This is a genomic window from Streptomyces sirii (genome assembly GCF_045690365.1).
Classification (GTDB): domain Bacteria; phylum Actinomycetota; class Actinomycetes; order Streptomycetales; family Streptomycetaceae; genus Streptomyces; species Streptomyces sirii.
In genome coordinates this window covers 7640918-7697502 of the sequence record NZ_CP147982.1, presented here as the reverse complement: position 1 = coordinate 7697502, position 56585 = coordinate 7640918, and the positions used below count along the sequence as shown (strand labels likewise).

Sequence of the window (56585 nt, the reverse complement as noted above, 5' to 3'; positions counted from 1 at the left end):
GCCGTTCAGGATCCAGTGGTCGCCCTTGCGCCGTGCGGTGGTGCGCATCCCGCCCGCCACGTCGGACCCGCCGAGCGGCTCGGTCATGGCGAAGGCGCCGATCCTGTCCAGGGCGGCCATCGCGGGCAGCCAGCGGCGGCGCTGCTCCTCGTCGCCGCCGCGGTAGACGCTGTACATGGCCAGGCCGTTGTGGACGCCGAAGAAGGTCGCGGACGAGGCGTCGGTGCGGGTGTACTCCATCGTGAGCATCCCGACCAGCAGATGGCTCGCGGCGGGCAGCGGGTCGCCGTACCCCTCGTACGCGACGCCGGCGAGCCCGAGTCCACGGAACCGGTCGATCAGTTCACGGGGGAACTCGCCCTTCGCCCAGGCGTCGTTGACCAGCGGCTTGACCTCGTTGCGCATGAAGTCGCGGGCCTGGAGCAGCAGTTCGCGCTCGTGGTCGGGCAGCAGGTTTTCGTAGCCGTAGAAGTCGGCGGCGAGCTGGTCGGTCATGACCGGGTCTCCTCGTTCGGTGCGGTGGTGGTGTCGGTGTTCAGGGCGGCGAGGACGGCGAGCTGCCTCTCGTCGCGCTCCTGGGTGAGTTCGCCGTACGGGCGCGAGCCGTAGGCGTCCTCCACGGCGGCGATGAGCCGTTCGGTCTGGGCGGGGCTCTGCTCGGGGCGGCCGAGGGAGTCCCACATCCGCCGCATGGAGGGGCCGATGTGCTCGGCCATGTGCCGGTAGCCGCCGGGGCCGCCGCCCAGATGGGCGCCCAGGAAGGGGCCCACCGTCGACCAGCGCAGACCGAGCGAGTTGACCATGATGGTGTCGAGCTCGGACGGGCTGACCACGCCCTGCTCCACCAGGTGGATCGCCTCGCGGCTGAGCGCGTTCTGCAGCCGGTTGCCGACGAAGCCGGGGATCTCCTTGCGCTCCACGACCGGGACCCGGCCGACCGAGCGGTAGAAGGCGACGGCCCGGTTCACGGCGTCCTCGGACGTGCGCTCGCCGGGCACCACCTCCACCAGCGGCACGAGGTGCGGCGGGTTGAACGGATGGCCGATCAGGATCCGCCCGGCGTCGTCGAGCCCGCCGGTGAAGGCGCTCGACGGGATGGCGGACGACGAGCTGAGCAGGAGTGCGTGCGGCGGGGCTGCGCGGACCAGGGTGGCGAACAGCTCACGCTTGAAGTCGGCGTCCTCCGGGCCGTTCTCCTGGACGACATCGGCGTGGCGTACGGCGTCGGTGACGTCGTCGGCCGGCCGGACCCGGTCGGCGAGACCCCGGACGTCGAGGCCCTGCCGGGCCAGCTGCGGGGCGGCCTGCGCCAGCGCGGTGTCCACGGCTTCGGCCAGGTCGGGGCGCGGGTCGCTGACCCGTACCGCCATGCCGTGGGCGGCGAACAGGGCGGTCCAGGAGAGCCCGATGGTCCCGGCTCCGATCACCGCCGCGGTGGGTGGTGGTGTCTTGCTCATGACGGATGCCTCTTTCGGTGCGGTCGTGGTGATGTGGGTGCGACCGCCGGAACTTCGGTGCGGTCGCGGTGACTTCGATTGAGTCGCTGCCGCTTCGGCGCTTTTGTCGCCCGTACGGGATCAGCGCGCGAGATAGTCGTGTACGGGCCGGACCGGAGCCAGCGTGAGGTCGGTCAGGACGTGGCTGACCGAGACGATCTCGCGCACCGGCAGATCGGCCAGCGGGGCGAGGACGTGCTCGAACAGCTGCAGCCGGGCGGGCCCGCTCCAGGCGCCCTTCACCACCACATCGCTGATCTCGGTGCGGACCAGCTGGGCCACCTGCGTGGTGCCGTCGAACCCCGGCACCAGCTTGAGCATGAAGGTCGGCACGGTGATCTGCGCGGCCGCCTCATCGGGGTCCAGCTCGTGGTGCTTGTAGCCCATCGTCGCGGTCGCCACCCGGACGGTGCCGTAGTCCAGGACGCCGACGAGCGCGCCGTGGTCCACATACAGGGCGGGCGATCCGGCGACCTTCGGGTAGGCGCCGGCCTCCCGTCCGGACGCGGTGGCCGGGAAGTTGTCCAGGTACATGGCGTGCAGATACTCGCCGCGCTCGCCGTCGTACCGGACCGGGATCGCCTGACCGGCTTCGGTGTACGGCCCGTACCCGGTGACGTCGCCCATCCGCATCACCTCGAAGCGGACCAGCGGCTCATCGATCTCCAGCGGTTCGGGCACCACCGCGCGCAGCGCGTCGCGGTCGGTGCGGTAGACGATGTTGAGGTACTCGCGGTCGGTGAAGCGCGGGATGACCGGCGGATACGCCGGGTTCATCAGGGGCGTGGCGAGGTGCTGGGCAATGTCGTGCTGCTGCATGGCGGAGGGCCTCTTCTCCTGTTTGTCCGTGGTGTCGTGCCTACTTGCCCTGCCACACGGGGGCCCGGCGCTCGGCGAAGGCGGCCATGCCCTCGCGTACGTCGGCCGATGCGGCGAGCGCGGCCATCTCCCGGCGCTGGGCGGCGAAGGCGGCCGGTTCGGGTGTGCCGTCGGCGGTGCGGGCGATCCGCTTCACGGCGGCGAGGGCGAGCGGGGCGTTGTCCGCGAGCAGCTCGGCCAACTCCAGTGCCACCGCCGCGGCCTGCCCGGCCGGTACGACCCGGTTGGCGATGCCGAGCCGGCCGGCCCGCTCACCGGAGACCGGCTCGCCGGTCAGCAGCAGCTCCATGGCCAGGTGGTACGGAATCCGCCGCGGCAACCGCACCGCTCCGCCACCGGCCGCGAGAAGCCCTCGCTTGACCTCCGGCAGGCCGAACCGGGCGTCGTCCGCGGCCACGATGAGGTCGCAGGCCAGGGCCAGTTCGAAGCCCCCGCCCATGGCCCAGCCCTCGACGGCGGCGATCAGCGGCTTGCTCGTCGCGGCCTCGGTCAGCCCGCCGAAGCCGCGGCCCGGGATCTCGGGCGACTCGCCGGCCAGCGCGGCCTTGAGGTCCATTCCGGCGCTGAAGGTGCCCTGCGCGCCGGTGAGAACCCCGGCCCGCAGCGCCGGGTCGCCCTCCAACTCGTCGATGGCATCGGCGAGTTGCGAGGCGACCGCGGCGTTGACCGCGTTCCGGGCGCGCGGCCGGTCGAGCGTGATGAGCAGAGCGGTGCCGATCCGCTCGGTGCGTACGACGGGGGTGGCGCCGACTGCGGGGGCATCGGGCGTGGTGGCGTCGGGGGTGCTGGGCATGGCCCGGGGTCCTTTGCGATCGGGGTGCGGTTCGGCACGGGTGAATCAGGGCCGAAATCCGCGCGGAATGAGGGGTGTCCAGGTGGAAGCGTCAGCGGCGCCGGGGCGCGGCAGCCAGCTCGTCGAGGACCTCGTCGGTGTGCTGGCCGGGCAGCGGGGCGAGCCGCCGGACCGATCCCGGGGTGGCGGAGAAGCGCACGGGGATGCCGACGGACCGGATCGGGCCCTCACTGGGGTGCTCGACCAGGTCGAGGAGGTGGCCGTCCCGTACGTACGGGTCGTCGGCCGCGCGGTCCAGTTCGAGCACCGGCGCCATGGGGATGCTGTGCTTGGCGCAGACCTCCTCCCACTCCTGGGTGGTCAGCGCCGGCGCGCACTGGGCCACCAGCTCCATCAGCGGGTCGACGTCGGCGTCGTCGATGACGGTGCCGGCCACCCGCGGGTCCCCGGCGAGATCGCCGCGGCCGGCGGCCGCGAAGAAGTCGCGGAAGTTCCGGGCGTGGTACGGCACGATGCAGGCCAGCCCGTCGGCGGTGGGCACCGCCCGGTGGCCCTGCTTCATCGACAGCGGGAACCCGGTGGAGCCGACCGGCGGCTCGTAGACGTGGCCCGCGAGATGCTCGACGAGGTTGAAGGCGATCAGCGTGTCCGTCATGGGGATCTCGATGTGCTGGCCCCGGCCCGTACGGTCGCGGTGCACCAGCGCGGCAAGCACCGAGTAGACGATGGTCAGCCCGGCGACCTTGTCACCGATGATCGTCGGCAGGTAGACCGGCCGGCCGAGCGCCCGTTGGGCCACGTCCACCAGCCCGGAGGAGGCCTGCACGGTCTCGTCGTAGGCGGCGTGGCCCGCCCGGTCGGAGTCGCCGCGGAAGCCCTGGGCGTGGGCGTAGACCAGGCCGGGGCTGCGCTCGGCGAGGTCCGCGTAGGTCAGGCCGAGCCGGGCCAGGGCGCCGGGTCGCATATTGGTGATCAGCACGTCGGCGGTGCCGATGAGCGCGAGGGCGCGCTCGCGGTCGGCGTCGTCCTTGAGGTTCAGCGAGACGCTGCGCTTGTTGCGGTTGACGTTGAGGTTGAGCGGCGTCATGCCGGGGGTGGTGCGATAGCTGCCCGCCCGTACGGTGTCGGACGGCGACTCGATCTTGATGACGTCGGCGCCGAGGTCCCCCATGATCTGGGCGGCGTAGGGCCCCATCACCACCGTGGACAGATCGATCACCCGTACGCCGTCCAGCGGGCCGGCGGCACTCTCGTTCGTGGCGTCCATGGTCACTCCTGCGGAAGGCGACTGAAGTAGATGTACTACGAATGTTTCTGCCTTCGACATTAGGCGCGAGGCCGCCGAATGAGAACGATCAAGAAGCGAAGAAGGGTATGACCACAGCGGTCATACCGCAGGTCATGCCCTACCGAGAGCCCTCCGCGTCACCCCGAGAAGGCGCGCGAGAAAGGCGCAGTGAATTCAGTGGGAAAAGCAGGGGAAGCAGGGTAAGCGGTCGGCGATATCAGGCGGAAAGCCGTTCGGCGAAGATGCCCCGCGCCTCGGTGACCAGCTCTTCCAGGTCGCCGCCGGACTCCGCCCGGTCCTTGCGGAAGAGCAGTCCGGTGGCCAGTTCGGCCGGGAAGTCCACCACCGGCAGCACGGTCACATTCTCCAGCCGGTAGAGATGCATCGGACTCTCCGAGGAGAGCATCGTCAGGGAGAAGGCGATACCTCCCGAGACCAGCTCGGAGGTGCCCGCATAATCCGAGCTGTTGATGCGGATCCGCTTCTTCACGCCCGCGGAATTCAGCCGGGCGTCGATCTCGTCGAAGTACGCGGGCATCGCCTCGGGCGCGGTCGCCACATACGGCAGCTCCCGCAGGTCGTCCAGGGTGAGCGACTCCCGGCCTGCGAACCGGTCGGCGGGCACCGCCGCGCCCAGCCGTTCCCGCATGACCTCGATGATGCCGAGCGCGGGATCGGAGACCGGCAGCCGGGCCAGCGCCAGCGCCAGCCGGCCGTCATGGACCGCTTCGGCGAGGCCGTTGGACCGGCCGGGCCAGCGCTTGAGCTCGTACGTCGTACGGCAGGCCGCCTCGAGCTCCCGCACCCGGGCCCGCAGCGCGGGGTGGATTCCCGACGGCATCCCGATGAGCTGGGTGGCCCGCTGCGGACGGACGGCCTCCCGCAGCCGCCACGGGATGGAGTTGACGCGTTCCAGCACATCGCGGGCCAGCGGCAGCAGCGCGGCACCGGCCGGCGTCAACGCGACGTGGTGGGTGCTGCGCTCGAAGAGCGGCTGGCCCAGCTCACGCTCCAGGTCCTTGACGCGCTGGCTGAGCGGAGAGGCCGCCATGTGCAACTTGCGTGCCGCCTGGGAGAAATTCAGCTCTTCGGCAACCGCCACGAAGTAGCGCAGGTGCAGCATGTCCACACGGTCACACTACCCGTCAGTCCTCGGCGAGGCCGAGCGCCGCGGGGTCCTGTGCCAGCTCGTGGAAGACCGCCCGCGGGTCCTGGAGCAGCGTGCGCTCGGTGAGGTCCAGCAGCCCGCCCACGGCGCTCAGCTCGGCGGCCACCGTCCCGTCCGCCTTGCGGACGGTCTGCTCCACCCGGAACGTCCGGCCCTCGCCCCAGACGAACGCACAGCTCACCTCGACCTCGTCGCCCGCGCGCAGCTCCCGCCGATAGCGGATGGTGGTCTCGATGGTCACCGGGCCGATGCGCCGGTCCACCAGGTCGCTCTGCCGGATACCGCTCGCCTGCAGCAGCGACCAGCGGGCGTGCTCGGCGTACTGCAGATAGACGCTCTGGTTGAGATGGCCCTGAGAGTCCGTCTCATAGCCGCGGACGGTGACCGGGACGGCGAAGGCCGCGAACGGCTCCGCCGGGACCGCCCCGGGCGTGCGCTCCGGTCCGCCCGCCGGGTCCTCGCCGGCCGTGGTCCGCGCCGCATCCCTTGCTTCTGCCACGATGTCTCCCCGTTCCCCGTGAGGCCCATGGGCCACTTGATTCACATCGTAGGCGCCGCGGGCGTGCGGCTCAGCTCCTCCCAGCCGACGGTGCGGTCGCACCAGCGCTCCAGGAGCGTACGGTCGTGGCCGACCGCGAGCAGACCGGCGCCGCTCTCCCGGCGGTAGTCCTCGACGACGGCCACCAGCGCGGCGGTTGTCGAGGCGTCCAGCATCGCGGTCATCTCGTCGCAGATCAGCCAGCGGGGCCGCAGCACCAGCGCACGGGCCAGGCAGGCGCGCTGCAACTGCCCGTCGCTGACCTGGTGCGGACGGCGCGCGAGCAGCTCCCCGCTCAGGCCCACGGTGGGTGCCAGCTCGGCGATCCGGTCCGGGACGCGGGCGCGCCGCCCGGTGGCCCGCAGCGGTTCGGCGATCAGGTCGGCAAGGCTCAGGCGCGGGTCGGCGGAGAGCCGGGGCTGCTGGAAGAGCACGCCGTAGGCGGTGCGCTGGGCGCGGGGTGCGCGATGGCGCCAGCCCGCGGCGGGTGCGCCGTCCAGGACGACGGTGCCGGAGTCGGGCCGGTGCAGCAGTGCGGCGACCCGTGCGAGCGTGGACTTGCCGCAGCCGCTGGGGCCGAGGAGTCCCACCGCCTCACCGGGGGCGATGGTCAGCGAGACGCCGCGCACGACGGGTGTCCGGCGGTCGTATCCGGCGGTGATGTCACGCAGTTCGAGCATCGTCCGCCTCCTTCTTCGCCGTCACCGGGTGGTGGCAGGCGACGCCGTCGTGTGGTGCGGGCACCGTCTCGCAGGCCGCGGCGGCCCGCCCGCAGCGGGCGGCGAAGGCGCAGCCCGACGGGAGATCCCCCAGCTCCGGCGGCATACCGGGGATGGGGACGAAGGCCCGGCCGGGGAGCGCGTCGAGCAGTCCGCGGGCGTAGGGGTGCCGGGGGCCCGGGGCACCGAAGAACCCCGGTGCGTCGGCGAGTTCGACGATCCGGCCGGCGTACATCACGGCGACCCGGTCCGCGATCCGCTCGGCCGCCGCCAGGTCGTGAGTGATCATCAGCAGCGCGTGGCCCGCACCGGCCTGCCTGCGCAGTTCGTCGACGGTGCGGTCCACCAGGTCCCGGTCCAGCCCGGTCGTCGGTTCGTCGGCGAGCAGCAGCGGGGCGTCGCCGACCAGCGCGAGCGCGGTGGCCGCACGCTGCGCCAGCCCGCCGGAGAGCTGGTGCGGGAAGCGGTCGAGGTGGTCGAGGGGGAAGGCGGCGCGCGCGGCGGCCCGCTCCGCCGCCGCCCTGAGGTCGCGCCTGGCCGTCCCCGTCAACTCCCGTACGGCCTCCTCCAGTTGCGCGCGCACGCTCCGTACGGGCGTCAGATGCGCGGCCGGGCTCTGCGGTACCAGCCCGATCCGCCGCCCGCGGATCGCACCGGCGAGTTCCCGCTCGGACGCGGTCAACAGCTCGGTGTCGCCCAGCCGCGCCGAACCTGCCGTCTGCGCGTTGCCGGGCAGCAGCCCGAGCAGGGCCGAGGCCAGCACGGACTTGCCGCAGCCACTCTCGCCGACCAGTGCCAGGCACTCCCCCGCGGCCAGGTCGAAGGCGGCATCGGTGACGGCGTGGACATGGCGGCCGCCGGGCATCCGGAAGCGTACGGACAACCCCCGTACGGACAGCACGGGGCGATCGGGTCGCGAGGGCGCGCTCAAAGCATCAGCTCCGATCGGCGACGGGGGTTGATCCGCTCCCGCCAGACGCCGGCCAGGCCCGCGACGGCGAGGGTGGGGACGATGATGAACAGGCCGGGGAAGAGGGTCGGCCACCAGTCACCGGCCAGCAGGGAGCCGCGGGCGGTGTTGACCATGCTGCCCAGGCTCGCCTCGTGGGCGGGCAGCCCCAGGCCCAGGAACGACAGCGCGGACTCGTGCCAGATGGCGTGCGGGATCATCAGCACGGCGGCGAGCCCGGCCTGCGGCAGCACACCGGGCAGCAGATGACGCACCGCCACCCGGGCGCGCGAGGCGCCGCCGGCGAGGGCGGCGTCGACGTACGGGCGGGAGCGCAGCGAGAGCACCTCGGCACGCACGATCCGCGCGGTCGACAGCCAGTGCGTCAGCGCCACCGACACGATCACCGGCCAGATCCCGGGCCGGAACATCGCCACGACGAAGATGCCCAGCAGCAGATGCGGCACCGACGAGAACAGGTCGACGATCCGCATGACCGCCCGGTCCGCCCAACCGCCGAGCGCACCGGCCAGCGCGCCCACCGCCGTGCCGAGGACGGTGGCGGCCAGCGCCGCGACCACGCCGACGAGCAGGGAGACCCGCAGCCCGTGGACACAGCGCAGCAGCAGGTCGCGGCCGACCTCGTCGGTGCCGAACGGGTGGGCCCAGGAGGGCGCTTGGAGCTTGGCGGCCAGGTCGACGGCCTGGGCGTCGAGGGGGAACAGGAGCGGGACGAGCGCCACCGCGAGGACGATCAGGCCCACCAGCGCGGCGCCGGCCCGTATCCGCAGCGCGCGCAGGGCCGGGCCGCGGCTCCGTCCGGGATCGGGGGCCGCCCCGCTCGTACGGCGCGCGGCGCGTGGGGACGGGTGCCAGGTGGTGTCAGCCATCGAAAGCCACCCTGGGGTCGGCGAGTCCGTAGAGCAGGTCGGACAGCAGGTTGCCGACGAGGACGGCCGCGGTGGCCAGCACCGTGAGCGCGGCCAGCAGCGGGAAGTCCACGCCGGTGGCGGCCTGGACGGTGGCGGCGGCGATGCCCGGCCAGCTGAAGACGGTCTCCACCAGCAGGGCGCCGGTGATCAGCTCCGGCACCCGCGAGCCGATCAGGGTGAGGACGGGCAGCAGCCCGGAGCGCAGCGCGTGCCGCAGCAGCACGGTCCGCTCCCGCAGGCCGCGGGCCCGCGCCCCGCGCACGGGGTCCTCCTCCAGGGCGTCGCCGACCCCCTGCCGCACGTACAGCACGAACCAGGGCAGTTGGGAGAGGGCCAGCACCACGGCGGGCAGCACGATGTGGCGCGCGATCTGGCCGGCGGTGGCCACGTCGGTGCCGGAGTCGGTGAGTCCGCCGGCCGGCAGCACCCCGAGCCGGAGCGCGAACAGCCAGACCGCGAGCAGGCCGAGCCAGAACGGCGGCGCGGCCTCCAGGACGTAGGCGGCGGAGCCGACGGCGCGGTCGAGCAGCGAGCCGCGCCGCCGGGCCGCGAGCACGCCCAGCAGCGTGCCGAGGACGACGGCGAGCGCGAAGGCGAGGGCGCACAGCAGCACCGACCAGCCGATGCGTTCGCCGATGACCTGGGAGACCGGTGCGCGCAGCGTCGAGGAGTCGCCGAGGTCGCCGGTGAGGGCGTGGGTCAGCCAGTCCCACCAGCGGGCCAGCAGCGGCCGGTCGGCGCCGAGGTTGTGCCGGATCTGGTCGAGGTTCTCCTGGGAGGCGGTCAGCCCGGCGGTGCCCGCGTACGCCTTGACGGGGTCGAAGGGCGAGGCCGCGGCCAGCGCGAACACGCCGAGGGTGACGGCGAGCAGGACGGGCACGGCGAGCAGCGCCCGCCGTGCCGTCATCCGCGCCATCGGCCCCCAGGGGAGAGGGGTGGTCGCGCTCACTTGCCGGTCTGCCAGTCCTCTACGTTCCACCAGGGGCCGGAGGCCAGCCCGTGGTCGTGCGGCTCGACCTGGGTGGTCAGGCCCGGCCGGCGGTCACCGACCACGTAGAGGTGGTCGATGTGGGTGAGGAAGATGTAGGCGGGGTCGTCGGCGAGCCGCCGCTGGACGGTGTCGTAGGCGGCCTTGCGCGTCTTGTGGTCGTCGGTGCGACGGGCCTCGACGAGCTTGGCGTCCACGGTCTTGTCGGCGTAGCGCGACATGTTGTTGAAGCCGTCGCCGGCGAGCGAGGAGTGCAGCAGCAGGTACTGGTCGAAGTCGGGGTCGGCCGGGCTGCCGCCGCCGGCGAGCACCGCGTCCCGCTTCATGTTCGGCTCGATGGCCTCCCAGGTGCCGGACTCGGTCTTCACCTCGATACCGGCCTTCTTGGCGTCGGAGGCGAAGGCGAGCGCGTGCTCCTGGCGGAGCTTGTCGCCGGAGAGGTACCAGAGCGTGAAGGAGGCCCGCTGCCCGCCCTTGTGCCGGACGCCGTCGTCGCCCTGCTTCCAGCCGGCGGCGTCGAGGATCCGCGCGGCCTTCTTCAGGTCGTGCGGGCGCTCGGTGCCCTTGGCGAACCACGGGCTGTCGGTGGGCACCGGCCCGTAGGCGGGCTTGCCGGCGCCGCTGAGGATGCCCTCGACCATGGCCGGGCGGTCCACGGCGACGTCCAGCGCCCGGCGCACGGCGCGGTCGCCGGTGACGGGGTGGGCGCTGGGCAGGGTGACGTCGCGGTAGTCGAAGGTGGTGGCCGCGAGGGTCTTCTTGCCCTTGTCGGAGGCGAAGGTGGCGGCGAGGGCCGGGGGCAGGACGGCGCCGTCGAGATCGCCGGCGCGCAGCCGGGTGGCACGGATGTCGTCGTCCTTGATGATCGCCATGGTGAAGTTCTTCACCTTCGGCGCGCCGCCCCAGTAGGTGGGGTTGGCCTTGAAGGTGAGCTTCTCGCCCTTGGACCAGTGGGTGAGGACGTAGGGGCCGGTGCCGATCGGCTGGGTGGTGAAGGTGCCGGTGTTGACGTCCTGCTTGCCGACGATGTGGCGCGGGGCGATGGGCAGTACGGTGCGCTCGGCGAACGGCGCGTAGGGGTACTTGAGATGGAAGACGACGGTCCGGTCGTTCCTCTTCTCCACCCTGTCGAGGGCGTCCAGTTCGGCCTTGGAGGCGTTGTTGGTCCTCTCGTCGAGGATGGTCTCGTAGGTGAAGACGACGTCGTCGGCGGTGAAGGGCTCGCCGTCGGAGAAGGTCACTCCCGGTCGCAGGGAGTAGGTGTAGGTCCGGCCGCCGTCCGAGACCTCGGGCAGTGCGGCCGCCAGCGCCGGCCTGAGCTTCATGCCGGCGTCGTGGGTGAGCAGCCCGTCGAAGATCTTGGAATTGCCGTCCTTGCCGTAGCCCAGCAGCGGGCTGAGCGTCTCCGGTTCGTAGGCGATGCCGACGACCGCGGAGTCCTTGCCGCCGGCGGCCCGCCCCCGGCCGTCGTCCGGCGCCGAACAGGCCGCCGTCACCAGCGCCAGCGCGCCTGTCAGCGCCGCGGCGGCCCCTGCGCGTATCGACCGGGCCGTCATGCCCACACCCCTAATGAAGATCGACTGTTATTGCGAGTTGGCGTTATTGCGAATGCTTCGCAATTAAGCGATCCCATTAAACAGTACGTAAAGGGACGGCCGTGAACCGGCCTCCGGCCGTATGCGTCAGGAGGAGGTACCGGTCTTCAGCGTCAGGTTCCACTTCGCCAGCGGCTCACCGACCGGCTGGAAGATGGTGATGGTGCTGCCGCCGTCGCCGTCGCAGCCGGAGGACCCGCCGCCGGAGTGCACCCCGACGGCCATCGGGTTGTTGAGCTGGGTGATGTACGAGCCGCCCGAATCTCCGGCCGCGGAGCAGGCGTTGGTGTACGAGAGCCCCTCGATCGTCACATTGCCGTAGTCCACGGTCTGGTCCACCCGGGTGATCTCGCCGCAGTGCCAGCCGCTGGACTGGCCGGAGCGGCAGATCGACATACCGACGAGGCCCTCCTGCGAGCCGGTGACGGTCACCGGACGGCCGCCCTGGCCCGCCACGGTCGAGCTGAGCGCCCACTCCGGCTGGTCGACCTCGACCAGCCCGAAGTCGCCCTCGCGCCCGTTGACGCTGTGCTTGCCGCCCAGGTTGGACGTGCCCAGCCGGCTGCCGTCCTTGCCGTAGGCGGCCTGCGCCGCGGTCAGGGTGCAGTGACCGGCCGTCACAAATCCCCGCAGTCCGTGCGGGCCGGTCACCGAGAAGCCGATGGAGCAGATCCCCTCGTTGCCGGGCATCCAGCGCTCACCGCCGATGACCCGGCCGTCCTGCTGGCGCGGCGACTGGTCGGTGTGCTCGACGGTGACCGGGATCTTCGCGCGGGTCCCGAAGCCGCGGACGGCCTTTTCGAACTCGTTGGTCTGCGCGGTGCGCTTGGTGCGGTCGACCCGGATCACCACGCCGTTGGTCCGCTCGTCCACGCCCCAGCCGGTGACGCCCGGTACGCCCTTGCCGGCCCGTCCGTTGATCTGCGCCACCAGTGCGATCAGCGCGGCGTGGCTGTGCGACACCGCCCTGGGCACCGCGCCCACCGCCCGCACCCGCTGGGCGTCGGCGGCGCCGGTGACCGCGACGATGAGTTTGCCGCTCGCCTTGTCGAACCACATCCCGGCGGGCGGGGTGCTCAGCGCCCGGCGCACCGCGGCCGCGGCACGGTGGGCGTCGGTCTCCTGCGCGAGCCGGATGCGCAACTGCTCCCTGGTCAGTCCGAGGTCCCGGCTCATCGCGTCGAACATGCCGCGCGGCTGGGGCGTCGGATCGGGCTGCGGTGCGGCGTGCGCCGGGCTGAGCGAGCCGACGGCCGCCATGGCCGCGACGGTCGCGCCCCACAGGGCGGCCTTGCGAAAGCGTTGCATCGGGGATCTCCTCGCGGTGTCGAGTGCACGTCGGATCCGACGTGTCGAGCGTGCGCGACACCGCGACACGCGGCATGAGGGAGATCCTTTGCATGATGGCCGGATGACTCGCGAGACCCGCTCCCAAATCCCCGCCCCCTCCGGCCCGACGGCGTTCGGGCAACTGCCCGCGGAGTTGCGCAAGGTGACCTACTCGGGCGCCCGCCATCCGGGAGCGGGGACACCTGAATGCCCGTCATCCGCGCCGGACGGGCCGACCGCCGCGATCGGCCCCGCCGCACCCGGCGACTTCACGGCCCTGTCCGGCGGCGCCAACTGCCAGCGCTACGCCTATGCCGTACTGGGCCACTTCGGTCTGCCGATGCCGCCGCTGCGCTCGGCGGAGCTGTGGGCGGACCGGCGGGCGACCCGGCGGACCGACCGGCCCCGGCCGCTGGACCTGGTGCTCTTCGACGGCGGGCCGGTCGCGGGCCGCCCCGAGGGATACGGCGCCCACGTGGGCGTGCACCTGGGGCCCGACCAGGTGCTGCATCTGTGCCGGGAGGTCGGTCGGCCCGCCGTGTGGCGCTACGCGGACTTCGCGGCGCGGGCACGCTATGCGCGCCTGCTGGGCTTCAAACGGGCGGTGGGCCCGGAGGGCCGGTGAGCGCTCGGCGGCCTTCCGGGCACCGACCGTCCGGGAACGCTCAGCGGCCCCGGGAACCGGCCGGCCGGGAGCCTCGGCTGTTCCGCGCGCCGATCGTCCGGGAACGCTCAGAACCCGCCGTCGCCGCCGAAGCCGCCACCGCCGTCGAAGCCGCCGCCGTCACCGAAGCCGCCGCCGAAGTCGTCGGAGCTGAAGTCGGAGCCGGAGTAGTCGCCGCCCTCGGCGCCGCCGGGCCCGCCGAAGTCCGCGCCGTAGGCGGGGGACGACATCATCACGTTGCCGAGCAGCGTGCCGACCAGGAGGCCGGGCAGCAGGCCGCCGCCGAAGTAGCCGCCGGCCCAGGGGCCGTATGCCGGGCCCGCCTCCCAGTAGGGGCGGTCTCCGCGCTCGGTGCGGACCGTGCGGGCCAGCGGCTCGCGGCCGTCGTCCAGCCGGCTCTTGTCCGCGGCGCAGACCGGTACGGTGCGCTCCGCGCCGCCGGCCGGTGCCCAGGCGGCATCGACGACGGACGGGCCGTGCCGCGGGTCGAAGAAGCAGGGCGGCCGGCGCTCGGGCAGCGGCTTGCCCGTGCGGCGCGCGGCGAGGGTGGCCAGCGAGAACCGGCCGTCCTCCAAAGCCCGGGTCACGGCCTGCACATCGCCGGGGTGCTCGGCCGCCGCCATCGTCGACTTGGCCGTCTCGTACGCGTCCAGGGCATGGCTGTAGTCCGCGCGCATCGCGTCGTCGGCGCCGGGCTCGCCGGGGTGGAAGTCCAGCCGGTCCAGCGCCTCGCCGAAGGCGGTGATGTCCTCGTCGACGACGACCCTCAGGTCCTCCAGCGCGGCCCGCTCCTCCTCGGCCCGCCGCCTGCGGTTGCGGCGGGCGATGGCGTACGCGCCGCCGCCACCGACGACCACCAGGACACCGAGGCCGATCGCCGTGCCGGCGTCGAACCCGCCGGCCCCTCCGGTGTCGCCCCATGAGCTGGGGGCGTGGCCCCGCGCCGACTGCTCCGCGGTGTCGACGAAGCTGTTCAGCCGCTCGGCGACGGTGTAGTCGGAGCGCTTGACCGAGCCGACGAGGTTCCTCACGGAGTCGCGGGACATCACGCGCGGGTCGGCGCCGGCGTTGAAGCCGTCGCCGAGTTCGACGGCGTAGACGCCGCTGACGCCGACCTTGGTCCGCAGGTCCGCCAGCAGCGTGCCGGGCTGGTACTCGGCGGCTTTCGGCAGTACCGCGACGAAGATCGGCTTGTCCGCGTCCTTGATCTTCTTGGCCAGCGCATCCGCCTGACCTGCGGAGAGCTGATCCGCGGCGCGCGGATCGACATAGACCGGGCCCTTCTTCAGGGCCGCCGCGGCCTCGTCCAGCCCGCCCGCGGCACGGGCGCCGGGCGCCAGCAGCGCGGCTACCGCCACCAGCGCGGCCACCAGGAGGAGAACCGGTCCGATCAGCGCACGACGAGTTGCGGTGTCCATGGGTTCGACGCTACCCGAACGGCACTTTCCAGACATCACCGGACGGGTGATCGATCCCGTCCGGCCGCGGGATTGTCTCGTGCCCCGTGGGGTCTGTCGCGCCGGGAATGGCCATCCAGGTGGTCGCTCAGCGCGTCGTTTTTGGCCATCGACGTGCCGGGGATGCTCCGGCTCGTCCCTCCCCCGAGGAAACGAGAAGACGATGTCCAGGGCCACTTGGATAGCCACGAATCTGGCCGTCGCCGTCGCCGCCACCGCCGTCGGCTGCATGCTGGTCGTCACGCTTGCACCCGAGCGCCCCGGTACCGGGGCGGACCGGCCGTCGCCCGCCGGTGCCTACGCCGCCACGGCAGGGCACGGCGGCTCGGCCGCGCGGGCCGCCACCTCCGCGCTCGGCGCCGATGCCGTGCCGCCCGATGCCGGCCTTCGGACCGCACCCGTGACGGGGCGGATCGAGGTGACCGCGCCGCAGGGCGGTGTCGACTTCAAGCCGAACGGCAGCTTCGCCGTGGCCTGGAAGAACACCACGGGCGAGCAGGTGGACGTCTGGCTGCGCACCGATACCGGCCACGGCCGCTCGCAGCGGCTGGGGCTGGTGGCGACCCATGCGGGCGCCAGGCCGGCCGGCGAGGTGATCGTGACGCTGCCACGGGTGCCGCCGGGCCCCCGCTACTTCCTGGAGGTGGCCACCGCCGGCGACGCCGAGGTCCGCGCCCTGAGCCGGACCTTCGCCGTCACCGGCTGACCGGCCGGAACGTTGCGCAGACCCCCTACGGAGCGTCGAGACCGACCAGCCCCGCCAGGGCCTGCCGGTGCCTGCCCGGCGACCCCAGCGCGAGCTCGTCGCTCTTGGCCCGCTTGAGGAACAGATGGGCCGGGTGCTCCCAGGTCATCCCGATGCCGCCGTGCAGTTGGAGGCACTCCTCGGCGGCGCGTACCGCCACCGGCGCGCAGTACGCCTGGGCGACGGCTACGGCCACATCCGCGTCCGGGCTGTCGGTGGCCAGCGCGTCGGCGGCGTTGCGGGCGGCCGCGCGGGCCGAGGCGACCTCCAGCCACAGCGCGGCCATCCGGTGCTTGAGTGCCTGGAACGAGCCGACGGGGCGGGCGAACTGGGTGCGCTCGGCGGTGTAGCGCACGGTTTCGGTCAGGCACCATTCGGCGACGCCGAGCTGTTCGGAGGCGAGCAGCCCGGCCCCGGTGAGCAGCGCGCGCTCGACGGCGGCGCGGGCGCGGTCGCCGGTGGCCAGCAGGGTGCCGCGGGCGCCGTCGAAGGCGAGGTGCCCCAGGGGGCGGGTGAGGTCGAGCGGGGTGACGGTGTCGGTACGCACGCCCTCGGCGGCGGCGTCGACCGCGTAGAGCGCCGGGCCCTCGGGGGCCTGGGCCCAGACGAGCAGCAGCTCGGCGGCCACGGCGTCGGCGACCGAGGTCACCCGGCCGGTGAGGACACCACCCGCGTCGGCCCGTACGGCCGGTTCCGGCAGTCCTCCGGGTGCGGTGGGCAGCGGGAGGGCGAGCACGCCGACGGTGCTCCCCTCGGCGAGCGCGGCGAGCGGCGCGGCGACCTCCGGCCGGTCGCACGGGCAGCCGAGCAGAGCCGTCACCGCGACGACCGCGCTGGTCAGATAGGGCACGGCCGCGACGGAGCGGCCCAGTTCCTCCAGTACGACCGCGGCCTCACGGGCGCTCGCGCCGGCTCCGCCGAGCCGCTCGGGGACCAGCAGCCCCGCGGTGCCGATCTCCGTGGCGAGCGCCCGCCACAGTGCGGGGTCAAAGGCGCGGTCCGCCTCCAGGCCGGCGAGCACGGTGGCCGGATCGCCGCGGTCGGCGAGCAGCGACCGTACGGCGGCGCGCAGCGCGTCCTCGTCCTCCGAGTAGAGGAGATCGGGGTCCGGGCCCACCGGCGCGGTGGTCTGCGGGTCGGTCATCGGGGGAGGTCCTTCCACGCGACGTCCTTGTCGGTGCGCGGCTCGGGCGGCAGCCCCAGCACACGTTCGGCGACGATGTTCAGCAGCACTTCGGAGGTGCCTCCTTCGATGGAGTTCCCCTTGGCGCGCAGATAGCGGTAGCCGGCCTCGCGCCCGGTGAAGTCGACGCCGTCGGGGCGGCGCATCGTCCAGTCGTCGTAGGTCAGTCCGTCCTCGGCGAGGAACTCCACCTCCCAGCCGCTGATCTCCTGGGCGAGGCGGGCGAAGGCCAGTTTCATACCGCTGCCCTCGGGCCCCGGCTGCCCCTTGGTGAGCTGCTGGCGCAACCGCTCACCGGTCAGCCGGGCGACCTCGGCCTCCACCCACAGCTTCAGCAGCCGTTGGTGCAGATCGTGGGTGCGCAGTTCGGGCCGGGCGCGCCAGTCGGCGGCGGCGACGCCGATCATGCCGCCCTCGCGGGGTGTGCGGACGCCGCCGATGGCGACCCGCTCGTTCATCAGGGTGGTCTGGGCGACCTGCCAGCCCTCGCCGACCGCCCCGAGGCGGTGCGCGTCGGGGATCCGGACGCCGGTGAGGAAGACCTCGTTGAACTCGGCCTCGCCGGTGATCTGCCGCAGCGGGCGCACCTCGACACCGGGATCGGTCATATCGCAGACGAAGTAGCTGATGCCGCGGTGCTTGGGCACATCGGGGTCGGTGCGGGCGATCAGGATCGCCCAGCGGGCCAGATGCGCACTGGACGTCCAGACCTTCTGCCCGTCGACGATCCAGCCCCCACCCCCGTCCCGTACGGCCCGGGTCGCCAGCGCGGCCAGGTCGGAACCGGCACCGGGCTCGCTGAACAGCTGGCACCACACCTCCTCGCCGGTCCACAGGGGCCGCAGAAACCGCTGCTTCTGCTCGTCGGTGCCGTACCGCAGGATGGTGGGCGCGGCCATGCCCAGGCCGATGCCGATCCGGCCCGGGTCGTTGCCGGGGGCGCCGGCCGCCTCCAGCTCGGCGTCGACGACCGCCTGGAGGGACCGCGGCGCGTCGAGTCCGCCGAGTCCCTCGGGGAAGTGGACCCAGGCGAGCCCCGCGTCGAAGCGGGCGCGCAGGAACTCCAGGCGGTCCGTAGTGGCGGGCGGGTGGGCGGCGAGCAGCTCGGCGGTGCGCCGGCGCAGGTCGGCGGCGTCGGTCATCGGGCCTCCCCTGCTCCGGGGACCACCACGAGCCGGCCGACGGAGGTGCCGTCGGCGACCTGCTGTACGGCGTCGGCGGCCGACTCCAGCGGGACCCGCCCGCCGATCAGCGGCTTGATCACACCCTGCGCGGCGAGCTTGGTCAGCTCTTCGTGGCAGGCGTCGACGGCCGCCGGGTCCTTGGTGTTGTACAGGCCCCAATGCAGGCCCAAGATCGAGTAGTTCTTCACCAGCGCGTGGTTGAGGGCGGGGGTGGGGACGGCGCCGCCGGCGAAGCCGACGACGATGATGCGGCCCTCGAAGGCGATGCACTTGACGGACTTGGCGTACGCGTCGCCGCCCACCGGGTCGTAGACGACATCGGCGCCTCGGCCGTCGGTGGCGTCCTTGACCGCGGCGACGATGTCGTCGGTGCGCCGGTCCAGGACGAGGTCGCAGCCCAGTTCGCGGGCGATGCGGGCCTTGTCCGCGCCGCCGGTCACCCCGATCACCCGTGCGCCCGCGGCCTTGCCGAGCTGGACGGCGGCGCTGCCGACGCCGCCGGCCGCGGCGTGCACCAGCAGCGTCTCGCCGGCCTGGAGCCGGGCCCGGCGGTGCAGTCCGAACCAGCCGGTCTGGTAGCCGACGTGCAGTGCGGCGGCCTCCGCGTCGTCCAGGGCCTCGGGGGCGGGGCGGACGGTCGCCGCGTCGACGACGGCCAGCTCGGCGAAGCCTCCGGCGGGCAGCGGCGGCTGGGCCAGCACCCGGCTCCCGATCTCACCGGCCGCGCCCTCGCCCGCGGCGAGCACCTCGCCGCAGATCTCCACGCCCGGTGTGAACGGCAGCGGCGGCCGCACCTGGTACTGGCCCCGGCACAGCAGGGCGTCGGGGAAGTTGATATTGGCGGCCCGCACCCGCAGCAGCAGCTGCCCAGGGCCCGGCTGCGGGTCCGGCACCTCTTCCAGCCGCATCACTTCACGCGGCTCGCCGTTCGCGTGTACGCGCCATGCCTTCACCTGGTGCCTCCACAGACCTTGGATACGCGGGTGGGCGGAGGGCGCAGCGGCCCCTCGCCAGCGACATACTAAGCGGTCGGTATCGACGAGGGAACAGTCGCCGACGACTCCGCGCCACATCCCGGTGCCGCCCCCCGTCGCCCGGCCCCGGCCGCCCCGGGAACCTGGTACCGACAGGGTCAGGCACCGCCCCGCCCGATGGCCGAGACTGGCCGGTATGGACTCACCCGCCACGGACACCCCCGCCGAGTTGGGGAACTTTCTGCGCTCCCGCCGCGCCCGGCTCCAGCCGGAGGAGGTCGGACTGGTCTCCTACGGGGCGCGCCGCCGGGTGCCCGGCCTGCGCCGCGAGGAGCTGGCGCAGCTGGCCGGCGTCAGCGTCGCGTACTACACCCGCCTCGAACAGGGCCAGAGCCACAACGCGTCCGAAGGGGTGCTGGACGCGCTGGCACGGGCGCTGCGACTGACCGCCGACGAGCGGGCCCATCTGTGCGCGCTGGCCCGCCCCACCCGAGCGCGCCGCCGCCCCGCGGTCCGCCACGACAGGGTGCGTCCCGGCGTGCGGCGGCTGCTCACCGCCATGGCGGACGTACCGGCCGTCGCGCTGGGGCCGCGCTTCGAGATCCTGGCGTGGAACCGCCTCGGGCACGCACTGATCGCCGGGCACCTCGACTTCGACAGCCCCGGCCGTCCGCTGGACCGGCCCAACGCCCAGCGGCTGCTCTTCCTCGATCCGCACACCAGGGAGCTCTACCGGGACCGCGACGAGGAGGTCCGGCGGGCCGTATCCGCGCTGCGGGTGGCCGCGGGGCAGTACCCCGACGACCCCCAGCTCACCGAGTTGATCGGCGAGTTGTCGATGAAGTCGACCGAGTTCAGCGGCCTGTGGTCGCGGCACGCCGTCGGCAACTGCACCTTCGGCACCAAGCGGTTCCACCATCCGCTGGTGGGCGATCTGGAGCTGGACTTCGAGATGATGCAGACGCCGGACGGCTCCGGGCAGGGCGTGCTGATGTACACCGCCGCGGAGGGCTCGCCGTCCGAGGCGGCGCTGCGGCTACTCGCGGCGGAGCGCGCTCCAGAACTCCGGGTCCTCGAACCCGAGCGCCCATAGGCCGGTGCCCCGCACCCCGTACTTCCTCAGCAGCGGGAGCTGGGCCCGGACGCCGCGCGCGTCCTGGTACCACACCTCGTGCTCCTCACCGTCCTTGTAGTAGCGGAAGTACGGGGTGCCGGACTGCCGGTCGAAGAGGTACTCGGCGTCCGCCCGCTCACGCAGCGCATCGGCCTCCTTCCAGGTCAGATGCGCCGCATGACCCTTGACGCCGGTGACCCAGTCCCAGCCGTAGCCCGGGAAGGCCACCTCGATCTTGTGCCGCGGGACGGTGTCGGTGGCGTAGCGCAGGAACTCGTCGTACCAGTCCCGGGAGGACAGCGGGCCCGCCTCGCCGCCCGACCAGTGCAGGTCGTACCCCATGATCCGGACCCGGTCGGCGTACCTGCCGAGCCACTCGTAGTCGAACGCCGTGCCGCTGCCGCGGACCCGGGCCAGCACCGTGACCACGCACTGCTTGCCGAGGCGGTGCAGCCGCGTGCACAGCTGCCGGACGAGCGCGTTGTACCCGGTCCGCACCCACTCGCGGGCCTCCTTGTCGCCGGTGACCGCCATCGACTCGTAGTCGAGGTCGATCCCGTCGTACGCACGGCTCTCCACCACGTCCAGCAGCCGGTCGACATGCGCCCGACGCCGGTCCGGGTCGTGCATCAGATCGCCCATCTCCTCGGCGCCGAGGGTCTCGGTCACGGTGGGTACGACCTCGATCCCGGCCTCGTGCAGCCCGTCGATGATGTCGCGCCGCCCGGCGCCGGGGTGTCCGGTGATGGTGGTGTCGGAAGACGACTGATACCAAAAGGGGCTGACGGTGCGCAGCTGGGAGGCGTGTCGCAGCGCGTCGCGGTAGGCGGCGTCGATGTCGCCCCAATAGGGCAGCCAGGCCGAGGCGGTACGCCCGCCGTCCTGCCGCCCCTCCGGCGCCTTCGCCGCCTCGGCCGCCGGGGCGAGCGGCCCGGCGAGCACCGCCACGGCCAGCAGAACGGAGAGTCCGGTGCGCGAGCGGGGTCCTGGTGGTTGGTCCATGCCCAAAGCGTCACCCGGCGCCGTTCATGACGCATCGTCAGTTCCACCGAACGGGGCGGCGGGTGGTCGTGGGCGGATCGCCGGCCGCGACGCGCCGGACGGAGCACCGGTCAGCCGCCACAGACCCCCTGGGACAGGGTGACCGCGATCCGGCCGGAGGCGATCGCGGCCGCGAGGGTCAGGCGGTCGTGGGCGAGGTCGGCGCAGGTCGCGGTGTCCATCCGCAGCCGGGCGTCGGGGCGGTCGGCGGGTCCGTCGGCGTAGCGGGGGCCGCCGTCGGCGGTGAGGAGGACATGGAACTCCCCCTCGTCGAGGGCGATGTCGACGACGCGGACGCCGTCGGTGAAGTGGTCGGCGAGCCGCGCGATGAGCGGTACCGCGAACCAGTGGGCCCGCACCGCGTCCGTCGGGCGCCGCTCGTCGAGGGCGGGGGCGCCCCAGTCGGCCAGCGCGCTGAGCGCGGGCAGCAGCGCACGGCCGCGGTCGGTGAGCTCGTAGACGTAGGCGGCTCCGGGCGGGGCGAGCCGGCGGCGGGTGACCAGACCGTCCCGCTCCATGTCCTTGAGCCGGGAGGCGAGCATGTCCGTGCTGACGCCGGGCAGGTCGGCGTGCAGATCGGTGTAGCGCCGGGAGCCGCCCAGCAGTTCCCGGACGATCAGGAGCGTCCAGCGGTCGCCGACGGCGTCCAGGGCTCGGGCGACGGCGCAGTACTGGTCATAGCTTCGGCGCGGCATGACACCAGCATAGACAGAAGTTGGACTTTCCAAGTGCCTACTTGGTAAAACCAAGTACGGTGTTACGAGTGCTGCCGCACCGCGCGGTGAGCGAGGGACCGGGAGGCCACCGCATGCAGTTCAAGCAGTCCAGCAAGATGGCCGACGTCTGCTACGAGATCCGCGGACCGGTGATCGAGCACGCCGACGCGCTGGAGGAGGCCGGCCACAGCGTGCTGCGGCTGAACACCGGCAATCCGGCGCTGTTCGGCTTCGAGTGCCCCGAGGAGATCCTCCAGGACGTGATGCGCAATCTGTCCCGCGCGCACGGCTACACGGAGTCCCGCGGCATCCTCTCCGCCCGCCGCGCGGTGGCCCAGCACTACCAACAGGTCGGGCTGCCGGACGTCGACGTCGACGACATCTACCTCGGCAACGGCGTCTCCGAACTGGTCACGATGGCGGTGACGGCGCTGCTCGACGACGGCGACGAGGTCCTCATCCCGGCGCCGGACTTCCCCCTGTGGACGGCGGTCACCACCCTGGCCGGCGGCAAGGCCGTGCACTACCTGTGCGACGAGTCCGCGGACTGGCTGCCGGACCTCGACGACCTCGCCTCGAAGATCACCGACCGGACCCGGGCGCTGGTCATCATCAACCCCAACAACCCCACCGGCGCGGTCTATCCGCGCGCACTGCTGGAGGGCATGCTCGACCTCGCCCGCCGCCATCAGCTGATGGTCTTCGCCGACGAGGTCTACGACCGGATCCTGTACGACGGCGAGGTCCACCACCACGCCGCCGCCCTCGCCCCCGACCTGGTGTGCCTGACCTTCAGCGGACTGTCCAAGGCGTATCGCGTCGCCGGTTTCCGCTCCGGCTGGCTGGTCGTCTCCGGCCCCAAGGAACACGCCGCCGACTATCTGGAGGGCCTGGGCACCCTCGCCTCCATGCGGCTGTGCCCGAACGCGCCCGCGCAGTACGCCATCCAGGCGGCCCTCGGCGGCCGGCAGAGCATCCAGGACCTGGTCCTGCCGGGCGGGCGGCTGCACGATCAGCGCGATGTGGCCTGGGAGCGGCTCAACGAGATCCCCGGCGTCTCCTGCGTCAAGCCCAAGGGCGCGCTCTACGCCTTCCCCCGCCTCGACCCCGCCGTACACAAGATCCACGACGATGAGAAGTTCGTCCTGGACCTGCTGCTGCGGGAGAAGATCCAGGTCGTCCAGGGCACCGGCTTCAACTGGCCGCGCCCGGACCACTTCCGCATCCTCACCCTCCCGCACGCCGACGACCTCGACGCGGCGATCAGCCGGATCGGCCGCTTCCTGGCGGGCTACCGCCAGTGACGCCGGGGCGCCCCGGCCGCCCCCGCCCCGCCTTCCCGCCACTCCCCTCCCCCCGCCTCCCCTTCCGCCTCACCCGAACAGCCGCACCCCCGCCGCTCGCCCACCCGCCGCTCCCCGGTGCGCACCGGGGGCCCGTCCGCAGGCGGGAAGGCCTTCCGAGCGGCGCGGGGGCGCCGCGGCACCGCGGGAAAGCCCCCCACCCCAGAGGGCGCGATCTCCCGGCGGCGGGCCGTGCGCGGCCGTCCACCGGGCGAACGCGCCCTTGAGCGCATCGCCCGCAGGGGATTAGGTGGAGGGCGGCGTTCCTGCCGCGACCCCACAAGGGAGGGGATTCCATGCCGGTACGGCCTGCAGAATCGGAAGCGGAACTAGAGGCTCACCTGCACGGCATATGCTTCAAGACCGGTCCGCCGCGCCGGATCGGCGTCGAGATCGAGTGGCTGGTCCACGACGCGCGCAACCCCCGATGTCCGGTCGAACCGGACCGGCTGCGCCACGCGGCCGGCGCTCTGCGCGCCCTGCCCCTCACCTCCCTTCTGACCTTCGAACCCGGCGGCCAGCTGGAGCTCAGCTCGCTGCCCGCCACCTCCCTGACCGAGTGCATCGAGACCGTGACGGCCGATCTCGCGCTGGTCCGCCCCGCCATGCTGGCGATGGGCCTGGGAATGGCCGGCCACGGCCACAATCCATGGCACCCCCCGCGCCGGGTACTGACCGATCCGCGGTACAACGCCATGGAGGCGTACTTCGACCGCTGGGGCTCCGCCGGGCGGGCCATGATGTGCGCCACCGCGTCCGTACAGGTCTGTGTGGACGCGGGCCACGAGGAGCCGGGGCTGTTCGGGCTCGGCCGGCGGTGGCGGCTGGCGCATCTGCTGGGCGCGGTGCTGACCGCGGCGTTCGCCAACTCGCCGACCAGCGAGGGCTGCCCCACGGGCTACCGCACCACCCGCCAGGTCGTCTGGTCCCAGCTCGACCCGGGCCGTACGCTCGCCCCGCCCCAGGAGCCGGATCCCCGCACCGCCTGGGCGCGCTACGTCCTGGACGCGCCGGTGATGTGCATCCGCAGCGAGGACGGCCCCTGGGACGCGCCGGAGGGGCTCACCTTCCGCGAGTGGGTCCGCACGGGCGTCCCCAGGCCGCCGACCCGGGAGGATCTGGACTACCACGTCACCACGCTCTTCCCGCCCGTGCGGCCGCGCGGCCATCTGGAGCTGCGCATGATCGACGCGCAGTCGGGCGACGCCGGGTGGGTCGTGCCGCTGGCCGTGACCGCCGCCCTGTTCGACGACGCGGAGGCCACGGAGCGCGCCTACCGGATCGTCAAACCCCTCGCCGACACCGCCGGTTCCCGGCCCGCGCCGCGCAATCCGCTGTGGCGGCGCGCGGCCCGCGGCGCGCTGACCGACCCGGAGCTGCACACCGCCGCGGTGGCCTGTTTCGCCGCCGCGCAGGAGGCCCTGCCACGGCTCGGCGCCTCGCCGGAGGTGCGCGCCGCGGTCGCGGAGTTCACCGACCGCTATGTGGCGCGCGGACGCTGTCCCGCGGACGACCATCTCGACGCCCTGTACGCCGCGGAGGGCGCTCTCCTCCTTGGGAAGGACAGCCAGTGACCCACGACCCCGAGCTCCTTCGCGAACGGGCGGCTTCGGCGCTGCGCACCGCCCGCGACCGCACCCGCCTGCTGACCACCTGCGTCGAGCCCCCCGATCTCGTCGCCCAGCACTCCCCGCTGATGTCCCCGCTGGTGTGGGACCTGGCGCACATAGGCAACCAGGAAGAGCAGTGGCTGCTGCGCACCGTCGGTGGCCGCGATGCCCTGCGGCCGGACATCGACTCCGTCTACGACGCCTTCGAGCATCCGCGGGCCGAGCGCCCCGCCCTGCCGCTGCTGGCCCCGGACGAGGCGCACAAGTACGTGGCCGAGGTCCGCGGCCGGGTGCTGGACATCCTGGAGACCGCCCCGCTGCACGGCGGTCCGCTGCTGGACGCGGGCTTCGCCTTCGGCATGATCGCCCAGCATGAGCAGCAGCACGACGAGACCATGCTCATCACGCACCAGCTCCGTGCGGGTGCGCCGGTGCTCGGCGAGGCGGGGCCGTTGCCGGTTGCCCTCGGCGAGACGCTGATCGACGAAGTCCTGGTGCCCGGCGGGCCGTTCGCCATGGGGACGTCCACCGAGCCCTGGGCGCTGGACAACGAGCGGCCCGCGCACCATCGGCTGGTGCCGCCCTTCCTGATCGACACCACACCGGTCAGCAACGGCGCCTACCAGCGGTTCATCGAGGACGGCGGCTACCGCGAGCCGCGCTGGTGGGCCGCGGCGGGCTGGGCGCAGGTGCAGGAGCACAAGCTGCGCGCTCCGCTGTTCTGGAAGCGTGACGGCGGCCAGTGGCTGCGCCGGAGATTCGGGGTCACCGAGCCCGTACCGCCGGACGAGCCGGTGCTGCACGTCAGCTGGTACGAGGCGGACGCCTATGCGCGCTGGGCCGGCCGGCGGCTGCCCACCGAGGCCGAATGGGAGAAGGCCGCCCGGTACGACCCGGAGACCGGCCGGTCCATGCGCTACCCCTGGGGGGACGAGGACCCCACGCCGGCACACGCCAACCTCGGTCAGCGGCATCTGCGGCCCACCCCCGTCGGCAGCTACCCGCAGGGCCAGTCGCCGCTGGGCGTACGGCAGCTGATCGGCGATGTGTGGGAGTGGACGGCGAGCGACTTCCTGCCGTATCCGGGCTTCGCCGCCTTCCCCTACCGCGAGTACTCCGAGGTGTTCTTCGGCGACCAGTACAAGGTGCTGCGCGGCGGGTCGTTCGCCGTCGACCCGGTCGCCTGCCGGGGCACCTTCCGCAACTGGGACCTGCCGGTCCGGCGGCAGATCTTCGCCGGCTTCCGGACCGCCGGGGACGCCGGCCCGACGGCGGACGCATGAGCTCCGCGACACGGGAGGGCGAGCGCTGATGTGCCGTCATATCGCCTATGTGGGGCCGCCGATCCCCTTCGGGCAGGTCGTGCTGGAGCCGCCGCACGGCCTGTACCGGCAGTCGTGGGCGCCGCGCCGCCAGCGGCACGGCACGGTCAACGCGGACGGGTTCGGCGTCGGCTGGTACGCGCCCGGCGACCCGGTGCCCGCCCGCTACCGCCGGGCCGGGCCGATCTGGGCCGACGAGCAGCTGCCCGACCTGGCGCGGGTGGTGCGCACCGGCGCGCTGCTGGCCGCCGTACGGGACGCCACCACCGCCGGTGCGGACGCCGAGGCGGCGGCCGCGCCGTTCGCCGGCGACCGCCACCTCTTCAGCCACAACGGCGCGGTGACCGGCTGGCCGGAATCCCTCGCCCCGCTGGCGGCCGAGCTGCCGCCGGCCGAGCTGCTGCGATTGCAGGCCCGCTGCGACGCGGCGTTCGTGTGGGCGCTGGTGCGGCACCGGCTGGCCCGCGGTGACGAGCCGGGCGAGGCGCTGGCCGACACCGTCACGGCCGTCGCCGCGGCCGCGCCCGGCTCCCGGCTCAATCTGCTGCTGACCGACGGCACCACCATCGCCGCCACGACCTGGGGCGACACCCTGTTCCACCTGGCGATTCCCGGCGGCGGCCGGGTCGTCGCCGCCGAGCCGTACGACGATTCCCCCCACTGGACCGAGGTCCCCGACCGCACTCTGCTGCGCGCCACCCGCACCGGAGTCCACCTCACCCCGCTCAAGGAGCCCACCACGTGAGCCCGCTCAGCATCACCCGCACCCTCCCTGCCGACGCCACCGCGGCCGCGCTGCGCGCCGACGTCTCCCAGGGCCTGTCCGACACCCCCAAGCAGCTGCCGCCCAAGTGGTTCTACGACGCCCGCGGCAGCGAGCTGTTCGAAGAGATCACCCGACTGCCCGACTACTACCCGACCCGCGCCGAGCGGGAGATCCTGCTCACCCGCGCCGACCACATCGCCGCGGCCACCAACGCCCGCACCCTGGTCGAGCTGGGCTCCGGATCCTCCGACAAGACCCGCCATCTGATCGGCGCGCTGACCGGTCTGCACACCTACCTCCCCATCGACGTCAGCGAGTCCGCGCTGGCCGCCGCGGGCGAGGCGCTGCTGGTCGAACACCCCGGCCTGACCGTGCACGCGCTGGTCGCCGACTTCCAGCAGGGCGTCGAACTCCCCGACACGCCCGCGCCGCGGCTGCTCGCCTTCCTCGGCGGCACCATCGGCAATCTGCTCCCCGAGGAGCGCGCCGCGTTCCTGCGCTCCGTCCACGCCATGCTGTCCCCGGGCGACGCCCTGCTGCTCGGTACCGACCTGGTCAAGGACGAGGCCACACTGGTCGCCGCGTACGACGATCCGCAGGGCGTGACGGCCGACTTCAACAAGAACGTCCTGCAGGTCATCAACCGCGAGCTGGACGGCGACTTCGATCCGGCGGACTTCGACCATGTCGCGCTGTGGAACGCCGAGCGGGAGTGGATCGAGATGCGGCTGCGGGCCCGCAAGGACCTGACCGTCAAGATCCCCGGAGTGGACCTCGCGGTGACCTTCGCGGCGGGCGAGGACGTCCGCACCGAGATCTCGGCGAAGTTCCGCCAGGACCGAGTGCGGGACGAACTGGCCACCGCCGGGCTGGAGTTGACCAACTGGTGGACCGACAGCGCGGACCGCTTCGCGCTGTCGCTGTCCTTCCGGGCCTGACCGCACGTCGATTCCCGGCCGGTGTGCCCTCGGGCGCGCCGGCCGGGTCCCATGTCCGGCGCCGGTGTGGTTCGATGCCCCGATCACACGTTCGCACGGGGCGGACGCACCGCGCACGGAGTCGAGGGGCAGGGACGCGGCATGGGGCAGGGGCTGGATCGGCGGAATTTCCTCAGGGGTGCGGCCGGGGTGTCGGCCGCCGGCGTACTGGCGGGTGCGGGCAGCGGATGGTTCACGGCGGGGGCGGCGGGCCGCCGGCCGTCCGCGCTCTCCGTCCAGGACTGGATGTCGGCGCTCGCCGACGACACCCCGCTGCCGCGTCTGACGATCCCCGGCACCCATGACTCCGGTGCCCGGATCGGCGGCCCCTGGGTCGCCTGCCAGAACACTGCCGTCGACGCCCAGCTCGCCGGCGGCATCCGCTTCCTCGACGTCCGCTGCCGGGCCATCGACAACGTCTTCGCCATCCATCACGGCGCCTTCTACCAGGAGCTGATGTTCGGCGACGTCCTCAACGCCTGCCGGGCGTTCTTGCGGGCGCACCCGTCCGAAACGGTCCTGATGCGCGTCAAGCAGGAGTACTCGGAGGTCGGCGCCGAGGAGTTCCGCCGGATCTTCGGCATCTACCTGGACGACAAGGGCTACCGCTCGCTCTTCCGCCTGGAGGGCGACCTGCCGACGCTGGGCGGGGCCCGCGGCAGGGTCGTACTGTTGGCGGACTCCGACGGCCTCGGCGGCATCCGCTACGCCGACCCCTCGGTGTTCGACATCCAGGACGACTACATGGCCGAGCCGTTCGGGAAGTACCCGAAGATCGAGGCCCAGTTCCGCAAGGCGGTCACCCAGCCCGGCAAGCTCTTCGTCAACTACGTCAGCACCGCCGCCCTGCTCCCGCCCCGCTCCAACGCGGACCGCCTCAACCCGCAGGTCAAGAACCTCCTGGAGGGCTCGGAGGGCAGCTCCTGGACGGGCCTTGGCATCGTCCCGATGGACTTCCCCAACGAATTCGGCCTGGCGGAGACGCTGATCCGGCACAACCCGGCGGTACGGGGCGCACGGCTGACGCGATGAGCGCGAGCCCGCGGCGCGGGGTCACCCGGACGGGCGAGTCGGCGGCGTTCCGGCGGCCGGGGGCGGTGCGGCGGCGCCGGCGGCCGTGCCAAGGCCGCCGGGCCGGGAGACGTGGGCGTCGCGAGGGTCGTCGTACGGGCCGCGCCCGGCCGGTTCTCGTCCACCGCGCGCGGTGATCCGCCCCGGGTGATCAACCAACCCGGTCCGCCCTGCATCAGACTGAGTGAAATGTCTGGTTCCGGTGGTGGTCCGGTGTCCTGCGGACGCCCCGGCTGATGCGGCGAGGCGGCTGTTGGTGGAGACGAGCGAGCGCGCGAGCGCGCCGGCGTACGGCGTGGCCGAGGCGGCCGAGGCCTGCCCAAGGCCCGGCGGGTCGACCTGCACGGGTCGGGGCCGGGCCGGCGTTCCGCTGCGCGCGACCCTGGCGCTCGGTCTCCTCACCGTCGTGGTGGGCAGCACGGCGCTGGCGCTGAGCACGCCGCCGCGCGATCCGTTCCTGGCCGCCGGGGACAGCACCAACGGCTCGTACCTCGCCACCCGCGCCGACGGCGACCAGGCCGCCGCGTCCGTGCTCGCCGGGGCGTACGAGGAGCGGCCGGGTCCGTCCGTGACGCTCCGGCGCGGTGGCGGGATGGCCGCTCCGCTGCCGGTGTCCCGGCCGCTTCAGGCTGCCCGGGCCGCGCCCACGCCGGCGATCGGTGCGCTCTTCTCCCCCGGCGACGACGGCGACCCGGCGCACCACTGCACGGCGAGCGTGGTGCACGCGCCCGCGGGCGATCTGGTCGTCACCGCCGCGCACTGTGTGCACGACGGCGGCTTCCGCACCCGGCTCGTCTTCGCGCCCGGCCTCCACGACGGGATCGCGCCGTACGGCCTGTGGGTGCCCACCCGGATCCATGTCGATCCGCGCTGGATCACCGACCGGGACCCCGACCACGATGTGGCGTTCCTGCGGGTGCGCCGAGCAGGGCGGGCCGGCGGCCGGATAGAGGACCTGACGGGCGCCGAGCGGATCCGGTTCGACGCGCCGGCCGGGCGCCCGGCGCTGCTGACCGGCTACCCCTCCGACCGGGACACCCCGATCGGCTGCCGGCACACGGCCGACGCCCAGGGCCCGACCCAACTGCGCTTCCGCTGCCCTGGGTTCCCGAACGGGACGAGCGGCGGGCCGATGCTCACCGACCTCGACCCGGCCACCGGCACCGGCTCGCTCATCGGGGTGGTCGGCGGTCTCGACGAGGGCGGCGACGACCTCGTCTCGTACAGCAGCCGGCTCGGCGCGGACGCCGCCGCCCTCTACCGCCGCGCGAGCGCCGGACCGGCCCCGACCCCGCCCGTCAGGCCCCGCGCGGCACCACGGTCTTGAGGACCGACGGCAGCGGGTACCAGTCGGCGGTGGCGAAACTGGCGTGTGCGGCGGCGAGCTGGTTCACCCGGGCCAGCGCCTCCGTCTCGGTCGGGCGGGTGCCGTCGATCGCCGGGGGGACGTTGTGCGCGTCGGTCATGATCAGCAGGTAGTGGCGGGTGTCGTACCAGGCGGTGTCGATCGAGCCGTTGAGGTACGTCGCGGCGTCGCCGTCGAAGACCACGAACCAGGGGCGCAGCGCCGGATCCTGGTAGCGCTCGCGCGGGTCGCCGGGAGCCGCCCCGTGCACCGCGGGGAAGGCCGTGGCCTGTGCCAGCCTGCCCTGCCCGGCGAGGTCCTTCAGATGCCGGGCGTACTCGACATCGGTCCACAGCTTGTCGAGCGGGTTGTTCTCCTCCAGCGTGCCGGGTATCAGCTCGAACAGGAACTTTCCGGCCAGGTCGGCGCGCGAGGGCCAGCCGCCGGCCCGCACCGCCTCGTCGGGCGTGGCGTGCCCGCCGGTCAGGTCGCCCGGCCCGTACACCGCGTCGCCCAGCTTCTGCCGTATCAGCGCGTCGAACTCGGCCGGTCCGCGTCCGCCCTTGGCGTTGAATCCGTCCTTCATCTCGACCTTGACCAGGATGGGGCGGTGGCCGGGGTGCGCGTCGTGCCAGGCCTTCATATCCGCCAGGCAGCCGCCGAAGTCCTGGTTGCGGTCCTTGGTTCGCAGCTCCGAGGCGTTCGCGGCGCCCTCGCAGTTGTTGTTGTTCCCGAGCGGGTTGCTGTGCGAGACCCGCCAGGACCGGCCCAGCCCGTTGGACCAGAGGTCGAGTTCGAGCAGCGCGGCGCCGGAGTCCAGCGCGTCCGCGAAGTAGGGATACTTCTCCTTGTCGTAGGCGTTGTGGACGCCCACGGACGTGCTGGTGCCGTACGTCATGGCGGCCGGCTCGGCACTCGCCGGTCCGGTCACCGCCAGCATCGCCGCCGCCGCGGCGGCCACCGTCCCCACACACCGCTTCCCGTTCATGAGCCCCGCTTCCCCTAAGTCCTCGGCCGGTCGGTCGCCCGGTCGATCGGGCGCCAGCGTACGGGAGTTGGCGGCAGCGGGGATCACAGGGTGGGCGCGGCGGACGCACACGGCGCACGACACCGGCCGACACCAGCCAGCACAGGAGGACCCATGACCGACGCAAACACCAACGCACAGCCGCACACGGCAACGGAAGCGGGAACGGACGTCAGCCCGACCACGACCGGAAAGGCCTCGCGCACCGGTCTGTCGCTCGCGGCGGCAGTCCTCACCGCAACGGTCGCGCTCTACATCGCGCTGGTCGCCTTCGGCAACATCACCGACTTCGGCACCAACCAGCAGTTCGTCCGCCATGTCCTGGCCATGGACACCACGTTCAAGGATCCGGACCTGATGTGGCGGGCCGTCACCTCGCACACCGTTCAGGACGCCGCATACGTGGCGATCATCGTCTGGGAGACGCTCGCCGCACTGGTGCTGATCGCCGCCACCGCCCTGTGGACCGCCGCCCTGCGGCGCGGCGGCGACGACCTCGCCCGCGCCCAGCGGGCCAGCACCGTCGGCCTGCTGATGATCCTGCTGCTGTTCGGCGCGGGCTTCATGGCGGTCGGCGGCGAGTGGTTCGCCATGTGGCAGTCGGAGACCTGGAACGGCCTGGAGGCGGCGGCCCGCAACATCACCGTCGCCGGGATCGCGCTCGTGGTCGTCCACCTTCCGGGCCGGAGCGCACGCCACGGGGGCGGGGAGTAGGGCGCCTCGACCGCCGGCCGCCGGAGCCCGGCCACGGGCCGGGCTCGGCGCGGCCCTCCGCACACGGCCGCGCCGCCCGCCTCACCACGTGATCCGGTACCCCGTCAGCCAGTTGTCGGCGTCCGCGCTGCCGCGCTCGGGGGCGCCTTCCGGGCGCGCGGGACGGCCGGTGGCGCCCGACGCGGTGAGTTTGGCCATCCCGGCACTGGCGGCGACGACCTTCTCCACCCGCTCCCGGCGCAGCTCCTCGTACGCGGCGAAGGCGCTGCGCGGATCGGGATGGTCGCGCAGGCACTTGGCGAGGACCACGCTGTCCTCGATGGCCATGGACGCGCCCTGGGCGGCGTTGGGAGCGGCGGCGTGTGCGGCGTCGCCGAGGACGACCATGGTGTCGGTGTACCAGGTCGGGGTGGTGGCGATGTCGTAGGCGCTGGAGGCGATGATGCCCTCGCCGGTGGCGCGGACGATGGCGGCGGCCGGGGTGTCGTCGTCGGAGAAGAGCTCGGCGACCCGGGCGCGCCAGGTCTCGGGGGTGGTGATCGGCGCTTGGGTGCGGTCCAGTTCGGTGCCCGGCACGTTGGCGAACCACCAGACCTCGCCGTCCGGGGCGCGGGTACAGCCGAAGAAGGCCCGCTTGCCGAAGATCATGGTGTAGGTGTCCGGTGCGAGCGGGACCTCGGCGTCGCGGGTGTAGCCGCAGACGGTGTTCTGACCGGTGTGGCGCGGCTGCGGCGCGGCCGGGTCGATGAGGGTGCGGGTGACGGAGTGCAGTCCGTCCGCGCCGATCAGCAGATCGCCCTCGGCGCGGCTGCCGTCGGCGAAGGACGCGACCACCCGCCGGCCGTCCGCGCCGTCCACGGTCTCGGCGCCGACCAGCCGCTTCCCGTGCCGTACGGCGATCCCGCGGCGCGCCGCCTCGGCGTGCAGCACCTGGTAGAGGGTGGCCCGCCTGAGGGTGCGCGGGCCGAGGTCGGTGCCCTGTTCGGTGCCGGCGATGGGGCGCTCCCCCAGCCGTGCGCCGTCGTTGCCGACGAACTCCACCCGCTGCGCCGGGAAGGAGTTCTCGACGACCGGGCCGTGGGCGTCGATCACCCGCAGCGCCTCCAGGCCGTTGGCGAAGACCACGAGAAAGGCGCCGACATCGTCGGCGCCGGTCGGGTACGCCTCGAATATCTCCGAGTCGATGCCCGCCTTGTGCAGGGCCATCGCGGTCACCGCCCCCGCGATGCCGCCTCCGATGATCAGGGCTTTGGTCATGCCGGTGTCCCCCCAGTCGGGCCGCCGGCCGGGTCATGGCCGACGAACGGTGCGGCCCCTGTTGGCCGCACCCTCCCACCCTGACCCCAGCGGGCCGGAAGATCCAGTCCGCCTGCTTGCCCCGCCCCCTCCCCCGAAGGAGGAGAGGGGGCGGTGGCAAGCGCGGGCGGCGGACCGGCCCTCAGCCGCCCGCGTACACATCCTCGATGTAGCGGCCGGAGGCGGTCAGTTCGCGCAGCCAGGCCTCGGACTCCTGCGGGGAGGCGCCGGTGTGGGCGCCGTGCAGCTCGCGGAAGGCGGTCCGTACGCCGGGCGCCATCCGGCTGCCGTCGCCGCAGACGTACACCCGCGCACCGGCCCGCAGCAGCTCCCACACCTCGGTGCCCTCGGCGGCGATGCGGTGCTGTACGAAGCGGTGGCCGTGCTCGGGGCGGGCGCTGAAGACCGGGCGTACGGAGATCGCCCCGGCTGCCTCGGCGGCGGCGAACTCCGCGGCGTGCAGGAAGTCCGCGGTGGGGTCGTCGCAGCCGAAGTAGAGCCGGGCGGGCCCCTGCCGGCCCGCGGCGACGCGGTCGGCGACGGCGCCGCGGAAGGGCGCCAGGCCGGTGCCGGCGGCGACCAGGATGACGGGGGTGTCATCGGCCGGGTCGAGACGGAAGGCCTCCCGGCAGGGCTGGACACGGGCCAGGACGGTGTCGCCGGGCCGCAGGGTGTGCAGATAGGACGAGCCGGTGCCACCGGGCAGCAGCGAGACCATCAGATCGGCGTGCCGGGGGTCGGTGGCGGGCGAGGACGACACGGAGTAGTGCCGGGTGCGCAGCGGCGGCAGCAGCTCCAGGAGCGTCGGCCAGGGCAGTGCCCCGCGCAGCGCCGGGTGCGCCTCGACCAGCTCGATCAGGGTCCGCGGATCGTCCTCGGCGAGGGCTTCCAGAGCGTGTCGCTCGGGCGGACAGGGGTTGTGCGCGGCGAGCACCGCGACCTGCCCGGGAGTCGGCCGCATCCCCAACTCCAGCTGGTGGGTGAGGAGTTGGCGTACCGACACCGGCCGGTCCAAGGGCAGGGTGTCGCGGCCGGGGCGGTTGCCGGCGTGCAGCGCGAGGACGGTGTCGAGGTCGACGCCCAGGGCCCGGGCCGCCCGTTCGACGGCCTCGGGGGCATTGGCCGGCAGCACCGCGAGGTGGTCGGCGGTGCGGTACTCCACGCCGTCCGGCAGCGCGAGCCGCAGGAAGCGCTTGGGCCGCGGCCAGTCCTGCGCGGTCAGGTCGTGGGCCTCGGTGACGGTCATCGGGGTGAGGTCGTGCCGGGCGGCGAGCGCGTCGAGCGGACCGCCGGTGATCTCGGTGACCGTGTAGCCGGTGTCCTCGGCGGCCGGTGTGCTCGCGCCGACGCTGGCCGGGTCGCCGTACCGGGCCAGGAGGTGGGTCCGCAGTGCCTTGGTGAACTCCTGGACGGTGCCGCTCAGATCGCCGGAGGCGTCGGCCTCGGCGCGCGGCAGCAGCCGGTGGCCGCCGAGCGCGTCGAGCCGGTCGTCGATCAGGGTCGGTATGTGCTGGTAGGTGGCGGCCCAGTTGCGGTCGCCCACGCCGAGGACGGCGAACGGGACGTCCGCGGCCGCGCCGTCGGGCGCGTTGTTCAGCCAGCGGACGAAGGCGACCGCGTCGTCGGTGGGCTGGCCGTTGTAGGAGGCTGCCACGATGACGACGGGCCGGTCGGTGGGCAGCCCGCCGGCGTGCGCGTCCAGCGGCGCCACCTCGGCGGTGAAGCCCAGGCCGGTGGCCTCGTCGCCGAGCCGCTCGGCGAACTCGCGGCAGGTTCCGTAGTTGCTGCCGTGCAACAGCAGCAGCCCGGTGCCCTGCGGGACTCGGGTCGGCAAGCCCTCGTCGGCCGCCGGGTCGCCCGCGCTGCCGGCGGCGCCGCCGGAGAGTCCGGGGAGCCCACCCAGTGCGGTGCGCAGCGCGGCACGGTCGACGGGGGTGCGGGCGGCCAGGGTGAGGGTGAACCCCTCCGGCTTGAGCGTCAGTGTCTCCTTGACGCGCAGCCGGTAGTCGCGGTGGTCGATCAGCCGGTAGCGGTGCGCCAGCAGGGCGAGCAGCATGGTCGCCTCGTGCAGCGCGAACTGCCGCCCGATACAGGCGCGTTCACCGGTCCCGAACGGCTTGTAGGCGTGCGGCGAACGGGCCGCCTCGGCTTCCGGGCTGAAGCGGAAGGGGTCGAACAGCTCGGGGTTGTCGCCCCAGGCCGGATCGCGGTGCAGCATCGGGGTGAGCACGGTGACCAGGTCACCGGCCTTGAGCGGGTGGCGCCCGCCGAGCAGGGTGTCCTCGGCGGCCTGGCGGGTGAAGGCGGCGGCGGTCGGCCACAGCCGCAGCGCCTCGTTGAGGACCTGCCGGGTGAACGGCAGCCGGCCGATGTCCTCGAAGGAGGGGTCGGGGTCGGCCTGGTCGCCGAAGAGTTCGTCGGCCTCGCGCTGGACCATGCGCAGCGCGAGCGGGTCCTTCAGCAGGTGGTAGAGGGCGAAGGAGAGCGCGCCCGAGGTGGTCTCGTGACCGGCGATCAGGAAGGTGATGACCTGATTGCGGATGTTGGCGAGGTCGAGGCGGGGGCCGCCCGGCTCCGCCTCGTCGCCCTGGTCCCGGGAGCCCAGCATCAGGCCCAGCAGGTCCTCGTCGCCGCTGACTCCGCTCGCCGTACGGGCGGCGATGACCTCGTCGACGACGGAGGCGAGGTAGTCCGCATCGGCCCGGAACGCCGCGTCCTCGGCCGAGTGGTCGGCGTCCGGGTCGCGGGCGAACTTCTTTCCGCTCCACTCCAGGCAGCGCACCATCGCCTCGACGAACGGGTGGGCGCCCTCGCCGCGGGTGAACGATGCGAAGTCGAAACCGAAACCGGCGAGTCCGATGGTGTCCAGCGTCATCCGGGTCATGTCCTCGGCGACCTCGACGGGCGTGCCGTCGGCCACCCGCCGGTCCCAGGCGGCCATGACCCGGCGGGCGACCTTGAGCATGGCCGGGTGGTAGGTCCGCATGGAGCCGAGCGCGAAGGCGGGCATCAGGACCTCGTGGGCCTTGGCCCAGTTGGGCTCGTCGTTGTAGGCGGTGAACAGACCGTCACCGGCGAACTCCCTGACGTTCTCCAGGATGAGGGACACGCCCTTGGCGAAGCGGGTCTCGTCGGCGACCTCGGTGACCAGGTCGAGCGAGGTCACGAAGAGCGTCTCGCGGTCGCCGAGCTTGCGCCGGAAGACGGGGCCGTGGATCCGGGCCAGGTCCATGGCCTGCTGGATGGGCGTCTTGGTGATGCCGGCCGCCGTGATGTCGGCGACCGGAACGCCGTCGTCTGCGACGCGTTCGTCACGGTGGAGCGCGATGGTGTCGGTCATACCTCCAGCGTGAGGGTCCCGGCGTGCCGCTCGCGCCTCGGCAACTGCATGATTGTGCAGTGGTTTTTCGCTGCTCGCTCTTGCGCGCGGACCTGAGAAGGGGCAATGGACGAGGGGACTGCCGACGACATGCCGGGGGCGGAAGCGCCCGCCGGGGACAAACGGCCCTGTGCGCGCGGCCCTGTCGCCGACCACGCCGAGCCGAACACGGGCGGCCCCTGGCGCAACTACTTCCTGATCCTGCTGGACCGTATCCCCACGCCGACCGCGGTGTGCCGGGCGGACGGCGAGGTGCTGATCGCGAATCCGGCGATGGCCGGCCAGTGGGGTGTGGCGCCCGGCCAGCTGCGGGGCCGCAACCTGCTGGATCTGTTCAAGCCCCGGGCGGCGGAACAGCTGCGGCGGATCGAGGAGGCCGTACGGCTGGGCCACCGCTCGCGCTACCCGGTCGAGGTGCACTGGCGGGCCGGGGCCGACGGGGCCGAGCGGGAGGGGGAGCTGACGGTGGATCCGGTCGGCGACCCCTCCGAGAAGCCGCCCGCGCTGCTGGCCCTGCTACGGGTCCGCGAGACGGCCCCGCCGCCGGAACCGCGCGGTACGGCGAGCCCGGTGGAGGCCCGGATCCTGGCACTGGCCGCCGGCGGCGCGACCACCGCGTCGATCGGCACCGCGCTGGGACTGACGGTCGACGGGGTGAACTACCACCTCACCCGGCTGTCCCGGCGCTGGCGCGTCCAGGGCCGCACCGCGCTGGTCGCCAGGGCGTATGTGCTGGGCGTGCTGGCGGCGGACAGCTGGCCGCCGGCGCCCGCCTGACCCGTAGGGCGTACGGGCCCAGGCGCGCGAACCCGGGACACCGCGCACCGCGGTCCCGGGGCCAGGGCCCCGCCAGCACGCATGTGCGGATAACCTCGCTGCTGTGGAGGACAACGCAGCCGCGCGCTTCGAGCGCGGAACGGACGGCCCGAAGGTGATCGTCGTCGGTATCGACGGCTCCGACTCGTCGTGGCGCGCCGCCGCGTACGCGGCCGGACTGGCCCGGCGCCAAGGCTCCAAGCTCGTCCTGGTCTATGTCCAGCCGGTGCTGCCGGCCGGTGCGGCGATGGGCGCGCCGGTGGTGGACGCGACGAACGAGGTGGCCGAGGAGCTGATGGCGGAGATCCGCCGGGCGACCGAGCGGCTGCAGGGGATATACGACGTGCGCTGGGAGTTCCACACCCTGCGCGGCGACCCGTACAACGGCATGGTGCAGATGGCCGACGAGCTCAAGGCCGACGCGGTGGTGGTCGGCGCCTCGGAGTCGGCCGGGCACCGCATCATGGGCTCGGTCGCGGTCCGCCTGGTCAAGGCCGGACGCTGGCCGGTCACCGTCGTCCCGTAGGCCCGGTGCGGTGGCCCGGCCGCTCCGCTGGTGGGGCGGGCCGCGCTGAGGCACGGTGGGAGGTGGACGGGCGGAGCGCCGCCCCGGCCGAGGGAGACCACCGTGACCGACCGCACGTATCGCGTGACCGAGATCGTGGGGACGTCCCAGCAGAGCGTGGACGCCGCGATCCGCAATGGCATCAAGCGCGCCTCGCAGACCTTGCGCAACCTCGACTGGTTCGAGATCACCCAGGTCCGCGGGCATCTCGTCGACGGCGAGATCGACCACTACCAGGTCGGTCTGAAGGTCGGGTTCCGGCTGGAGGACTCGGAGTGAGCCCAGGGCGGCGGGCAGACCCGGCCGCCCGTATCGAACGCCGCCGCCCACTCGGCATACCCGCAGGCACGACGCCCGGCCCGCGCCCCGACGTGCCGCCCTATGGACACCCCTCACGTGTATGGATCCCGGCGAGTCCCCATCAGTACTAGGGAGTCGCCTTCCGTAGGCGCCCGCGAGGGTCCATGATGATCCGCCGTCGGACCACGACGGAGCGATCCTACGGAGGGTTGACGCATGGGGCTGCGCGCGGGACAGGGCGTTTGGCGCCGCAAACCGATCGAACACATCGAAGAGCCGGAAGGCACCGCGAGCCAGCAGCTCACCCGGGCACTCGGCCTGTGGCAGCTGACCGCCATCGGCGTAGGCGGCATCATCGGCGCGGGTATCTTCACCCTGGCCGGCACCGTCGCGAACGGAAAAGCCGGGCCCGCGGTCCTGATCTCCTTTCTCATCGCGGGCGTCGCGAGCGCCGCCGCCGCCTTCTCCTACGCCGAATTCGCCGGGCTGATCCCGAAGGCGGGCTCGGCCTACACCTACGGCTACGCCGTCCTCGGAGAGCTGGCCGGCTGGTTCATCGGCTGGGACCTGCTGCTCGAATACACCGCGATCGTGGCGGTGGTCGCCATCGGCATCTCGGGCTACTTCGGCTTCCTACTGGGGGAGCTGGGCCTGGACCTGCCCGCCTGGATGCTGGGCGCGCCCGGGACGGGGCCGGGCCACCGCGTCGACCTCTTCGCGGCGGTGCTCTGCCTTCTGATCGCCTATCTGCTGACCCTGGGCATCAAGAACGCCGCGCGCTTCGAGACGATCGTGGTGGGCCTGAAGGTCCTGGTGGTCGTGGTGGTCATCGTCGTCGGCTTCTTCCACATCGACACCGCGAACTACCACCCCTTCTTCCCCTTCGGCGTGAGTGGCGCGTTCACCGGAGCGGCCACCGTCTTCTTCGCGGTGTTCGGCTATGACGCCATGAGCACCGCGGCCGAGGAGTCCAAGGACGCCCAGCGCCATATGCCCAAGGCCATCATGTACTCGCTGGTGATCTCGATGGTGCTGTACGTACTGGCCTGCCTGGTGCTGACGGGTATGCAGGACTACAAGTCCATCGACCCGGAGAGCGGCTTCTCGTCGGCGTTCAAGGCGGTGGGGCTGACCGGCCTGGCGGACGTCATCGCGGTCGGCGCGATCATCGGCATCCTGACCGTCATGTTCACCTTCATGCTCGGGGTGACCCGGGTCTGGTTCTCGATGAGCCGGGACGGCCTGCTGCCGAAGTGGTTCGCCAAGACCAGCCCCAAGCACCACGTACCGACCAGGGTGACCTGGATCGTCGGCTTCGCCTCCGCCCTCATCGCGGGCTTCCTGCCGATCGGCGAGGCCGCCGAGCTGACGAACATCGGCATCCTGCTCGCGTTCGTGGTGGTCTGCGTCGCGGTGATCGTGCTCCGCTACAGGCGCCCCGACCTGCCGCGCACCTTCCGTACGCCCGGGATGCCGGTGGTGCCCGCGATCGGCGTGTGCTTCTCGATCTGGCTGATCACGTTCCTGGCGTGGCAGACCTGGGTGCGCTTCGCGGTGTGGTTCCTGATCGGCCTCGTCGTCTACTTCGCGTACTCCTACAAGCGCTCGAACCTGGCCCGGGAGAGCAGCGAGAGCTCCGGCGGCGAGGGGGCCGGCGGGCCGGCCTGAGCCGGCGGTGACGGTGGCTCGGATCCGGTGAGGCGGAGGACCGGCGGGGCGGCAGGCCCCGCCGGTCCCCCTGCCGTCGGGCCGACAGACCGACGGGCCGTGCGGGATCGGACCGGTCGCTCGGGATCGGACGGGCCGAGCGGGATCAGAAGACGAACGGTCCCGGGGACTGCGCCGAGGTGGCGTTGCAGGTGGCCGTGATCCCCAGCACCACGACCTTGAGGGACTTGCCCTCCAAGCTGTCGCCCGCGGCGACCGTGCCGCTGAGCGGTCCGGTGGAGACCTCGCTGCCGGCCGGGATGGCCGGGTTGGAGCTACCGCTGAACTCCGTCGTCTCCGAGCCGTTCTTGGTGAGCGTCAGCGTGGACGTGACCGAGTTCGCCCCGATGTCTATCGGCGATTTGATGGCCGAGGTGGACAGGCTGATGGTGGCGGCCGTGCCGTCCTGAGTGGCGGTCAGCGTCGCCGTACCGGAGCCGTAGGAGCCGCAGTCGAACGAGAGGGTGGCGGTGTCGGGGGTCACCGCGGTCGCGGCCGGTGCCATCGCGAGCGTGCCCGCGGCGGCGACGGCGACGCCTAACGCCGTACCGATGCCGAGCTTGCCGGATCTGACGTGCCTCATGGGGTACCGCCTTCGTGAGGGGGGTGGCAGGTTCGAGACGCCGGCCGTCGAGGGGTGTGTGAGGGGATGGCAGGCGGTCACGCGGGGCCCGGATGGAGCCCGTGCCGACCGACCGCTCCAGGTCTGCCGGAGGCAGATCTGATGGAGGGTCAGCGAACCTGAATCGCTGCCCATTGAGGCATGCCCCCTCGAAGACGGCAAGACAGACACCTCATGATTTTTGACGTGTCAGCGCCAAACAGCCGAGACGGAACGCCGCCCCGCACACTGCGGCACCCCTTGACGCGTACCTGTCCGACCCCAAGATCCCGGGCGCTGCTCCGAGGACGGGACATACGGGACCCGAGGAGCGCCAGCAGCTCGGATGATTGATGCGCCCACGAGTACGTGCGGCGCCGATAACCAACTCTTCTCCCTCAAGCGCATGCCGCGGAAACCAGTTCTGGGGCGACCCCCTGAAGCCGGGCGGCCTTGAGCGGTCGGTTTCGCCGGTCAGTCGGGTGAAACGGCGCTCCACGGCACGGCAGCTCCGTTACCAGTGGTACATGAGGCGTATGAGCCAAACACCGCCTCCTCCCCCGCCCGGCCCGCCGAGCGGCCCCCTGCACGACGAGGAGCCGCCGCCCAGTCCTCCACCTACGCGGCGCCCGTGGTGGCGTACTCCGCCTGTACTCATCGGTACTGCTGCGGCCGTCGTTGTAATTGCGGTCGGGCTTGCCTTTGCTTTCAGCGGTGGCGGAGGTGGAGGAAATCCTTCAGGCAACACTTCTCCTCCCGCCAACATTCCGAGCGTCGACTCGCCTGCCGTGGCTCGCGCTCTCGCGATGCGCGAGGCACTGAAGCCAGCAGACTGGGGTAGCGGTTTCACGAAATCCGATCCATATGAAAGTGGAGATTTGAATCGATATGTTCCCGACGCGAGCTGCAATTTGACGAACGTTCCGATGACCAATGCGTTCGCCACACTGGCACGCTACACCGCAAAGTCAGACGGGACAGTCAGCGCAAACTCGGAATTCACTACCTACAAAGCAGTAGAGTCCGCCCAATACCAACTTGGCCAGGACCGTGAAACTCTACGGCAATGCAAAACGCAAAAATCAGGAAAAGAACGGTTTGAAGATGTCCACCAGGTCGCGATCCCGGAACTAAAGGGCTTCGATGAAGTAGTGACAGAGGAAGGTCATTACGTCTCGGACCCAGACGGCAAAAAGGTAGATTATTACTACACGACCCTCAGGGGGCGAAAGGGGAACTTCGTCATGCAGGCAGACGTGACCAGACCAACAGGAGCCGGCACGCAGGAGCAGAATCGTAACGATGCGGTCAGCGCCCTCTTGCTCATGCTGAGCCGCCTTGAGGGCGGCGCATCGCAGCAATCTCCGTAACACTCACGCGAACTCACGGCTTCCCGTAACCGAGAAAAGGCGTTCGACACGAATTACCGGCCGCGCAAGTCTCCGTGCTCGGCCGCGGAGCGTTACCCGGGAAGCCGGCCCACCGGTGAATGACGGCCGCCAAGGGGCTAGAGGCCGCCGATTCGGTGCGTGAGCCGGGGTTTGCTGCGCGGTCGCCAGCAGCTCGCCTGGTGCTGACAGCGGCCGTGTTCGAACCGTAGCGTTCGGGGATGGGTGGGATTGATTGGGGCGATGCCCCGACTTGGGTGGGGGCGTTGTTCGCTGGCGGTGCGGCCTGGTTCGCTTTCCAGACGATCAAGAGTCAGCGTGAGCAGATCGGTGAGCAACGGCAGTTCATTGCAGAGCAGTCGGCCACGATGGCTCTGGAGCGGGATGAACTGCGGGCAGCGGCTGAGGAGCGACGGCTGTCGCAGGCGCGGCAGGTGGTGATGGCCGCGGAGCTGGATGGGCGACAGCAGGTCTACGACGCTGAAGGCGAATTGGTGACGCCGGTGGATCACTGGCGGGCACAGGTGACGAACCGCTCGACGGAGCCGATCCGGGACCTCATGGTGAGGTTCGGCGAGGCGTACGTTGCGGTGGGGGCAGTGACCTTTGACGAGTCGGGGCAGGGGAACCCGGTGCCTGTGCCGGTTCATCTACTGGGCCCAGGGCGCCGGTGCGAGTTGAGGTCACAACGCTTCAGGGTAACAACGCTACAGAACTCGCCCCCGACGCTGTTCTTCACGGACGCGGGTGGGCAGCGGTGGCGTATCGACGTGCATGGCGAGCTGTCCGAAGCCGCTGCGGACGCAGGGTGAGGCCGCAGCCGACGCCCTAGGGATCACACTGACGCTGTCTCAAAGGAGATGTTCTACGGTGTCGTCGAGCGGCTGAGAAAAGAGGATCAGGCCGCCGCCACCGACGAGAACAGCACCACGCAGAGCGGGGGCGCCGCCGCTGAACAGTGAACGGGGGCAACCTTTGCCACCCTCACCACCGGGGCTGGGCTCCTCGCCCACGGCATCGCTCACGACGACACCGCACGCACGACAGGAGGCGGACTCCTCCTCTCGTGCGCGTTTCTGCTGCTCGTGCTGCTAGCGGTCCGCCGGTGGATCACCGACACCGCCGTGGAGCGGGCGCGACTCGCCGGAGCCACCCGGGACGCCGACACTGAAGGCGAGCGATACACCGCTGACCTGTACGCCCTCGAGGCGGAACGGCGGCGGCTCAGGAGCGACGCGAGCGCTCGGGCCGTGAACTGGCCTTCACCGTGGGCGTGCGGCCGTCTGGCTGGGGTACCGGCGAGGATGCCGCGCCGCCGCCGGTGGGCACCGCGGCCGTGGCCGGCAGGCCGTAGCGGGCGGCGTCGGCGGGCGGGCGGCGGCACGCGGCCGGCCCGCCGGCGCACGGGGCGGCGGCGGGGGTGCCGGAGCTGCGGGGCGGGTCAGCCCTGCAGGGCCTGCCAGAACTCGTCGAAGGACATCTTGCCGTCGTGGTCGGCGTCCTTGGCCTTGATGACCGCCTCGGCGACCGGGCCGGTGACGAACCCGTCGCCCATCTCGGCCATCGCGCGCTTGAACTCGTCCGGCGTGACCTGTCCGTCGCCGTCCGCGTCGTACCGATCGAACGTCGCCCTGGCGTCGTTGATGTCTGCCATGAGAGGTGCCCCCTTCGTGGTCCTGCGCAGCGCTGCGCAGTGCTGTTGCCCGTGATCTGACCTGCGTACATTAGCGGACCGTCAACGTGCGTCCGGCTGCCCCCTCCGCCGGGCCAGATAGGGGCCGGTACGGCTGCCGGGGGCCGCCGCGACCTCGGCGGGCGTTCCGGTGGCGACGATCCGGCCGCCGTCCGCGCCGCCACCGGGCCCGAGGTCGATGACGTGGTCGGCCCCGGCGACCACCCCCATGTCGTGCTCGACGACCACGACGGTGTGCCCGGCGTCGACCAGGCCGTGCAGCTGGCGCAGCAGCACCTCGGTGTCGGCGGGGTGCAGCCCGGTGGTGGGCTCGTCGAGGAGGTAGAGGGTGTGGCCGCGGCGGGTGCGCTGGAGTTCGGTGGCGAGCTTGATGCGCTGGGCCTCGCCGCCGGACAGCTCGGTCGCGGGCTGGCCCAGCCGCAGATAGCCCAGGCCGACGTCCTTGAGGGTGCGCAGGCTGCGGGCGGCAGCCGGGATGTCGCCGAGGAAGTCGGCGGCGGCGTCCACCGTCATGCCCAGGACGTCGGCGATGGTGCGGTCCCGGTAGGTGATCTCCAGCGTCTCGGGGTGGTAGCGCGCGCCGTGGCAGGCGGTGCACGGCGCGTACGTACCGGGCAGGAAGAGCAGCTCCACGGCGACGAAGCCCTCGCCCTGGCAGGTCTCGCAGCGGCCGGAGGCGACGTTGAAGGAGAACCGCCCGGCGGTGTAGCCCCGGGCACGGGCCTCGTCGGTGGCGGCGAAGACCTTGCGTACCGCGTCGAACAGCCCGGTGTAGGTGGCGAGGTTGGAGCGCGGGGTACGGCCGATGGGCTTCTGGTCGACGCGCACCAGCCGGTGGACCGCGTCCAGGCCGTCGGCGCCGGCGAGCTGGGCGCGGGCCGTCGGCCCGATGTCGCCGCCGTCCGCCCCGCCGTCGCCCGGCTGCTCCTCGCCGGTGCCCAGGTGGTCGCGTACCGCGTCCGCGAGGACCCGGGTGACCAACGTCGACTTGCCCGATCCGGAGACGCCGGTGACGGCGGTGAAGACGCCGAGCGGGAAGGCGGCGTCCACTGCGCGCAGGTTGTGCAGGGTGACGCCGCGCAGCGTCAGGGTGCCCGAGGGGCTGCGCGGGGTGCGCTCGGGGGGCGGTTCGGCGGTGAACAGGAAGCGGCGGGTGGCGGACCGCTCGACGTCGGCGAGCGCGGCGACCGGGCCGCTGTGCAGGATCTGCCCGCCGTGCTCCCCGGCGTGCGGGCCGACGTCCACGATCCAGTCGGCGCGCCGCACCACGTCCATGTCGTGCTCGACGACGAAGAGCGAGTTGCCGGCCTCCTTGAGCCGGCCGAGCACGGTGAGCAGGGACTCCGTGTCGGCGGGGTGGAGCCCGGCGGACGGCTCGTCCAGGACGTAGACGACGCCGAAGAGGCCGGAGCGCAGCTGGGTGGCCAGCCGCAGCCGCTGCAGCTCGCCCGCGGACAGGGTGGGTGCGGGCCGGTCCATGCTCAGATAGCCGAGGCCGAGTTCGGTGAGCACGTCGATACGGGCCACCAGGTCGCGGGCGAGCGCCGGGGCCACCTGGTCGTCCGGCCCCGCGGCGGTGGGGCGCAGCAGCTCGGCGAGGGCGCTCAGCGGCAGGCCCGCGAGGGCGGCGATGTCCCGGCCCTCGAAGGTGACGGCCAGCGCCTCGGCGCGCAGCCGCCGCCCCGCGCACAGCGGGCAGGGCTCGGCGACCATGAAGCCCTGGACGCGCTTGCGCAGCGTCTCGCTCTTGGAGTCGCCGAAGGTGTGCAGCACATAGCGTCGGGCGCTCATGTACTGGCCCTTGTAGGGGCGTTGGATACGGCCCGCCTCACGGACCGGGTGGACGGTGACGACGGGCTGCTCCTCGGTGAACAGGATCCAGTCGCGGTCGGCCCGCGGCAGCTCCCGCCAGGGCCGGTCGATGTCGTGGCCGAGGGCGGCGAGGATGTCGCGGAGGTTCTTGCCCTGCCAGGCGCCGGGCCAGGCGGCGATGGCGCCGTCACGGATGGAGAGCGCCGGGTCGGGGACGAGCGACTCCTCCGTGACCCGGTGGACGGTGCCCAGGCCGTGGCACTCCGGACAGGCGCCCGCCGCGGTGTTGGGCGAGAAGGCGTCGGAGTCGAGCCGCTCGGTGCTGCCGGCCGGATAGTCGCCGGCGCGGGAGAACAGCATCCGCAGGGTGTTGGAGAGGGTGGTGACGGTACCGACCGAGGAGCGGGAGGTGGGCGCGGAGCGCCGCTGCTCCAGCGCGACGGCCGGCGGCAGTCCGGTGATGTCCTCGACCTTGGGCGCGCCGACCTGGTGGATCAGCCGCCGGGCGTAGGGGGCCACCGACTCGAAGTAGCGGCGCTGCGCCTCGGCGTAGAGGGTGCCGAAGGCGAGGGAGGACTTGCCCGATCCGGACACCCCGGTGAACGCGACCAGGGCGTCCCTCGGGATGTCCACATCGACGGTGCGGAGGTTGTGCTCACGGGCGCCGCGCACCCGGACGTACGAGTCGGTCATCGCTCCATGATCGGGCACCGTCCGCTGTGGTCGGGCGGTGCCGGGTGTGTCCGGCGCGTGCCTCAGCCGGTGGCGGTGGCGGCCCGGACCCGGTCGCGCGCCTCCTCCCAGGGGGCGGGGGCGGCGACCACCGCGCGCAGCGCCCGTATCTGACGTGGTGGGAGGGCGCAGGCCAGCACGCCGACGGCCTGGCCGGCGCGGCCGTAGAGCGCGACGGCGCGGCGGGCGTCGTGGTCCAGGACGGTGGTCGCCACCTCGTCGGCGCCGGTGGTCAGGCCGTACGCCTGGAGCTTGAGGCCGTACTGGTCGGACCAGAAGTAGGGCACGGGGGCGAACGGCCGGCGTTCCTGCGGCTCCGCGCCCTCCGCGGCGGCCATGGCGCCCTCGGCGGTCAGTTCGGCGACGAGGTTGCGGGCGGCGGCCATGGCCTGTTCGGTGGCGTTCATCCGGTGCTCGAAGCGGAGCGGGCGGCCGTGCACGGGGTGCTCCCAGCGGGCCACGTCGCCCGCGGCGTAGATCCCGGGTGCGGCGGCGCAGTAGGCGTCGCAGCCGAGCCCGTCGGTGGTGTCCAGGGCCGGGTCGGCCAGCCAGCCCACGGCGGGCTCGGAGCCGATGGCGAGCAGCACCAGGTCGGCGGGGAGGCGGCTGCCGTCGGACAGCCGGACGCCGTCGACCCGCGCGGCCGTCCCGTCCCCGGTGGTCTCGAACGCGGCCACCTCCCCGGTCGACAGGCGGACGCCGCGGGCCCGGTGCTCCTCGGCGAGCAGCTCCCCGATGCCCGCGCCGACGACGGCGGCCATCGGCACCGGCTCCCGGCCGACGAGGGTGACCTCGTGCCCCAGCTCCCGGGCCACCGCGGCGGCCTCGCAGCCCAGGACGCCGTTGCCGGCCACGACCAGACGACGGTGGCCGCCGGTCAGCCGGTCGCGCAGCGCCAGCGCGTCGTCCAGGGTGCGGAGGGTGTGCACACCGGCGACGCGGTCGGCGCCGGGCAGCGTACGGGCCGCGACGCCGGTCGCGATGATCACGCCGGCGCAGTCGAGCCGTTCCTCCCCGTCGAGAGTGAGGGTGCGGCCGGCCACGTCGAGCCCGGTGGCGCGGGTGTCGAGCCGCAGGTCCAGGTCGAGGGCGTCGAGCTGGTCCTTGGTGCGCAGCAGCAGCTTCGCCGGTTCCCAGGTGCCGTGCAGCAGCTGTTTGGACAACGGCGGCCGGTCGTACGGCAGATGGGGCTCGTCGCCGATGAGGGTGAGCGGTCCGTGCCAGCCGAAGCGGCGCAGCGCCTCGGCCGCGGCGAGGCCGGCCGCCGAGGCGCCGACGACGGCGATCGGCCGGGCGGCGCGGTGCTCGTCGGCGTCAAGGGTGATCTTCATGGCAGAAGGCTCCGTGGAATCGGCTTGCGGTAGGGGGAGTTGGCGGGCGGTCGGGACGGGTCCACGATCACCCGTCGACGGCCCGGCTGTCACCAGGTGGCCGGAAGGGCGTCATAGCCGTAGACGTGCCAGGGGGCAGCTGTCTCAGGCCGGGACACCCCTCCCACCGCGTCCCGGCAGGCGCTCGTACGGCCCCTCGGAAGCCCCGCGGTTACGCTTCCGGGATGGTGCGCACCCCCTATGACGACGACCGATTCCCCGCCGGACTGCCGGTGGTCGCCCAGATGGGACGGACCGCGTCCGGGCAGGCCTGGCTGGCGCGGTTGCCGGGGCTCGTCCGGGACCTCGAAGAGCGCTGGGAGCTGCGGCTCGGCGCCCCGTTCCACGGCGGCAGCTGCTCCTGGGTCGCACCGGCCGAGCAGGTGGACGGCACCCCCGCCGTGCTCAAGGTGACCTGGCCGCACCGCGAGGCCGACGGCGAGGGCCCGGCGCTGGACGCCTGGGGCGGCAACGGCGCGGTACGGCTGCTGCGCCGGTCCCGCGAGCACGGCGCGCTGCTGATCGAGCGCTGCACACCCGGCACCGAGCTGGGCCGGGCCCCGTTGCCGCCCGCCGAGCGGCTCACCCTCGCCGCGGGCCTGCTGCGGGAGCTGTGGGGCACCTCCGTACCGCCCGACGGTCGGCTGGAGCGGCTGGACGCGGTGTGCGCCGAGTGGGCCGACCTCCTGGAAGAGCGGATGCGGCGGCTGCGGCCCGGCTACGACGCGGGGCTGGTGGCGCTCGGCGCCGATCTGCTGCGCGGGCTTCCGGCGACGGCCGCCCGCGAGGTCGTCGTGCACGGTGACTTCAACCCCGGCAACGTACTGGCGGCGCAGCGACGGCCGTGGCTGGTGATCGACGCCAAGCCGATGGTCGGCGACCCGGCGTACGACCCCTGGCCGCTGCTGGCACAGATCGACGACCCCTTCGAGCACCCCGCTCCCCGGCCGGTGCTCCGCGAGCGCTACGCCCTGGTCGCCGAGGCACTGGGCGAGGACCCGTCACGGCTGCTCGCCTGGTCGGTGGCGCGCGGCGTGGAGAGCGCACTGTGGAGCGCCGACCACGACGATGTCGAGGGCGGCGCCGAGGAGTTGGCGGAGGTCCGGGTGCTGGCGGAGCTGGCCGGGCTGTGACCCCGTCGCGGACTTCCGCGCGCACTGGGCCATGGGCTTGCGCGGCCCGGTCACGGACTCGTCGGCCGCGGCCTACGCTGGGTACCCATGAATGCCGAACCGCGCGGGCAGGGTGAACCGGTTCATGTGACGGTGTGGGACGAGGCGTTGCCCGGTGCACCGCGGGTGGTGCTGGTGCACGGGACGATGAGCTGGGGCACGGAGTGCTTCGCGGGGCAGCGGCCGCTGGCCGGGATGTTCCGCCTCGAAGTCGTCGACCGGCGGGGCTTCGGCGACAGCCCGGACATCGAGCGCAGCGACTATGCGACCGACGCCGAGGACATCGCCGAACTGCTGGGAAACGGTGCGCACTTGGTCGGCCACTCCTATGGCGCTGCCGCCGTGATGCTGGCCGCCTCGGCCCGCCCGGAGGCGGTGCAGTCGCTCACCCTCATCGAGCCGTCCGCGCTGCGCACCGCGGCCGCGCACCCCACCGTCGCGGCGGCGCTGGTGCGGATCCGGGCGGCGTTCGGGGAGTCCGGCCGGGAGGTGAGCCCGCAGGAGCATCTACGGCGGTCCACCGAACCGTACGGGCTGCCGATGCCGGAGCCGACCCCGAGGATGCTGCGCGCGGTCCGCTCGGCGCTGGGTGAACGCCCCGTGTGGGACGCGGAGCTGCCGCTCGGGCCGCTGGCCAAGGCCACCATGCCCAAGTCCGTCGTCAACGGCACCTGGGAGAGCGCGCATCCCGACTACCGGCAGTTCACCGGCATGGCGCTGATGGCCTGCGGGGAGTACCTCGCCGAGGCGATCGGCGCGCGCCACGTCCAGGTGCCCGGCGCGGACCACTTCCCGCACCGCGACCGCCCGGACGAGGTGAACGCCGTCCTCGCCCGGCTGTGGCAGAGCTGAGATCCCGGCTGCCGGACGGCCGGCCGCACGGCCGGCGTCGAACGACCACCGTCGCCGCTCTCAGGCGACCTCGATGCCGTACTCCTGGACCAGCGCCTCCAGGCCGCCGGGGTAGCCCTTGCCGCCGATCACGAAGTCCCAGTCGTCACCCGTCCGTTGGCGGAACGAGCCGAGTACCAGCGCGGTCTCGCCGCGCCGCCCGTCCGAGACCTCCAGCTGCCCCAGCTCCTCCCCCGCGGCGTTCATCAGCCGGATGCGGGCGTCGGTGAAGCCGGCGAGATCGGCGTCGGGGTTGGCCCGGGGGTCGATGGCCGCGACCAGGACCAGCCGGTCGGCATCCGCCGGCAGCGCCTCGAAGTGCACCTGCATCGCGGCGCGGTCGGGGGCGAAGCCGGGCAGCATCCGCACCGAGCCGTCCGGGGTGCGGGGGTTGTTGTAGAAGACGAAGTGATCGTCGCTGAGGACCGTGGTGCCTTTGCACACCAGCGCGCAGACATCGAGGCCGACCTGCCCGGACCAGTTCATGCCGAGGATGTTGTGGTCCGGGGTCTCGTCGGTGGCGGTGGCGCCCGGCCCGTCGGCGGTGCCCAGACGGCCGCGCAGCCCGTACCGGCCGAGGAGGTCGACGAGTTCGGGGCCGGCGATGAGACTGAGCGGCTTGCCGTTGGCGAAGGTGTGCGCTCCTGGGCCGAAGCGGGACGTCGTCACCAGCACGCCCTTGTTGGCGCCTTCGGACTGGACGGTGCCGTAGAGGTCGCGGACGGCGGTCGGCGGGACGGTGTTGCGGTAGCGCTTGACCTGCACGACGATCTTGCCACCGCGGATCGGGTCCGGGTCCAGGGCGTCCACGTCGACCCCGCCGTCACCGGAGCGCTGGGTCGTCACCGCCTGCATGCCCATGGCGCGGAACAGCTCGGCGATCAGGTTCTCGAAGACGATCGGGTCCATCTCGTACAGGTCCGGCTCGCCGTCGGTGCCGTGCGAGACGACCGCGGTTCCGCCGCCGACGTCGCCCGGCAGCCGGCCGGGCCGGACCGCGGTGAGCTGGTCGGGGCGCGCGGCGAGCTGTCCGCGCAGCCCGTCGGTCAGACACTCCACGGCACCGACCTGCTCCAGATGGAAGGAGTCGAAGGCCCGGCGGGGTGCCATGACGGTCGCGAGGTACACCTGGGCGGGACGGCCGGTGGCCGGGTCCACCGCGTCGACGAAGCCGTTGAGCGCCACCGATTCCAGCGCACCGTAGGTGTCGGCGGCGAAGAGGTCGCGCAGGACCAGCAGCATGCTTTGGGCCAGCACCTCGCGGTAGAGCGCCCGGCGCTGCGCGGCGGGCCGTGCGGTCTCCTTCTCCTGGTCGGCGGTGGGCATGTACCGGACGGACTTGTTCTCCGGGACGACGGCGTAGCCCGGCAGCTCCCAGTCCAGGACGAGCTGACGGGCCGTCGGATCGTAGGCGGCGGCGACCTGCCGGGGGAAACCCTCCGGCCAGGCGGTGGAGGCGTACAGCGCGGCGGAGAAGTACTCGACGGCGGATTCCGCGTCGCCGCCGCGCAGGCCGGAGAGCAGCTCCTCGATACCGGCGTTGTGTTGCCGGATCCCGTCCAGTGTGGCGGCGGCCCACTGGTCGTACTGCTGGCGGTAGGCGGCGAGCTGGGCCTGGCGCCGGCTCTCGGCGGCCTGTGCGGCGTACCAGTCCTGCTCGTAGCGGGCGCGGGCCTCCCCCTGGGCGCGGTCGCGGCGGGCGGCGCCGGCGTGCCAGCCGCCGGTCGGTGCCTGATAGCGGGCCGGGTCGGGCATCGGCACCGGGGTGGCCAGGGCGCCGGGCGCGAACTCCTCGATCCGGTCCGAGCACAGCAGCGCGGCGGCGGTGAAGGCGGGGGCGCGGCAGCCCTCGGCGAGCAGACCGGTCAGCGCGGCGACCCGGGCGTCCAGCTCCTCGGTCCGCCGGCGGGCATCGGCCTCGCGCTGCTGACGGTAGGCCGCCTGCCGCTCCCGGTGCATCCGTGCCATCGCCCGCTCGGCGTCCCTGGCCTGCCGTTCCTGGTCGCGTCGGTGCTGTGCGTACGCGCGGCGCTGGGCTTCCTCACGACGCTGCTGCTGACGCTGCGCCTCGGCCCAGACGGCCATTAACCCATGGGAACGGCGGCTCATGTCGAACTGTGTCCTCCCCCCGGGGCGGCTGCTGCCCCCGGAACCCTGTGGAAGCGGCTTCACCTGCGCTGTTGACCCGACTTTAGCGGGGGCGGCGAGCCGGCAGCCCGTGAGAGGACGAGATTCCGCCCGAGGCCCGGGGCCGGTCCGATGGGTGATGGCCGGACCCGCGGCCTCGGGCACGGCGACGGATTGCCCCTAGAGCGATGCGGCAGGGGGAGCCGGTCCGGCCGGCTCCGCGGTCCGGGTCAGGCGACGGTGCCGCCGGCCGCGAGGAACCGCTCGACCGGCAGTGTCGCGGCGCCCAGCGCCACCGCGTCCGGGCCGAGCCGGCAGAGCTCGACACTGGTGCGCTCGCCGGGATGCCGTAGCGCCTGACCGGCCACCGCCTCACGGATCTGCGGGAGCAGCCGGGCGCCGAGCAGCAGCCCGGCCCAGCCGCCGAGGATGATCCGGCGCGGGTTGAAGAGATTGACCAGGTTGGCGATGCCGGCACCGAGGTAGACCGCGGTCTCGTCCAGCACCCGGCGGGCCGCGGTCGAATCCTCCGCGGCGGCGATGAGGGCCGCCAGCGCGGACTCCTCGTCCGCGCCCGGCATCGGGCGGCCGCGGCGGGCCTGGCGGTAGCGGTCCAAGATCCCCTCGGCGCCGGCGTACGCCTCCAGGCAACCGCGGGCGCCGCACCGGCAGCGCCGCCCGCCGACCTGGACGACGGTGTGCCCCCACTCCCCCGCGCTGCTGGTGGCACCGTGGTAGAAGCCGCCGTCGGCGACGACCGCGGCGCCGATGCCGGAGCCGATCAGCGCGATCACCGCATGGTCGGCCCCGCGCCCCGCGCCGAACCACATCTCGGCCTGCCCCAGCGTCCTGGCGCCGTTCTCGATGTGCAGCGGGAGGTCGGTGCCCGGGTGGGCCGCGGTGCCCTCGCGCAGCATCCGGCCGAGCGGTACGGCGCACCAGTCGAAGGTCTGCCCGTGCACCAGTGCGCCGCCCTCGCCGGCCCCGGCACGCTCGACCACGCCGGAGACCGCCACGCCGACCCCGAGGATGTCGCCACGGTCGACGGCGGCGGCCGCGAGCACCTCGTCGAGGCCGCCGAGGATCCGCTCGACGACCGGGCCGGCGTCGTGCCGGCCGGGCTCCAACGGCCGGTCCGCACGGGCCCGTTCGTTCATGGTCAGGTCGTACAGCCCGACGCGCACCCTGGTCTCGCCCACGTCCACACCGATGACACGGCGTCGCCCGGGATCGACCCGCAGCAGAATCCGCGGGCGCCCGCCGTCGGAGTCGACCGTGCCGGCCTCCACCACCAGGCCCTCGCCGAGGAGTTCGACGACGACGGTGGAGACGGTGGTCAGGCTCAGCCCCGTACGCGCACCGAGTTCCTGACGGCTCATCGGGCCGTCGAAGTAGAGCGTCCACAGCAGTACGGAGCGGTTCCCGCGCCGCAGGTCCCGGGTCGTGGTGCGTCGCTGGGCAGCGACCATGGGCGTCTCCTGTCCCCTCGGCCCCGGCGGCACATAATTCGAGACGCGCGATAAGCCTGTCAAGGACTTGGACCGGACCAATCGTCGAAGTCATGCGGATCAATCGCCCCAGTCATCCGGGCCGATCGGCTGAGCCTTCCGGACCCGATGCTCGACGGAGCCGGCCGCTGAGCCGGGCGACCGGCGCACCGTAGTGGCCGGGCCGCTCAGATCGCGCCGTCGTGGCCCGCCCAGTACGGGTCGCGCAGCTGTCGCTTGAAGAGCTTGCCCGACTCGTCGCGCGGTAGCCGCTCCTCGAAGACCACCGCCCGGGGGACCTTGTACCCGGCGAGGCGCTCGGCGACATGGGCGCGTACCTCCCCGCCGCCGAGCGTCACACCGTGTTCGATCTCCACATGCGCGGCGAGGACCTCGCCGAACTCCTCGTCGGGGATGCCGAACACGGCCGCGTCGCGCACCCCGTCGAGGGACAGCAGGCAGCCCTCGATCTCCGCGGGGTAGATGTTGACGCCGCCGGAGATGACCAGGTCGTTGCGGCGGTCGCTGAGGTAGAGGTAGCCGTCCTCGTCGAGATGGCCGATATCCCCGATGGTGACGTACCCGGGCAGGCCCGGCGCTTCCATGGCGGCGCGCTTGTCCGGGTCGCCGAGGTAGGTGAACTGCGGCCATGCGTCGGCGGGTTTGAGGTAGATGTCGCCGGCGGCACCGGCCGGTAGCGGCTGCCCGTCCGGGCCGAGGACCGCGACGGCGCCGGTTCCCCTGGGCCGTCCGACAGTGCCGGGGTGAGCCAGCCACTCCGCGCTGTCGCACCAGGTCACGGCACCGGTCTCGCTGCCGCCGTAGTACTCCCGCAGCACCGGTCCCAGCCAGTCGATCATGGCGTGTTTGATGTGCGGCGGGCAGGGGGCCGCGGCGTGCACGACGGAGGTGAGCGAGGACAGGTCGTAGCGCTCGCGGACGTCCTTGGGCAGCCTGAGCAGCCGTACGAACATCGTGGGGACGACCTGGACCTGCTCGATGCGGTGGTGTTCGATCAGCCGCAGGAACTCCTTGGCGTCGAAGCGCGGCATCAGCGTGATGTCCAGACCGGCCGCGAGCGCGAGGACCGCGTGCTGGCTGGGGGACGCGTGGTAGAGCGGCGCCGGGATGAGCGTACGGCCGCCGGGGGCGACGGCGAAGTACTCCAGGAAGAGCCGTACCGCCTCCTCCAGCCGCTCCGGGGCGACCGGTTCGCGCAGAACTCCCTTGGGGCGGCCGGTCGTTCCGGAGCTGTAGATGACCGTGGGCGGGCGCTCGGCGACGATGGCGTCCAGGGGCGGGTGGCCGGCGAGCCAGGAGTCCAGCAGCGGGTGCGCCCCGGTGGGCGGCGGCGCGGCGAAACCGCAGGCGGCCGCGACACCGGCGGGAACGGCGGCCTCGACGACCCGTACGCCCTCCGGGAGCACCGCGGTCACCCCCGCCAACAGGTCGCTGTGCGCGAAGACCACCTTGCTGCCGCTGTCGGTGAGCACATGCCGCAACTCGTCCTGCCGGAAGTGCCAGTTGACGGGGACGGCACAGGCGCCGAGCAGGGCCGCGCCGGCGGTGATCTCCAGATGGGCGGGCTCGTTGCGCAGGACGACGGCGATCCGGTCACCCGGTTCGACTCCGGTCGCACGCAGGCCGGTTGCGATCCTCGCCGCCCGTTCGAGGAAGGCCGGGTAGTCGCGTTCCGCGCCCGCGCAGCGGATGGCCGGAGCGCCGACGGCGGGTGGGGCGACGGCTTCCATGGTGCCTCCCATGAGTGCGGCCCAGGCCGCTCATTGAACCGGCAATCGCGGATCGTCGCCAGAGTGCCGCGGGGATGCCGAGGCGCGCCGGGCCTCGACCGCGCGCATTCGGCCACCTGTGCCTGAGGCCGCAGGAGATCCGAGGTATCCGCACTTCCTGTCCGCCAACTCCGGTCACTCTCGGGCAGTTTCCGCGAGGTGCTCCGATGTTTATGGCGTCCAGGGTCTTCCGGTCCGGGTGCGCGGACTGCACCATGCGGGAGGGCACAGGAGGCACGCGCAGGACCGACGGACGTGGACACCCGACCGAAGGAGCGAGCGATGCACATCCGCACAAGACCACTCCGCCGGCTGGTGGTCGGGGCGGCATTGGGCGCCCTGCTGCTGGCCGGCGGCGGCCCGGTGGCCGCCGCGAAGCCCCCGCCGCGGCCCGCCGCCGGCCCCGGCACCAACCATGCGACCGACGACCCGTTCACCGCGTCGCGCACCTCGTGGTGGCGGCAGGACCGCTTCGGGATGTTCATCCACTTCGGCGCGTACGCGAACCTGGAGGGCGAGTACACCCGGCCGGACGGCACGGTCTGCCGCAATGCGGAGTGGATCCAGCGCGAGTGCGCCATCCCCAAGGCGGAGTACGAAAAGCAGGCGGCCACCTTCAACCCGTCCGCCTTCGACGCCGAGGCGATCGTCAAGGCCGCCAAGGACGCCGGCCAGCGCTATATCGTCATCACCTCCAAGCATCACGACGGCTATGCGATGTGGCCGACGAAGCAGAACACCTGGAATCTGCGCGACCACTCCTCCTTCGACCCGCACCGCGACCTCCTCGCCGAGCTGAAGAAGGCCGCCGACGCCGCCGGGATCAAGCTCGGTTTCTACTATTCGATCTGGGACTGGCACGACCCGGACTTCGCCGATCCGGCGACCTTCCCGCGCTACAGGAAGCGGATGTACGGCCAGCTGAAGGAGTTGATCGACCATTACGACCCGGCGCTCTTGTGGTTCGACGGCGAATGGGACGCGGACAACCCCACCAACCGCTGGTCCCGCCGGGACGGCGCCGCCCTCCAGGCATATCTGCACGGCCTGAAACCCGGCCTGATCGTCAACAACCGCGTCGGCAAACGCGAGGTGGTCGACGGCGACTTCGGCACGCCGGAGCAGGAGATCCCCGCGGAGCCGGTCGACGGCCAGCTGTGGGAGAGCTGTATGACCCTCAACGACCACTGGGGCTTCGCCAAGTACGACACCCACTGGAAGTCGCCGGCGACGGTCGTGCACAACCTGCTGGACGTGGCGAGCCGCGGCGGCAACTACCTGCTCAACGTAGGGCCCGACAGGCTCGGGCGCATCCCGCAGCCGTCCGTCGACCGGCTGCGGGAGGTCGGCCGGTGGCTGGGGAGCGGCGGTCGGGGCGACGCGGTGTACGGGGCCGGGCACACCGGGCTGGTCGCCGACCCGTCCTGGGGCGCGGTCTCCCGGCGCGACGACGAGCTGTACGCCGCCGTCACCTCCTGGCCCGGGACGGGCGGGTCCCTCCACCTCACCGCCAAGGGCCCCTTCGAGATCAC

General features: G+C 72.8%; 49 protein-coding genes (2 of these 49 running past the window's edge). 20 read left to right on the top strand and 29 right to left on the bottom strand.

Going from position 1 to position 56585, the window contains the following annotated elements:
- The 13 genes from WAB15_RS34205 to WAB15_RS34145 all read right to left on the bottom strand — a co-directional run.
- Positions 1-495 carry the 5' end (the start) of an acyl-CoA dehydrogenase family protein gene (locus tag WAB15_RS34205; RefSeq protein ID WP_407288620.1) on the bottom strand. 687 nt of this gene lie to the left of the window's left edge, so the window shows 495 of its 1182 coding nt (coding positions 1-495); its start codon is at positions 493-495; the stop codon falls past the left edge of the window.
- A complete protein-coding gene (locus WAB15_RS34200; RefSeq protein WP_407288619.1) occupies positions 492-1457 on the bottom strand; it encodes a 3-hydroxyacyl-CoA dehydrogenase NAD-binding domain-containing protein in 966 nt (321 codons plus the stop codon). Before WAB15_RS34200 ends, WAB15_RS34205 begins: the two co-directional genes overlap by 4 nt.
- A gap of 120 nt (positions 1458-1577) precedes the next feature.
- Positions 1578-2315 carry an acetoacetate decarboxylase gene (locus WAB15_RS34195; protein WP_399145188.1) on the bottom strand — a complete coding sequence of 246 codons (738 nt, stop codon included), beginning with the start codon at positions 2313-2315 and terminating at the stop codon, positions 1578-1580.
- Between the two features lie 40 nt (positions 2316-2355).
- On the bottom strand, positions 2356-3168 hold the full coding sequence (locus WAB15_RS34190; protein WP_399145187.1) for a crotonase/enoyl-CoA hydratase family protein: 813 nt from the start codon (positions 3166-3168) through the stop codon (positions 2356-2358).
- A gap of 91 nt (positions 3169-3259) precedes the next feature.
- Positions 3260-4435, bottom strand: a complete 1176-nt coding sequence (locus WAB15_RS34185; protein WP_407288618.1) for a CaiB/BaiF CoA transferase family protein — start codon at positions 4433-4435, stop codon at positions 3260-3262.
- A 238-nt stretch (positions 4436-4673) separates the two neighbouring features.
- Positions 4674-5579: a LysR family transcriptional regulator gene (locus tag WAB15_RS34180; RefSeq protein ID WP_407289345.1), complete on the bottom strand. Its 906-nt coding sequence runs from the start codon at positions 5577-5579 to the stop codon at positions 4674-4676.
- A 22-nt stretch (positions 5580-5601) separates the two neighbouring features.
- Positions 5602-6123 (bottom strand): acyl-CoA thioesterase, encoded by a 522-nt coding sequence (locus WAB15_RS34175; RefSeq protein WP_407288617.1) that lies wholly within the window; start codon positions 6121-6123, stop codon positions 5602-5604.
- Between the two features lie 41 nt (positions 6124-6164).
- Positions 6165-6842 carry an ABC transporter ATP-binding protein gene (locus tag WAB15_RS34170; RefSeq protein WP_399145184.1) on the bottom strand — a complete coding sequence of 226 codons (678 nt, stop codon included), beginning with the start codon at positions 6840-6842 and terminating at the stop codon, positions 6165-6167.
- Positions 6826-7746: an ABC transporter ATP-binding protein gene (locus WAB15_RS34165; protein WP_407289344.1), complete on the bottom strand. Its 921-nt coding sequence runs from the start codon at positions 7744-7746 to the stop codon at positions 6826-6828. The genes WAB15_RS34170 and WAB15_RS34165 overlap by 17 nt, the downstream gene beginning before the upstream one ends.
- A 62-nt stretch (positions 7747-7808) precedes the next feature.
- Positions 7809-8720 (bottom strand): ABC transporter permease, encoded by a 912-nt coding sequence (locus tag WAB15_RS34160; protein ID WP_407288616.1) that lies wholly within the window; start codon positions 8718-8720, stop codon positions 7809-7811.
- A complete protein-coding gene (locus tag WAB15_RS34155) occupies positions 8713-9669 on the bottom strand; it encodes an ABC transporter permease (protein ID WP_407289343.1) in 957 nt (318 codons plus the stop codon). Before WAB15_RS34155 ends, WAB15_RS34160 begins: the two co-directional genes overlap by 8 nt.
- 38 nt (positions 9670-9707) lie before the next feature.
- Positions 9708-11306, bottom strand: coding sequence for an ABC transporter substrate-binding protein (locus WAB15_RS34150; protein WP_407288615.1), 1599 nt, complete (start codon positions 11304-11306; stop codon positions 9708-9710).
- A gap of 126 nt (positions 11307-11432) precedes the next feature.
- Positions 11433-12653: a S1 family peptidase gene (locus WAB15_RS34145; protein ID WP_407288614.1), complete on the bottom strand. Its 1221-nt coding sequence runs from the start codon at positions 12651-12653 to the stop codon at positions 11433-11435.
- A gap of 103 nt (positions 12654-12756) precedes the next feature.
- Between WAB15_RS34145 and WAB15_RS34140 the strand changes: the two genes are divergently transcribed.
- Entirely contained in the window at positions 12757-13299 is a 543-nt protein-coding gene (locus WAB15_RS34140; protein WP_407288613.1) for a cell wall hydrolase, read from the top strand.
- A gap of 107 nt (positions 13300-13406) precedes the next feature.
- On the opposite strand, the gene WAB15_RS34135 is transcribed toward WAB15_RS34140, so the two are convergent.
- The gene (locus WAB15_RS34135) at positions 13407-14756 is read right to left on the bottom strand and encodes a hypothetical protein (RefSeq protein ID WP_407288612.1); all 1350 of its coding nucleotides are present in this window, start codon (positions 14754-14756) and stop codon (positions 13407-13409) included.
- A gap of 202 nt (positions 14757-14958) precedes the next feature.
- Between WAB15_RS34135 and WAB15_RS34130 the strand changes: the two genes are divergently transcribed.
- Positions 14959-15501, top strand: coding sequence for a Ser-Thr-rich GPI-anchored membrane family protein (locus WAB15_RS34130; protein WP_407288611.1), 543 nt, complete (start codon positions 14959-14961; stop codon positions 15499-15501).
- A 25-nt stretch (positions 15502-15526) separates the two neighbouring features.
- Here the strand turns inward: WAB15_RS34130 and WAB15_RS34125 are convergent, their stop codons facing one another.
- Genes WAB15_RS34125 through WAB15_RS34115 form a run of 3 tightly spaced genes read right to left on the bottom strand, consistent with a single transcriptional unit; the run spans position 15527 to position 18860 of the window.
- Positions 15527-16684 carry an acyl-CoA dehydrogenase family protein gene (locus tag WAB15_RS34125; RefSeq protein ID WP_407288610.1) on the bottom strand — a complete coding sequence of 386 codons (1158 nt, stop codon included), beginning with the start codon at positions 16682-16684 and terminating at the stop codon, positions 15527-15529.
- On the bottom strand, positions 16681-17865 hold the full coding sequence (locus tag WAB15_RS34120) for an acyl-CoA dehydrogenase family protein (RefSeq protein WP_407288609.1): 1185 nt from the start codon (positions 17863-17865) through the stop codon (positions 16681-16683). Before WAB15_RS34120 ends, WAB15_RS34125 begins: the two co-directional genes overlap by 4 nt.
- Positions 17862-18860: an NADPH:quinone oxidoreductase family protein gene (locus WAB15_RS34115; RefSeq protein ID WP_407288608.1), complete on the bottom strand. Its 999-nt coding sequence runs from the start codon at positions 18858-18860 to the stop codon at positions 17862-17864. Before WAB15_RS34115 ends, WAB15_RS34120 begins: the two co-directional genes overlap by 4 nt.
- A gap of 217 nt (positions 18861-19077) precedes the next feature.
- On the opposite strand from WAB15_RS34115, the gene WAB15_RS34110 reads away from it, so the two are divergent.
- Entirely contained in the window at positions 19078-19974 is an 897-nt protein-coding gene (locus WAB15_RS34110; protein ID WP_399145174.1) for a helix-turn-helix transcriptional regulator, read from the top strand.
- Here the strand turns inward: WAB15_RS34110 and WAB15_RS34105 are convergent.
- Both WAB15_RS34105 and WAB15_RS34100 read right to left on the bottom strand, forming a co-directional pair.
- A complete protein-coding gene (locus WAB15_RS34105) occupies positions 19918-20997 on the bottom strand; it encodes a glycosyl hydrolase family 18 protein (RefSeq protein WP_407288607.1) in 1080 nt (359 codons plus the stop codon). The two genes, WAB15_RS34110 and WAB15_RS34105, sit on opposite strands and share 57 nt — an antisense overlap.
- Positions 20998-21107: 110 nt before the next feature.
- Positions 21108-21731 (bottom strand): winged helix-turn-helix transcriptional regulator, encoded by a 624-nt coding sequence (locus WAB15_RS34100; protein ID WP_399145172.1) that lies wholly within the window; start codon positions 21729-21731, stop codon positions 21108-21110.
- Between the two features lie 113 nt (positions 21732-21844).
- Between WAB15_RS34100 and WAB15_RS34095 the strand changes: the two genes are divergently transcribed.
- From WAB15_RS34095 to WAB15_RS34065, 7 genes are all read left to right on the top strand, one after another.
- Positions 21845-23056 carry a pyridoxal phosphate-dependent aminotransferase gene (locus tag WAB15_RS34095; RefSeq protein WP_407288606.1) on the top strand — a complete coding sequence of 404 codons (1212 nt, stop codon included), beginning with the start codon at positions 21845-21847 and terminating at the stop codon, positions 23054-23056.
- A gap of 335 nt (positions 23057-23391) precedes the next feature.
- Positions 23392-24669 (top strand): ergothioneine biosynthesis glutamate--cysteine ligase EgtA, encoded by a 1278-nt coding sequence (gene egtA, locus WAB15_RS34090; protein WP_399145170.1) that lies wholly within the window; start codon positions 23392-23394, stop codon positions 24667-24669.
- The gene (egtB, locus tag WAB15_RS34085; protein WP_407288605.1) at positions 24666-25988 is read left to right on the top strand and encodes an ergothioneine biosynthesis protein EgtB; all 1323 of its coding nucleotides are present in this window, start codon (positions 24666-24668) and stop codon (positions 25986-25988) included. Before egtA ends, egtB begins: the two co-directional genes overlap by 4 nt.
- 28 nt (positions 25989-26016) lie before the next feature.
- A complete protein-coding gene (gene egtC, locus WAB15_RS34080; RefSeq protein WP_407288604.1) occupies positions 26017-26772 on the top strand; it encodes an ergothioneine biosynthesis protein EgtC in 756 nt (251 codons plus the stop codon).
- The gene (egtD, locus tag WAB15_RS34075; RefSeq protein WP_407288603.1) at positions 26769-27731 is read left to right on the top strand and encodes an L-histidine N(alpha)-methyltransferase; all 963 of its coding nucleotides are present in this window, start codon (positions 26769-26771) and stop codon (positions 27729-27731) included. Before egtC ends, egtD begins: the two co-directional genes overlap by 4 nt.
- Before the next feature lie 141 nt (positions 27732-27872).
- Positions 27873-28802, top strand: coding sequence for a phosphatidylinositol-specific phospholipase C domain-containing protein (locus WAB15_RS34070; RefSeq protein ID WP_407288602.1), 930 nt, complete (start codon positions 27873-27875; stop codon positions 28800-28802).
- Between the two features lie 295 nt (positions 28803-29097).
- Entirely contained in the window at positions 29098-30168 is a 1071-nt protein-coding gene (locus WAB15_RS34065) for a trypsin-like serine peptidase (protein ID WP_407288601.1), read from the top strand.
- Here WAB15_RS34065 and WAB15_RS34060 read toward each other — a convergent pair.
- Positions 30140-31174 carry a phosphatidylinositol-specific phospholipase C domain-containing protein gene (locus WAB15_RS34060; protein WP_407288600.1) on the bottom strand — a complete coding sequence of 345 codons (1035 nt, stop codon included), beginning with the start codon at positions 31172-31174 and terminating at the stop codon, positions 30140-30142. The genes WAB15_RS34065 and WAB15_RS34060 overlap by 29 nt on opposite strands.
- 153 nt (positions 31175-31327) lie before the next feature.
- On the opposite strand from WAB15_RS34060, the gene WAB15_RS34055 reads away from it, so the two are divergent.
- Positions 31328-31927: a DUF2165 domain-containing protein gene (locus tag WAB15_RS34055; protein ID WP_399145163.1), complete on the top strand. Its 600-nt coding sequence runs from the start codon at positions 31328-31330 to the stop codon at positions 31925-31927.
- Between the two features lie 81 nt (positions 31928-32008).
- Here the strand turns inward: WAB15_RS34055 and WAB15_RS34050 are convergent, their stop codons facing one another.
- Positions 32009-33184 (bottom strand): FAD-dependent monooxygenase, encoded by a 1176-nt coding sequence (locus WAB15_RS34050; protein ID WP_407288599.1) that lies wholly within the window; start codon positions 33182-33184, stop codon positions 32009-32011.
- Positions 33185-33365: 181 nt separating this feature from the next.
- A complete protein-coding gene (locus WAB15_RS34045) occupies positions 33366-36563 on the bottom strand; it encodes a cytochrome P450 (protein ID WP_407288598.1) in 3198 nt (1065 codons plus the stop codon).
- A gap of 105 nt (positions 36564-36668) precedes the next feature.
- Between WAB15_RS34045 and WAB15_RS34040 the strand changes: the two genes are divergently transcribed.
- From WAB15_RS34040 to WAB15_RS34025, 4 genes are all read left to right on the top strand, one after another.
- On the top strand, positions 36669-37379 hold the full coding sequence (locus WAB15_RS34040; RefSeq protein WP_407288597.1) for a PAS domain-containing protein: 711 nt from the start codon (positions 36669-36671) through the stop codon (positions 37377-37379).
- Between the two features lie 103 nt (positions 37380-37482).
- A complete protein-coding gene (locus WAB15_RS34035) occupies positions 37483-37944 on the top strand; it encodes a universal stress protein (protein ID WP_399145159.1) in 462 nt (153 codons plus the stop codon).
- A gap of 102 nt (positions 37945-38046) precedes the next feature.
- Positions 38047-38262 (top strand): dodecin, encoded by a 216-nt coding sequence (locus WAB15_RS34030; RefSeq protein WP_399145158.1) that lies wholly within the window; start codon positions 38047-38049, stop codon positions 38260-38262.
- 237 nt (positions 38263-38499) lie between these two features.
- Entirely contained in the window at positions 38500-39951 is a 1452-nt protein-coding gene (locus tag WAB15_RS34025; RefSeq protein WP_399145157.1) for an amino acid permease, read from the top strand.
- 145 nt (positions 39952-40096) lie between these two features.
- Here the strand turns inward: WAB15_RS34025 and WAB15_RS34020 are convergent, their stop codons facing one another.
- Positions 40097-40573: a hypothetical protein gene (locus tag WAB15_RS34020; RefSeq protein WP_407288596.1), complete on the bottom strand. Its 477-nt coding sequence runs from the start codon at positions 40571-40573 to the stop codon at positions 40097-40099.
- Positions 40574-41397: 824 nt separating this feature from the next.
- Between WAB15_RS34020 and WAB15_RS34015 the strand changes: the two genes are divergently transcribed.
- The gene (locus WAB15_RS34015; protein ID WP_407288595.1) at positions 41398-41961 is read left to right on the top strand and encodes a hypothetical protein; all 564 of its coding nucleotides are present in this window, start codon (positions 41398-41400) and stop codon (positions 41959-41961) included.
- A gap of 239 nt (positions 41962-42200) precedes the next feature.
- Entirely contained in the window at positions 42201-42791 is a 591-nt protein-coding gene (locus tag WAB15_RS34010; RefSeq protein WP_407288594.1) for a hypothetical protein, read from the top strand.
- A gap of 629 nt (positions 42792-43420) precedes the next feature.
- Here WAB15_RS34010 and WAB15_RS34005 read toward each other — a convergent pair.
- The 3 genes from WAB15_RS34005 to WAB15_RS33995 form a co-directional block, all read right to left on the bottom strand.
- Complete coding sequence (locus WAB15_RS34005) at positions 43421-43633, bottom strand: EF-hand domain-containing protein (protein ID WP_399145153.1); 213 nt, start codon at positions 43631-43633, stop codon at positions 43421-43423.
- 81 nt (positions 43634-43714) lie between these two features.
- Positions 43715-46177, bottom strand: a complete 2463-nt coding sequence (gene uvrA / locus WAB15_RS34000; RefSeq protein WP_407288593.1) for an excinuclease ABC subunit UvrA — start codon at positions 46175-46177, stop codon at positions 43715-43717.
- A 62-nt stretch (positions 46178-46239) separates the two neighbouring features.
- On the bottom strand, positions 46240-47547 hold the full coding sequence (locus WAB15_RS33995) for an NAD(P)/FAD-dependent oxidoreductase (RefSeq protein WP_407288592.1): 1308 nt from the start codon (positions 47545-47547) through the stop codon (positions 46240-46242).
- A gap of 224 nt (positions 47548-47771) precedes the next feature.
- Between WAB15_RS33995 and WAB15_RS33990 the strand changes: the two genes are divergently transcribed.
- The gene (locus WAB15_RS33990) at positions 47772-48719 is read left to right on the top strand and encodes an aminoglycoside phosphotransferase family protein (protein WP_407288591.1); all 948 of its coding nucleotides are present in this window, start codon (positions 47772-47774) and stop codon (positions 48717-48719) included.
- Between the two features lie 87 nt (positions 48720-48806).
- Complete coding sequence (locus tag WAB15_RS33985; RefSeq protein ID WP_399145149.1) at positions 48807-49610, top strand: alpha/beta fold hydrolase; 804 nt, start codon at positions 48807-48809, stop codon at positions 49608-49610.
- Positions 49611-49670: 60 nt separating this feature from the next.
- Here the strand turns inward: WAB15_RS33985 and WAB15_RS33980 are convergent, their stop codons facing one another.
- The 3 genes from WAB15_RS33980 to WAB15_RS33970 all read right to left on the bottom strand — a co-directional run bounded on the left by WAB15_RS33980 (position 49671) and on the right by WAB15_RS33970 (position 55014).
- Positions 49671-51758, bottom strand: a complete 2088-nt coding sequence (locus WAB15_RS33980; protein WP_407288590.1) for a restriction endonuclease — start codon at positions 51756-51758, stop codon at positions 49671-49673.
- Between the two features lie 248 nt (positions 51759-52006).
- Complete coding sequence (locus WAB15_RS33975; protein ID WP_407288589.1) at positions 52007-53245, bottom strand: ROK family protein; 1239 nt, start codon at positions 53243-53245, stop codon at positions 52007-52009.
- A 206-nt stretch (positions 53246-53451) separates the two neighbouring features.
- Complete coding sequence (locus WAB15_RS33970) at positions 53452-55014, bottom strand: AMP-binding protein (protein ID WP_407288588.1); 1563 nt, start codon at positions 55012-55014, stop codon at positions 53452-53454.
- A gap of 321 nt (positions 55015-55335) precedes the next feature.
- Here WAB15_RS33970 and WAB15_RS33965 point away from each other — a divergent pair, with 321 nt between their 5' ends.
- Positions 55336-56585, top strand: partial view of an alpha-L-fucosidase gene (locus WAB15_RS33965; RefSeq protein ID WP_407288587.1) — the 5' portion only. It continues 580 nt past the right edge of the window; the window shows 1250 of its 1830 coding nt (coding positions 1-1250); it begins with the start codon at positions 55336-55338; its stop codon lies beyond the right edge, outside the window.

Coding starts and splice junctions, on each gene's coding strand:
- WAB15_RS34200 (WP_407288619.1), bottom strand. CDS start 1,457: ATGAGCAAGACACCACCACCCACCGCGGCGGTGATCGGAGCCGGGACC.
- WAB15_RS34195 (WP_399145188.1), bottom strand. CDS start 2,315: ATGCAGCAGCACGACATTGCCCAGCACCTCGCCACGCCCCTGATGAAC.
- WAB15_RS34190 (WP_399145187.1), bottom strand. CDS start 3,168: ATGCCCAGCACCCCCGACGCCACCACGCCCGATGCCCCCGCAGTCGGC.
- WAB15_RS34185 (WP_407288618.1), bottom strand. CDS start 4,435: ATGGACGCCACGAACGAGAGTGCCGCCGGCCCGCTGGACGGCGTACGG.
- WAB15_RS34180 (WP_407289345.1), bottom strand. CDS start 5,579: ATGCTGCACCTGCGCTACTTCGTGGCGGTTGCCGAAGAGCTGAATTTC.
- WAB15_RS34170 (WP_399145184.1), bottom strand. CDS start 6,842: ATGCTCGAACTGCGTGACATCACCGCCGGATACGACCGCCGGACACCC.
- WAB15_RS34165 (WP_407289344.1), bottom strand. CDS start 7,746: ATGCCCGGCGGCCGCCATGTCCACGCCGTCACCGATGCCGCCTTCGAC.
- WAB15_RS34160 (WP_407288616.1), bottom strand. CDS start 8,720: ATGGCTGACACCACCTGGCACCCGTCCCCACGCGCCGCGCGCCGTACG.
- WAB15_RS34155 (WP_407289343.1), bottom strand. CDS start 9,669: ATGACGGCACGGCGGGCGCTGCTCGCCGTGCCCGTCCTGCTCGCCGTC.
- WAB15_RS34150 (WP_407288615.1), bottom strand. CDS start 11,306: ATGACGGCCCGGTCGATACGCGCAGGGGCCGCCGCGGCGCTGACAGGC.
- WAB15_RS34145 (WP_407288614.1), bottom strand. CDS start 12,653: ATGCAACGCTTTCGCAAGGCCGCCCTGTGGGGCGCGACCGTCGCGGCC.
- WAB15_RS34140 (WP_407288613.1), top strand. CDS start 12,757: ATGACTCGCGAGACCCGCTCCCAAATCCCCGCCCCCTCCGGCCCGACG.
- WAB15_RS34135 (WP_407288612.1), bottom strand. CDS start 14,756: ATGGACACCGCAACTCGTCGTGCGCTGATCGGACCGGTTCTCCTCCTG.
- WAB15_RS34130 (WP_407288611.1), top strand. CDS start 14,959: ATGTCCAGGGCCACTTGGATAGCCACGAATCTGGCCGTCGCCGTCGCC.
- WAB15_RS34125 (WP_407288610.1), bottom strand. CDS start 16,684: ATGACCGACCCGCAGACCACCGCGCCGGTGGGCCCGGACCCCGATCTC.
- WAB15_RS34120 (WP_407288609.1), bottom strand. CDS start 17,865: ATGACCGACGCCGCCGACCTGCGCCGGCGCACCGCCGAGCTGCTCGCC.
- WAB15_RS34110 (WP_399145174.1), top strand. CDS start 19,078: ATGGACTCACCCGCCACGGACACCCCCGCCGAGTTGGGGAACTTTCTG.
- WAB15_RS34105 (WP_407288607.1), bottom strand. CDS start 20,997: ATGGACCAACCACCAGGACCCCGCTCGCGCACCGGACTCTCCGTTCTG.
- WAB15_RS34100 (WP_399145172.1), bottom strand. CDS start 21,731: ATGCCGCGCCGAAGCTATGACCAGTACTGCGCCGTCGCCCGAGCCCTG.
- WAB15_RS34095 (WP_407288606.1), top strand. CDS start 21,845: ATGCAGTTCAAGCAGTCCAGCAAGATGGCCGACGTCTGCTACGAGATC.
- egtA (WP_399145170.1), top strand. CDS start 23,392: ATGCCGGTACGGCCTGCAGAATCGGAAGCGGAACTAGAGGCTCACCTG.
- egtC (WP_407288604.1), top strand. CDS start 26,017: ATGTGCCGTCATATCGCCTATGTGGGGCCGCCGATCCCCTTCGGGCAG.
- WAB15_RS34070 (WP_407288602.1), top strand. CDS start 27,873: ATGGGGCAGGGGCTGGATCGGCGGAATTTCCTCAGGGGTGCGGCCGGG.
- WAB15_RS34060 (WP_407288600.1), bottom strand. CDS start 31,174: ATGAACGGGAAGCGGTGTGTGGGGACGGTGGCCGCCGCGGCGGCGGCG.
- WAB15_RS34055 (WP_399145163.1), top strand. CDS start 31,328: ATGACCGACGCAAACACCAACGCACAGCCGCACACGGCAACGGAAGCG.
- WAB15_RS34050 (WP_407288599.1), bottom strand. CDS start 33,184: ATGACCAAAGCCCTGATCATCGGAGGCGGCATCGCGGGGGCGGTGACC.
- WAB15_RS34045 (WP_407288598.1), bottom strand. CDS start 36,563: ATGACCGACACCATCGCGCTCCACCGTGACGAACGCGTCGCAGACGAC.
- WAB15_RS34040 (WP_407288597.1), top strand. CDS start 36,669: ATGGACGAGGGGACTGCCGACGACATGCCGGGGGCGGAAGCGCCCGCC.
- WAB15_RS34025 (WP_399145157.1), top strand. CDS start 38,500: ATGGGGCTGCGCGCGGGACAGGGCGTTTGGCGCCGCAAACCGATCGAA.
- WAB15_RS34020 (WP_407288596.1), bottom strand. CDS start 40,573: ATGAGGCACGTCAGATCCGGCAAGCTCGGCATCGGTACGGCGTTAGGC.
- WAB15_RS34015 (WP_407288595.1), top strand. CDS start 41,398: ATGCGCGAGGCACTGAAGCCAGCAGACTGGGGTAGCGGTTTCACGAAA.
- WAB15_RS34010 (WP_407288594.1), top strand. CDS start 42,201: ATGGGTGGGATTGATTGGGGCGATGCCCCGACTTGGGTGGGGGCGTTG.
- WAB15_RS34005 (WP_399145153.1), bottom strand. CDS start 43,633: ATGGCAGACATCAACGACGCCAGGGCGACGTTCGATCGGTACGACGCG.
- uvrA (WP_407288593.1), bottom strand. CDS start 46,177: ATGACCGACTCGTACGTCCGGGTGCGCGGCGCCCGTGAGCACAACCTC.
- WAB15_RS33995 (WP_407288592.1), bottom strand. CDS start 47,547: ATGAAGATCACCCTTGACGCCGACGAGCACCGCGCCGCCCGGCCGATC.
- WAB15_RS33990 (WP_407288591.1), top strand. CDS start 47,772: ATGGTGCGCACCCCCTATGACGACGACCGATTCCCCGCCGGACTGCCG.
- WAB15_RS33985 (WP_399145149.1), top strand. CDS start 48,807: ATGAATGCCGAACCGCGCGGGCAGGGTGAACCGGTTCATGTGACGGTG.
- WAB15_RS33980 (WP_407288590.1), bottom strand. CDS start 51,758: ATGAGCCGCCGTTCCCATGGGTTAATGGCCGTCTGGGCCGAGGCGCAG.
- WAB15_RS33975 (WP_407288589.1), bottom strand. CDS start 53,245: ATGGTCGCTGCCCAGCGACGCACCACGACCCGGGACCTGCGGCGCGGG.
- WAB15_RS33970 (WP_407288588.1), bottom strand. CDS start 55,014: ATGGAAGCCGTCGCCCCACCCGCCGTCGGCGCTCCGGCCATCCGCTGC.